Annotated in this window: 46 protein-coding genes and 1 pseudogene (1 of these 47 cut by a window edge); 20 read left to right on the top strand and 27 right to left on the bottom strand. The window is 71.7% G+C overall.

The genetic code is table 11. The features are described from left to right. The 3 genes from guaB to ABT340_RS36835 all read left to right on the top strand — a co-directional run. Window positions 1-1,436 carry the 3' portion of an IMP dehydrogenase gene (gene guaB / locus ABT340_RS36845; RefSeq protein WP_352015549.1) on the top strand. The gene continues 46 nt to the left of window position 1, outside the view, so only the last 1,436 of its 1,482 coding nucleotides appear in the window; its start codon lies beyond the left edge, outside the window; its stop codon occupies window positions 1,434-1,436. A gap of 85 nt (window positions 1,437-1,521) precedes the next feature. Further along, on the top strand, window positions 1,522-2,640 hold the full coding sequence (locus tag ABT340_RS36840; protein ID WP_352015548.1) for a GuaB3 family IMP dehydrogenase-related protein: 1,119 nt from the start codon (window positions 1,522-1,524) through the stop codon (window positions 2,638-2,640). Window positions 2,641-2,931: 291 nt separating this feature from the next. Continuing rightward, window positions 2,932-3,876 carry a hypothetical protein gene (locus ABT340_RS36835; RefSeq protein ID WP_352015547.1) on the top strand — a complete coding sequence of 315 codons (945 nt, stop codon included), beginning with the start codon at window positions 2,932-2,934 and terminating at the stop codon, window positions 3,874-3,876. Window positions 3,877-3,902: 26 nt separating this feature from the next. On the opposite strand, the gene ABT340_RS36830 is transcribed toward ABT340_RS36835, so the two are convergent. The 4 genes from ABT340_RS36830 to ABT340_RS36815 are packed head-to-tail and all read right to left on the bottom strand — an operon-like array spanning window position 3,903 to window position 7,778. Continuing rightward, entirely contained in the window at window positions 3,903-4,724 is an 822-nt protein-coding gene (locus tag ABT340_RS36830; protein ID WP_352015546.1) for a class II fructose-bisphosphate aldolase, read from the bottom strand. A gap of 12 nt (window positions 4,725-4,736) precedes the next feature. Then, window positions 4,737-5,726, bottom strand: coding sequence for a 1-phosphofructokinase family hexose kinase (locus tag ABT340_RS36825; RefSeq protein ID WP_352015545.1), 990 nt, complete (start codon window positions 5,724-5,726; stop codon window positions 4,737-4,739). Then, window positions 5,723-6,859: an N-acetylglucosamine-6-phosphate deacetylase gene (nagA, locus tag ABT340_RS36820; RefSeq protein WP_352015544.1), complete on the bottom strand. Its 1,137-nt coding sequence runs from the start codon at window positions 6,857-6,859 to the stop codon at window positions 5,723-5,725. Before nagA ends, ABT340_RS36825 begins: the two co-directional genes overlap by 4 nt. A 37-nt stretch (window positions 6,860-6,896) precedes the next feature. After that, a complete protein-coding gene (locus ABT340_RS36815; protein WP_352015543.1) occupies window positions 6,897-7,778 on the bottom strand; it encodes an SIS domain-containing protein in 882 nt (293 codons plus the stop codon). 104 nt (window positions 7,779-7,882) lie between these two features. Between ABT340_RS36815 and ABT340_RS36810 the strand changes: the two genes are divergently transcribed. From ABT340_RS36810 to ABT340_RS36795, 4 genes are all read left to right on the top strand, one after another. Then, entirely contained in the window at window positions 7,883-8,653 is a 771-nt protein-coding gene (locus ABT340_RS36810) for a DeoR/GlpR family DNA-binding transcription regulator (RefSeq protein ID WP_352015542.1), read from the top strand. Window positions 8,654-8,755: 102 nt separating this feature from the next. Continuing rightward, complete coding sequence (locus ABT340_RS36805) at window positions 8,756-9,283, top strand: MarR family winged helix-turn-helix transcriptional regulator (RefSeq protein ID WP_352015541.1); 528 nt, start codon at window positions 8,756-8,758, stop codon at window positions 9,281-9,283. Window positions 9,284-9,413: 130 nt separating this feature from the next. Then, on the top strand, window positions 9,414-10,376 hold the full coding sequence (locus ABT340_RS36800) for a hypothetical protein (protein WP_352015540.1): 963 nt from the start codon (window positions 9,414-9,416) through the stop codon (window positions 10,374-10,376). A gap of 87 nt (window positions 10,377-10,463) precedes the next feature. Then, complete coding sequence (locus ABT340_RS36795; RefSeq protein ID WP_352015539.1) at window positions 10,464-11,471, top strand: hypothetical protein; 1,008 nt, start codon at window positions 10,464-10,466, stop codon at window positions 11,469-11,471. A gap of 6 nt (window positions 11,472-11,477) precedes the next feature. Here the strand turns inward: ABT340_RS36795 and ABT340_RS36790 are convergent, their stop codons facing one another. Continuing rightward, entirely contained in the window at window positions 11,478-12,140 is a 663-nt protein-coding gene (locus ABT340_RS36790) for a response regulator (RefSeq protein ID WP_352015538.1), read from the bottom strand. Between the two features lie 174 nt (window positions 12,141-12,314). Further along, window positions 12,315-13,517, bottom strand: a complete 1,203-nt coding sequence (locus tag ABT340_RS36785) for a sensor histidine kinase (protein ID WP_352015537.1) — start codon at window positions 13,515-13,517, stop codon at window positions 12,315-12,317. 244 nt (window positions 13,518-13,761) lie between these two features. Here ABT340_RS36785 and ABT340_RS36780 point away from each other — a divergent pair, with 244 nt between their 5' ends. The 5 genes from ABT340_RS36780 (at window position 13,762) to ABT340_RS36760 (ending at window position 18,422) form a co-directional block, all read left to right on the top strand. Beyond that, the gene (locus tag ABT340_RS36780) at window positions 13,762-15,348 is read left to right on the top strand and encodes a DUF8832 domain-containing protein (protein WP_352015536.1); all 1,587 of its coding nucleotides are present in this window, start codon (window positions 13,762-13,764) and stop codon (window positions 15,346-15,348) included. After that, window positions 15,345-15,749, top strand: a complete 405-nt coding sequence (locus ABT340_RS36775) for a FixH family protein (protein ID WP_352015535.1) — start codon at window positions 15,345-15,347, stop codon at window positions 15,747-15,749. Before ABT340_RS36780 ends, ABT340_RS36775 begins: the two co-directional genes overlap by 4 nt. Before the next feature lie 182 nt (window positions 15,750-15,931). Next, window positions 15,932-17,080: a hypothetical protein gene (locus ABT340_RS36770; RefSeq protein ID WP_352015534.1), complete on the top strand. Its 1,149-nt coding sequence runs from the start codon at window positions 15,932-15,934 to the stop codon at window positions 17,078-17,080. Window positions 17,081-17,083: 3 nt separating this feature from the next. Continuing rightward, window positions 17,084-17,638, top strand: coding sequence for a hypothetical protein (locus tag ABT340_RS36765; RefSeq protein ID WP_352015533.1), 555 nt, complete (start codon window positions 17,084-17,086; stop codon window positions 17,636-17,638). A 79-nt stretch (window positions 17,639-17,717) separates the two neighbouring features. Further along, on the top strand, window positions 17,718-18,422 hold the full coding sequence (locus tag ABT340_RS36760) for a DUF5710 domain-containing protein (protein ID WP_352015532.1): 705 nt from the start codon (window positions 17,718-17,720) through the stop codon (window positions 18,420-18,422). Here ABT340_RS36760 and ABT340_RS36755 read toward each other — a convergent pair. Further along, window positions 18,416-19,045 (bottom strand): NAD(P)-dependent oxidoreductase, encoded by a 630-nt coding sequence (locus ABT340_RS36755; RefSeq protein ID WP_352015531.1) that lies wholly within the window; start codon window positions 19,043-19,045, stop codon window positions 18,416-18,418. The genes ABT340_RS36760 and ABT340_RS36755 overlap by 7 nt on opposite strands. Beyond that, on the bottom strand, window positions 19,042-19,938 hold the full coding sequence (locus tag ABT340_RS36750) for an EamA family transporter (RefSeq protein ID WP_352015530.1): 897 nt from the start codon (window positions 19,936-19,938) through the stop codon (window positions 19,042-19,044). The genes ABT340_RS36755 and ABT340_RS36750 overlap by 4 nt, the downstream gene beginning before the upstream one ends. Before the next feature lie 79 nt (window positions 19,939-20,017). On the opposite strand from ABT340_RS36750, the gene ABT340_RS36745 reads away from it, so the two are divergent. Both ABT340_RS36745 and ABT340_RS36740 read left to right on the top strand, forming a co-directional pair. Further along, on the top strand, window positions 20,018-20,896 hold the full coding sequence (locus ABT340_RS36745) for a LysR family transcriptional regulator (protein ID WP_352015529.1): 879 nt from the start codon (window positions 20,018-20,020) through the stop codon (window positions 20,894-20,896). 81 nt (window positions 20,897-20,977) lie between these two features. Beyond that, window positions 20,978-22,711 carry a glycerol-3-phosphate dehydrogenase/oxidase gene (locus tag ABT340_RS36740; protein WP_352015528.1) on the top strand — a complete coding sequence of 578 codons (1,734 nt, stop codon included), beginning with the start codon at window positions 20,978-20,980 and terminating at the stop codon, window positions 22,709-22,711. Window positions 22,712-22,907: 196 nt separating this feature from the next. On the opposite strand, the gene ABT340_RS36735 is transcribed toward ABT340_RS36740, so the two are convergent. After that, the gene (locus ABT340_RS36735) at window positions 22,908-23,231 is read right to left on the bottom strand and encodes a hypothetical protein (protein WP_352015527.1); all 324 of its coding nucleotides are present in this window, start codon (window positions 23,229-23,231) and stop codon (window positions 22,908-22,910) included. Window positions 23,232-23,258: 27 nt separating this feature from the next. Beyond that, complete coding sequence (locus ABT340_RS36730; RefSeq protein ID WP_352015614.1) at window positions 23,259-23,912, bottom strand: RHS repeat-associated core domain-containing protein; 654 nt, start codon at window positions 23,910-23,912, stop codon at window positions 23,259-23,261. Between ABT340_RS36730 and ABT340_RS36725 the strand changes: the two genes are divergently transcribed. Beyond that, window positions 23,805-24,359, top strand: coding sequence for a hypothetical protein (locus ABT340_RS36725; protein WP_352015619.1), 555 nt, complete (start codon window positions 23,805-23,807; stop codon window positions 24,357-24,359). The two genes, ABT340_RS36730 and ABT340_RS36725, sit on opposite strands and share 108 nt — an antisense overlap. A gap of 27 nt (window positions 24,360-24,386) precedes the next feature. Here ABT340_RS36725 and ABT340_RS36720 read toward each other — a convergent pair whose 3' ends face one another. From ABT340_RS36720 to ABT340_RS36685, 8 genes are all read right to left on the bottom strand, one after another. Beyond that, the gene (locus ABT340_RS36720) at window positions 24,387-25,388 is read right to left on the bottom strand and encodes a hypothetical protein (protein ID WP_352015526.1); all 1,002 of its coding nucleotides are present in this window, start codon (window positions 25,386-25,388) and stop codon (window positions 24,387-24,389) included. Between the two features lie 157 nt (window positions 25,389-25,545). Beyond that, window positions 25,546-27,783 carry a hypothetical protein gene (locus ABT340_RS36715; RefSeq protein ID WP_352015525.1) on the bottom strand — a complete coding sequence of 746 codons (2,238 nt, stop codon included), beginning with the start codon at window positions 27,781-27,783 and terminating at the stop codon, window positions 25,546-25,548. Between the two features lie 44 nt (window positions 27,784-27,827). Then, window positions 27,828-30,032 carry a TIGR03986 family type III CRISPR-associated RAMP protein gene (locus ABT340_RS36710; RefSeq protein ID WP_352015524.1) on the bottom strand — a complete coding sequence of 735 codons (2,205 nt, stop codon included), beginning with the start codon at window positions 30,030-30,032 and terminating at the stop codon, window positions 27,828-27,830. Continuing rightward, window positions 30,029-30,598 carry a type III-D CRISPR-associated protein Csx19 gene (gene csx19, locus ABT340_RS36705; protein ID WP_352015523.1) on the bottom strand — a complete coding sequence of 190 codons (570 nt, stop codon included), beginning with the start codon at window positions 30,596-30,598 and terminating at the stop codon, window positions 30,029-30,031. The genes ABT340_RS36710 and csx19 overlap by 4 nt, the downstream gene beginning before the upstream one ends. After that, complete coding sequence (locus tag ABT340_RS36700; RefSeq protein ID WP_352015522.1) at window positions 30,595-32,184, bottom strand: RAMP superfamily CRISPR-associated protein; 1,590 nt, start codon at window positions 32,182-32,184, stop codon at window positions 30,595-30,597. Before ABT340_RS36700 ends, csx19 begins: the two co-directional genes overlap by 4 nt. Continuing rightward, window positions 32,181-34,538 carry an RAMP superfamily CRISPR-associated protein gene (locus ABT340_RS36695; protein ID WP_352015521.1) on the bottom strand — a complete coding sequence of 786 codons (2,358 nt, stop codon included), beginning with the start codon at window positions 34,536-34,538 and terminating at the stop codon, window positions 32,181-32,183. Before ABT340_RS36695 ends, ABT340_RS36700 begins: the two co-directional genes overlap by 4 nt. Continuing rightward, the gene (locus tag ABT340_RS36690; protein ID WP_352015520.1) at window positions 34,535-36,136 is read right to left on the bottom strand and encodes a Cas10/Cmr2 second palm domain-containing protein; all 1,602 of its coding nucleotides are present in this window, start codon (window positions 36,134-36,136) and stop codon (window positions 34,535-34,537) included. The genes ABT340_RS36695 and ABT340_RS36690 overlap by 4 nt, the downstream gene beginning before the upstream one ends. Beyond that, entirely contained in the window at window positions 36,121-37,296 is a 1,176-nt protein-coding gene (locus ABT340_RS36685; RefSeq protein WP_352015519.1) for a hypothetical protein, read from the bottom strand. The genes ABT340_RS36690 and ABT340_RS36685 overlap by 16 nt, the downstream gene beginning before the upstream one ends. A 110-nt stretch (window positions 37,297-37,406) precedes the next feature. Between ABT340_RS36685 and ABT340_RS36680 the strand changes: the two genes are divergently transcribed. Beyond that, window positions 37,407-38,153: a CRISPR-associated endoribonuclease Cas6 gene (locus tag ABT340_RS36680; protein WP_352015518.1), complete on the top strand. Its 747-nt coding sequence runs from the start codon at window positions 37,407-37,409 to the stop codon at window positions 38,151-38,153. 437 nt (window positions 38,154-38,590) lie between these two features. Then, window positions 38,591-42,898: an nSTAND1 domain-containing NTPase gene (locus tag ABT340_RS36675; RefSeq protein ID WP_352015517.1), complete on the top strand. Its 4,308-nt coding sequence runs from the start codon at window positions 38,591-38,593 to the stop codon at window positions 42,896-42,898. A 151-nt stretch (window positions 42,899-43,049) separates the two neighbouring features. Here the strand turns inward: ABT340_RS36675 and ABT340_RS36670 are convergent, their stop codons facing one another. Together ABT340_RS36670 and ABT340_RS36665 are read right to left on the bottom strand one after the other, a co-directional pair. Then, entirely contained in the window at window positions 43,050-44,591 is a 1,542-nt protein-coding gene (locus ABT340_RS36670; RefSeq protein ID WP_352015516.1) for an alpha/beta hydrolase, read from the bottom strand. Between the two features lie 94 nt (window positions 44,592-44,685). Continuing rightward, window positions 44,686-45,162, bottom strand: a complete 477-nt coding sequence (locus tag ABT340_RS36665; protein ID WP_352015515.1) for a hypothetical protein — start codon at window positions 45,160-45,162, stop codon at window positions 44,686-44,688. A 66-nt stretch (window positions 45,163-45,228) separates the two neighbouring features. Here ABT340_RS36665 and ABT340_RS36660 point away from each other — a divergent pair, with 66 nt between their 5' ends. Further along, the gene (locus tag ABT340_RS36660; RefSeq protein WP_352015514.1) at window positions 45,229-45,927 is read left to right on the top strand and encodes a helix-turn-helix domain-containing protein; all 699 of its coding nucleotides are present in this window, start codon (window positions 45,229-45,231) and stop codon (window positions 45,925-45,927) included. Here ABT340_RS36660 and ABT340_RS36655 read toward each other — a convergent pair. The 7 genes from ABT340_RS36655 to ABT340_RS36625 form a co-directional block, all read right to left on the bottom strand. Next, window positions 45,906-46,559, bottom strand: a complete 654-nt coding sequence (locus tag ABT340_RS36655; RefSeq protein ID WP_352015513.1) for a class I SAM-dependent methyltransferase — start codon at window positions 46,557-46,559, stop codon at window positions 45,906-45,908. The genes ABT340_RS36660 and ABT340_RS36655 overlap by 22 nt on opposite strands. A 154-nt stretch (window positions 46,560-46,713) precedes the next feature. Beyond that, window positions 46,714-47,061, bottom strand: coding sequence for a CU044_2847 family protein (locus ABT340_RS36650; RefSeq protein WP_352015512.1), 348 nt, complete (start codon window positions 47,059-47,061; stop codon window positions 46,714-46,716). Then, a complete protein-coding gene (locus tag ABT340_RS36645; protein ID WP_352015511.1) occupies window positions 47,058-48,443 on the bottom strand; it encodes an ABC transporter substrate-binding protein in 1,386 nt (461 codons plus the stop codon). The genes ABT340_RS36650 and ABT340_RS36645 overlap by 4 nt, the downstream gene beginning before the upstream one ends. Further along, a complete protein-coding gene (locus ABT340_RS36640; protein WP_352015510.1) occupies window positions 48,440-49,594 on the bottom strand; it encodes a GlnX family signal transduction membrane protein in 1,155 nt (384 codons plus the stop codon). The genes ABT340_RS36645 and ABT340_RS36640 overlap by 4 nt, the downstream gene beginning before the upstream one ends. Next, window positions 49,591-51,075 (bottom strand): vWA domain-containing protein, encoded by a 1,485-nt coding sequence (locus tag ABT340_RS36635; RefSeq protein WP_352015509.1) that lies wholly within the window; start codon window positions 51,073-51,075, stop codon window positions 49,591-49,593. The genes ABT340_RS36640 and ABT340_RS36635 overlap by 4 nt, the downstream gene beginning before the upstream one ends. A gap of 60 nt (window positions 51,076-51,135) precedes the next feature. Next, window positions 51,136-53,427: a serine/threonine-protein kinase gene (locus ABT340_RS36630; RefSeq protein ID WP_352015508.1), complete on the bottom strand. Its 2,292-nt coding sequence runs from the start codon at window positions 53,425-53,427 to the stop codon at window positions 51,136-51,138. Continuing rightward, on the bottom strand, window positions 53,424-55,100 hold the full coding sequence (locus ABT340_RS36625) for a trypsin-like peptidase domain-containing protein (RefSeq protein ID WP_352015507.1): 1,677 nt from the start codon (window positions 55,098-55,100) through the stop codon (window positions 53,424-53,426). The genes ABT340_RS36630 and ABT340_RS36625 overlap by 4 nt, the downstream gene beginning before the upstream one ends. Window positions 55,101-55,637: 537 nt before the next feature. Between ABT340_RS36625 and ABT340_RS36620 the strand changes: the two genes are divergently transcribed. Beyond that, window positions 55,638-56,627 carry a class I SAM-dependent methyltransferase gene (locus ABT340_RS36620; protein ID WP_352015506.1) on the top strand — a complete coding sequence of 330 codons (990 nt, stop codon included), beginning with the start codon at window positions 55,638-55,640 and terminating at the stop codon, window positions 56,625-56,627. After that, window positions 56,624-57,523 (top strand): annotated as a pseudogene (locus tag ABT340_RS36615) (hypothetical protein); the annotation flags it as partial. The gene ABT340_RS36620 and the pseudogene ABT340_RS36615, both read left to right, overlap by 4 nt.

Raw genomic sequence — 57,523 nt, 5'->3', positions numbered from 1 at the left:
TGGTTCCCGCCTATTCGGATCTACAGCCGGGTGAGGCGGAGACCACCACCCGCCTGTCGCGGGGCATCACCCTGCGCATCCCGCTCGTCTCCGCCGCGATGGACACGGTCACCGAGGCGCGGATGGCGGTGGCGATGGCGCGTCAGGGCGGCATCGGCATCCTGCACCGCAACCTCTCCATCGAGGAGCAGGCCCAGCAGGTCGATCTCGTCAAGCGCTCCGAGGCCGGGATGGTCACCAACCCGGTCACCTGCTCGCCCGAGGACACGCTCGCCGACGTCGAGCGCCTGTGCGCGACCTACCGCATCTCCGGTGTCCCGGTGACGGACGAGAACGGCGTGCTGGTCGGCATCGTCACCAACCGCGACATGCGCTTCGAGACCGACCACGGCCGCCCCGTGCGCGACGTCATGACCTCGATGCCGCTGGTCACCGCGCCGGTCGGGGTCTCCAGGGACGACGCCTTCGCGCTGCTGCGCAAGAACAAGATCGAGAAGCTGCCGCTGGTCGACGCGGGCGGACGGCTGCGCGGGCTCATCACCGTCAAGGACTTCACCAAGAGCGAGCAGTACCCCCTGTCCACGAAGGACGCCGACGGCAGGCTCGTCGTCGGAGCCGCGATCGGCGTGGGCGAGGACGCCGAGAAGCGGGCGGCGGCCCTGATCGAGGCCGGGGTCGACGTGGTCGTGGTCGACGTCGCGCACGGCCACTCCAAGGGCCTGGCCGACATGATCTCCAAGCTCAAGGCCAACAGCGGCGTCCAGGTCGTCGGCGGCAACATCGCCACCCGCGCGGGTGCCCAGATGCTGGTCGACGCGGGGGCCGACGCGGTCAAGGTCGGCGTCGGGCCCGGCTCCATCTGCACCACCCGGGTGGTCGCGGGCGTCGGCGCGCCGCAGGTCACGGCCATCCACCAGGCCTCGCTCGCGGCCGGTCCCGCCGGAATCCCGGTGATCGGCGACGGTGGCCTGCAGTATTCCGGTGACATCGCCAAGGCCATCGCGGCCGGGGCGGACACGGTCATGCTCGGCTCGCTCCTGGCGGGCTGCGAGGAGTCGCCGGGTGAACTGATCTTCATCAACGGCAAGCAGTTCAAGTCCTACCGGGGGATGGGCTCGCTGGGCGCGGTCCGCAACCGCGAGCGCGGCGGGACCTCCTTCAGCAAGGACCGCTACGCCCAGGCCGACGTCGGCAGCGAGGACAGGTTCATCCCCGAGGGCATCGAGGGCCAGGTTCCCTACCGCGGGCCGGTCGCCGCGGTCGCCCACCAGCTCGTCGGCGGTCTGCGCCAGGGCATGTGGTACTCCGGGTGCCGCACGATCGAGGACATGCACAGCAGGTGCGAGCTCATGCCGATCACCGCGGCCGGGCTCAAGGAGAGCCACCCGCACGACATCCAGATGACCGTCGAGGCTCCGAACTACCACCGCCGATAGAGTCCCGACCCGGTTCTCGCGACGGGCCGGGCCGTGACGGCACGGTACGGCCCGCCGTACAGGCATGACATGGAAAGACAGGCATATGACTCAGGTGGAGATCGGCCGCGGCAAGAACGGCCGCCGTGCCTACGCGCTCGACGAGATCGGCATCGTTCCCTCCCGCCGCACCCGTGACCCCGAGGAGGTCTCGATCGCCTGGCAGATCGACGCCTACCGGTTCGAGCTGCCCGTCGTGGTGAGCCCGATGGACAGCGTGGTCTCCCCGGCGACGGCGATCGAGGTGGGCAGGCTCGGCGGGCTGGCCGTACTCGACCTTGAGGGGTTGTGGACCCGCTACGACGACCCGACGTCGCTGCTGGCCGAGGTGGCCGAGCTTGAGGGGGAGGCCGCGACCAGGCGGCTCCAGGAGATCTACAACGCGCCGATCAGGGAAGAGCTGATCGGCCGTCGCATCGAGGAGATCCGCGCGGCCGGGGTGACCACGGCGGTGCGGTTGTCCCCGCAGCGCACGGTCCAGTACCACAAGGCCGTCATCGACGCGGGTGTGGACATCTTCGTGATCCGCGGCACCACGGTCTCCGCCGAGCACGTCTCCGGGCGGGCCGAGCCGCTCAACCTCAAGCAGTTCATCTACGAGCTGGACGTGCCGGTGATCGTCGGCGGCTGCGCCACCTACACCGCGGCGCTGCACCTCATGCGGACCGGCGCGGCCGGCGTCCTGGTCGGCTTCGGCGGCGGCGCCTCGCACACCACGCGCACGGTGCTCGGCGTCGCGGTGCCGATGGCCACCGCGATCTCCGACGTGGCCGCGGCCCGGCGCGACTACATGGACGAGTCGGGCGGCCGGTACGTCCACGTCATCGCCGACGGCGGCATGGGCACCTCGGGTGACATCGCCAAGGCGATCGCCTGCGGTTCTGACGCGGTCATGGTCGGCTCTCCTCTCGCCAGGGCCACGGAGGCCCCGGGCCGCGGGTTCCACTGGGGCTCCGAGGCCCAGCACCCCGAGCTGCCCCGGGGCAAGCGGGTGCAGTTCGGCACGGTCGGCACGCTGGAGCAGATCCTGCACGGTCCCTCCTCGGTCGCCGACGGTTCGATGAACCTCATGGGCGCGCTCAAGCGGACGATGGCCACCGCCGGATACTCCGACCTGAAGGAGTTCCAGCGGGTCGAGGTCGTCGTCGCCCCCCAGGGTTCCTGACACCGCCGTTTCTGCCGTGCCCGGAGCGATTCGCTCCGGGCACGCGTGTTTTCCCGCCCGTGCGCCGTGGCCCGGTGCCGCTCCGGAACAGGTCCATCACTGACAGGGAAGGCCCCAGGTCGGGTGTCGTCGGACGGCACGGGAGGCGCGCCGGATGTGCGCTGGGTGCCAGGGATTGGCGCTGGGGGACACTGTCATGGGTGTCGACGCAGACCGACGGCTGGTCACGAAATTGACACTGTCTGCGTCGGCAAAAGTGACGTAAGCCGAAAAATCTGTGAACATTCCCATGTGTCGGATGATCGTGAGCTGCGGGTCGCTCTTCGGGAAGGCCCGTTCCACGTCGCGCTCCGCGCCGCGGTCGAAGCGAGGGGGCTGACCCTTGACCGGCTCCGCCACCGCCTTGAGGAGCGCGGGCTGCGGGTCGGGATGACGAGCCTGAGCTACTGGCAGCAGGGACTGCGCCGCCCCGAGCGGCCCGAGTCGCTGCGGGCCGTACGGGCGCTTGAGGAGATCCTCATCCTCCCGCCGCGCTCGCTGATGGGCCTGCTCGGGCCGCCCCGGCCCCGGGGCAGGGGGCAGAACGGCGGGGGCACGTCCGTCCCGATCTCCGCCGCCGTTCCCTACGCCACGATCCTTGAGCCCTCACGCGCGCTCTCGGCCCTGCTGCAGGACCTCGACGGCTCCGCCGACGACAGGCGGCTGCACATCAGCGGGATGTACGAGACGCTGCAGATCGGCCCGGACCGCAGCGTCGTGCGCCGTGAGACGCTCCAGGTGATGCGGGCGCAGGAGGCGACCGACCGCCACATCATCGTCTACCGGGGCGACCTGGGGTGCGACGTCGAACGCGTGCGGATCAGGGCGCTTGAGGACTGCCGGGTCGGCAGGGTCAGGCGGGACGGCCCGACCGCGCTCGTGGCGGCCGAGCTGCTGTTCGACCGCAGGTTGCGGGTCGGGGAGACCCAGGTGATCCGCTACGAGCTGGCCGACCCGAGCGGGGTGGAGACGACCGAGTACGAACGGGGGTTCCGCTTCCCCGCCGGGCAGTACACGCTCAGGGTGAGCTTCGCCGCCTCGGCGCTGCCCGCGGGCATCCGCCGCTTCTCCCGGCACGACCACGCCGCGGAGGAGCACGACCACGGTGAACTGACCCTCAACGCCCACCACGCGGTCCACCTGGTGGCCGACTCGCTGCGCCCCGGCCTGATCGGCATCCGCTGGAACTGGCCGTAGGGGACGTCGTAGGGGTGTCGTAGGGGTTAGGTCAGGACCTTCAGGAGGCGGGTGACCTCGGTGGCGACGGCCGTACGGGCGGCGGCGAGGTAGACGCGGGAGTCGACGACCCGCTCGTCGGCGGCCAGGTGGTCGCGGATCGCCCCGGTGAAGGTCTTGTTGAGGTGGGTGGCGATGTTGATCTTCTTCATGCCGTGCCGTACGGCGGCGCGGAGGGTCTCGTCCGGCACGCCCGAGGAGCCGTGCAGCACCAGCGGGACGGGTACGGCGGCGCGCAGCGCGGAGATCAGCTCAAGGTCGAGCACGGCGTCCCTGGTCGTCATGGCGTGCGAGCTGCCGACGGCCACGGCCAGCGCGTCCACCCCGGTCCTGGCCACGTAGTCCACGGCCTCGTGCGGCCTGGTCCGCGCCCCGGGCGCGTGCACCCCGTCCTTGCCCCCCACCTCGCCGAGCTCGGCCTCCACCCACAGGCCACGGGCGTGGCAGTGGGCGGCGACCTCGGCGGTGAGCGCCACGTTCTCCTCGTCGGGCAGCGCGGAGGCGTCGAACATCACCGAGCCGATCCCCAGCTCCGAGGCCTCCTCGACCAGCGCGCGGTCGGTGGCGTGGTCGAGGTGGACGGCGACGGGCACGGCCGCCGCCCTGGCGACCGCCAGGGACGCCGCCGCGATCGGGGCGAGCGCGCCGTGGTAGCGGACGCAGTTCTCGCTGATCTGCAGCACGACGGGTGTGCCTGCGGCCTCGGCCCCGGCGACGATCGCCTCCGCGTGTTCGAGCTGGATGACGTTGAACGCGCCGACGCCCTTTGGAGCGTTCCCGACGATGTCGCCGATTCCGACGAGGGACATGATTGGCCTCCGTTACACAGGTTCCGCTTCCACCCGGACACCCGGGTGGACCTCCCGCAGGACGTCGGCGTCGAAGTCACCCGCGACCGGGGCCGCGACCGCCGCCGCGCCGAGCGCCGCCGCCCGGCGCAGCCGTTCCGGCCAGGGGGTGCCCTCGACCAGGCCGAGCGTCAGCCCCGCGACCAGCGCGTCACCCGCGCCGGTCGGGTTCCCCTCGACCCGGTACGGCATCGCCGCCCGCCACGCCCCCTCGGGGGTCACCGCGAGCAGGCCGTCGGCCCCGAGGGAGACCACGACCGCCCTGGCCCCGGAACGCCTGAGGACCTGGGCCCCCCGCACGGCGGCGCCGGGGCCGGTGCCGGGGCCGTGAGCCTCCTGGGGGCCGGACAGGGCCAGGGCCCGGGCGAGTTCCTCGGCGTTGGGCTTGACGATCTCGGGCCGCCCGCCGGGGGCGTGCCTGAGCGGCTCGCCGTCGGCGTCCACGACCGCCGGGACGCCGTGGGCCCGGGCGCGGGCGGCGAGTTCGGCGTACAGGCGCGGGGAGACCCCGGAGGGCAGGCTGCCGGAGATCACGACCGCGGCGGCACCCCCGAGCCGGGCCTCGTAGTCGCTCAGGAAACGCCCGATCTCGTCCTCGGTGACGAGCGGACCCGGTTCGTTGAACAGCGCGGTGCGCCCCGGGGCGCGGCCGTGGTCGTGGACGGCCAGGGTGGCGCGGGAGGGGCCGGAGATCGGGGTGAGGGCGGTGGGCAGGCCCGCGGCGGCGAGGTCGGCCAGGGCGGCCTCGCCGTTCGGGCCGCCCGCGAGACCGGTGACGAGCACCTCGCAGCCGAGGGCGGCGAGCACCCTGGCCACGTTGACGCCCTTGCCGCCCGCCCTGCGGTGCACGGCCCCGACGCGGTTGACGCCGTCCCAGTCGACGTCCCCGGTCACGTAGGTGACGTCGAGTGCGAGGTTCAGCGTGACGGTCAGGACCGGACCACGGGCGGGCGGGGAGGTCATCGGGGAGCCGTCGTCCAGTTTCCGTGCCGCATGACGCCGGAGACCTCCAGGTCGTCGGTGAGCACCACCAGGTCGGCCCGCTTGCCGACGGAGATGGAGCCGAGGTCGTCGGCCAGGCCGAGCACCTTGGCGGGGGTGAGTGAGGTGATCTCGACCGCCTCGGGCAGCGACAGGCCGACCTGCTGTACGGCGCGGCGGAAGGCCACGTCCATGGTGAGCGTGCTGCCCGCGATGGAGCCACCGCCGGCCAGCCTGGCGACGCCGTCGACGACCTCGACCCGCATCGGGCCGAGACCGTACACGCCGTCGCCCATGCCCGCGGCGGCCATGGCGTCGGTGATGAGCACGGTCCTGCCGGGACCGGCGACGTCGTAGGCCAGGCGCATCATCGCCGGGTGCACGTGCACACCGTCGTTGACCAGCTCGATGGTGACCCGCTCGTCCTCAAGCAGCGCGGCGATCGGGCCGGGGTCGCGGTGGTGCAGGGGCGGCATCGCGTTGTAGAGGTGGGTGGCCACGCTGCCGCCCGCCTCGATGCCCAGCAGGGTCTGCTCGTAGTCGGCGTCGCTGTGCCCGAGGGCGGCGATCACGTCGTTGGCGACGGCCTCCCTGATGGTGTCCAGCGCCCCGGGCAGCTCGGCGGCGAGGGTGAGCATCCGTATGTGGCCGCGGCCCGCCTTGAGCAGCTCGGTGAACTCCCGGACGGAGGGCTCCCGCAGGAGGGCGGGGTTGTGCGCGCCGCAGCGGGCCTTGGAGATGTAGGGGCCCTCAAGGTGGACGCCGGCCAGCAGGCCGTCCTCGCACAGGTCGGCCAGGGCGGAAGCGGCCCTGGTCAGCTCGTTCGTGGTCGCGGTGACCAGGCTGGCGACGATCGTGGTCGTCCCGTGCGCGGCGTGCAGGGCGGCGACCCGGCGGGCCTCCTCCTGGTCGCCGCTGGGGAAGGATCCTCCGGCGCCGCCGTGGGAGTGGATGTCGACGAAGCCCGGAACCACGTGGCGGCCCCCGAGGCTGAGCCCGGGGCCGGGGGCGGCGCCCCGGCCCACATGGGTGATGCGGCCGTCCTCGATGGTGAGCCAGCCCTCGTGGACACCTTCGGGGGTCACGACACGGGCGTCGGAGAGTGTGATGCTCATGGCGTCAGTTCTTCCCGTTTCTCCCACCGGTCAATGTTCAGGAGGGGAGGATGACAGAACGGGTCAAGTTGAGTGGTTCGTCCGGGTTGAGTCCCTGGGCCAGTGCCCTGGCCACGGCCACCCGCTGAACCAGGACCAACTCGGCCATCGGGTCGAGGAGGCTGTTCAGGAACGCTCCACCCGTGGCCTCGACCTCGGCGCGCAGCCCCTTCGCGCCCTCCCCGAGGACCCAGGTGACGCGGTTCGGGCCCGCGATGCTGATCGGGCCGTGGCGGTACTCCATCGCGGGATAGGACTCGGTCCACGCCCGGCACGCCTCGCGCATCTTCAGGGCGGCCTCAAGAGCCAGGCCGTACGACCAGTCCCGGCCGAGGAAGGTGAACTGCTCGGCGGTCAGGGTGATCTCGGGGAGCGGGACGGCGAGCGCCCGTTCGGCGTCGGCGATCGCGCCGCTCAGGTCCTCGCCGAGGTGGGCGCGGAGCAGGGCGAGCTGCGTCGTGGCGAAGCGGGTCTGCACGACCGACCGCTCGTCGGCGAAGTCGAGCATCACGATCTCGTCGGCGGCGGTCACGACGGGGGTGCCGGGGGAGGCGGTGACGGCGCTCGTCCTGACGCCCCGCTCGCGCAGGACCGCCAGCGCGTCGAGGACCTCGGTCGTCGTGCCCGACCTGGTCAGTGCGAGCACCCGGTCGTACGGACGTCCCACGGGGAACTCGGAGGCGGCGAAGGCGTCGGTCTCGCCCTGTCCGGCCCGCTCGCGGAGCACCGCGTAGGACTGGGCGACGAACCACGAGGTGCCGCAGCCGATGACGGCCACCCGCTCCCCGGGGCGGGGCAGCGCGTCCCTCGGAGTCTCGGCGACGGCTCTGCGCCAGCAGTCGGGCTGGGACACGATCTCGGATTCGGTGTGCGTGGTCACGGCGCGCCTCCCCAAGAAGCTTCGTTTGTGATTGATTTATACCAGAAATGAGCAACTTTGTGCAGAGGTGGGTTTTGATCGCCCCGTGTGCAAGGCTGACTGCTGTGAGCCGATATGAGCGCTGGAACGCGATCCTCGAACTGCTCTCGCAGGAGGGGCGGTTGTCCGTCGAGGAGGCCGCGGAGGCGCTGACCGTCTCGACGGCGACGATCCGCCGCGACTTCGACCAGCTCGCCCAGCAGCAGATGCTCATGCGCACCCGTGGCGGCGCCGTCTCCCAGAGCGTGAGCTACGACCTGCCGCTGCGCTACAAGACCGCCCGTCACGCCGACGAGAAACAGCGGATCGCGGACGCCGCGGCCGAACTGGTCACACCGGGCGCGATCGTCGGCATGAACGGCGGCACGACCACCTCGGAGGTGGCCCGCGCCCTGGCGATCAGGGCCGACCCCGACCTCGGCTTCACCGTGGTCACCAACGCGCTGAACATCGCCGCCGAGCTGACGGTCAGGCAGCACGTGAAGATCGTGGTGACCGGCGGGGTGGCGAGGCCGCAGTCCTACGAGCTGATCGGCCCGCTTGCCTCGGGGGTGCTCGAACAGGTCGCGCTCGACATCGCCTTCCTCGGCGTGGACGCGCTCGACCCGGTCGCGGGCGCCTTCGCCCACCACGAGGGCGAGGCGAGCGTCAACAACCTGCTGATCGGCAGGGCCTCCCAGGTCGTCGCGGTCGCCGACGCCTCCAAGATCGGCGGGCGGGCCTTCGCGCGGATCTGCTCGATCGACGCGATCGGCACCCTGATCACCGACGAGGGCCTGCCGGACGAGGAGGCCGCCCGGTTCACCGACGCGGGCGTGAATGTGGTCCGCGTCTAGCGTCCCAGAACAGGGATTTGTCGGAAATCATCTAGGATCAGGAGGGTCCGGACGATTCCGCCGCCCGGGGTCGATATGGCCGAACCCCCGAGGAGCTTGTCTGTGAGTGGCGCGCACACCCTGCGGCAGACCGAGGAGGCCGTCTCGGGAAAGCTCCAGGGGCTGGAGCTGGACTTTCGCGCCATGACCGCGATCTCGAACCTCTACCGGGTCGCCTCGTCCATCAGGAACCACTTCGAGCAGACCGTGCTGAAGGAGGCCGAGCTCACCTGGACCGCCTTCGTGGTGCTGTGGGTCGTGTGGATCTGGGAGTCGATCGAGAACCGGCACGTCGCCGAGGAGGCGGGCATCACCAAGGGCACGCTGACCGGGGTGGCGCAGACGCTTGAGGCACGCGGGCTGATCCTGCGGGAGATCCCGGCGACCGACCGCAGGCGTACCGTCTTCTCCCTCACCCCCGAGGGCAGGAAGCTGATGACCACCCTGTTCCCCGAGTTCAACCGGGAGGAGCAGTTCGTGCTCTCCGGCCTCGGCGAGAGGCGCCTGACCGAGCTGGGGGAGTCGCTCAGGCACGTCCTCCAGCACCTGGAGAAGGAGGGCCCGGAGCGCAGGGCCTCCCGGGGCGCCTGAGACCGACCGGCTCTCCGGGCCCGGTGACTTTCCGGGGTTCGGTGGCCTTTCAGGGCTTCGGCGACTCTTCAGGGCTTCGGCGGCGGATAACCCGGTGCGGCGGGAGTGGGCCGTACGCCACGATGTTCCGATGAACGACCCCTGGCTTGGGCGGATTCTCCGTGAGGGGGCGGCGCCGGAGATGCTTGAGGCGCTGGCCGAGCGGCTGTCCCCCGCGGATCTTCAGACGCTGCTGATGGCCGTCCATCGGCGTCGTGCGGCCGACGTCACGCCCGCCCATCTGCTCCGGCGGTACGAACGTGACCGGTTCACCGCCCTCTCACCGGTCGACGCGGGCGACCTGGCGCGCCTGACCCTGCTGGCCCACGAACGTCTCACCGGGCACGGGTTCACCGGCCTCGCGACGGCGCCGGTCTGCCCGCTGGGCACCGCCTCGGCGGTGGCGACCGTGAGCCAGGACAAGGTGCTGACGACGATCCGCAACACCGAGGTCGTCTCGGACGTGACCAACGTCCTGGCCCTGGAATGCGCCGTCCGCCGTCGGGGCCTGCTCCGGGACGAGCCCCGCTCCCGGTCGAGGGTACGGCTCGGCGCGGCACAGCGCGTCCTGCGCGCGCAGCCGTTCGGGCCGGGCATGACGCAGCACTTCGCGCTGCTCGGGCTGTGCACGGCGGGCCGGGACGAGGGTTCCTTCGGCTTCGAGACGGAGACCCTCGTCGAGCACGTCGGCGTTCACCTGGACATCCTGGACGGAGCCCGCGAACTCGGCCACGCCATCCCGGCGGTGCGCGTCGGCCTCACCGACCTGACCGGAGGACGGCACCGTACGGCGCTGCGCGAACGGGTCCTCGACCGGTTGGCGCCGGAACACCCGGACGTCACCTTCGTCTTCGACGACGAGCGCGTGACGGGGCGCGGTTACTACACCGGCGTCTCGTTCGGGATCGACGTCGTCACACCACGGGGTGAGACCCTCAACCTCGGGGACGGAGGGTCGACCACCTGGACCGCGGCGCTGCTCGGCAACGCCAAGGAACGGCTGCTGATCAGCGGGCTGGGGATCGAGCGGGTGTGCGGGCTTCTCGCTGAGTGACATTTGTCCAGTTTCGGGGAGAATGGGGTGATCGTTTCACCCTTTTGGGTGACGTGCGGTGCGGTGTGGATGGCTAAGGTCCTGGGCATGCGTGCTCTCGGATGGACTCTGGCGGTTGCGGGACTGGTGCTTGCCGGATGCGGCACCGGCGGCTCGGAGGAGGGACAGGGCCTGCGCCAGGCGATGGCGCGTCTCGACGCCTCCGGCCCCGCCGCGACCTACCTCGAATACGGCGACATGGCGCACTGGCGCAAGCTCGGCGTGGTCACCGACAAGGGGCCGGGCCAGGACAAGCGCTGGAGGGCCGCCGTCGGCTCGGGCTTCGGCGACCTCGCGGTGAGCGGGGACAGGCTCGCCGAGGCGACCGGTCTCAACGTGTTCGCCGCGAACCAGGCCGTCAACATCGGAGTCCCGCCGAAGACCGCGATCCGTGTCGAGGGCGCTCTCGACGCCTCGGGCATCAGCGCCAAACTGACCTCCATGGGGGCCAAGCCCCGGGAGATCGGCGGCCAGGAGGGGCTGTCCCTCGCCGAGGACAACATGATCGACATGAAGGGCCCGCAGTCCGGGCTCGGGCTGATCAACCAGCTCAACCAGGTGGTGGTCACGGACTCCGCGCTGGTCGCGGGCGCCGCGGCCGAGCCCGTCGCGGCGGCGCTCGGCACCGGCTCCTCCCTGGCCGAGAACCCCGACCACGCCGCAGTCGCCGACTGCCTGGGCGACGTCGTCTCCGCGATCGTCATGGCCCCCACACAGCCGGGCGGGGTCGTCCTGTACGGCGTCGGCCTGCGCAGGCCCGCGTCCACGGCCGACAAGGCGGTCGACGTGGTGTGCGTGCTGCCGAGGGCCGCCGAGGTGGGCAAGGTGTTCAAGGAGCGCCTCACCACGGCCGCCGTCGTCGCGGGCAAGCCCCTGTCCGACTCGGTCGAGACGGTCGCGCACGACGACGTCAGCTCGGGCGACCGTACGGTCCACCGCGCCCTGCTGACCGTCAAGCCCGACGGCCCGGTCCTGATGGCCAACCAGCTGCTGATCCGCCGCGACCTGGAGCGCCTGGCCGACCCGGCCGCCCCTGTCGATCCGCTCGGCTCCTGAGGGCCTTCACCGGGGCGGCGTCCCGGCCAGGCCGTTCAGGTGGGCGTAGACGACGGCGTGGACCCGGTCGCGCAGGCTGAGTTTGGACAGGATGCGGGAGACGTGCGTCTTGACGGTCTCCTCGCCGACGTGGAGGGCCGCGGCGATCTCGGCGTTGCTGCGGGCGTCGGCCAGCAGGAGCAGCACCTCACGCTCCCGGGAGGTCAGCCGTTCGAAGTCGGCGGGCACGGCCGTCGGCTCGATGCTGGTGGTGAACCGGGCGATCAGGCGCCGGGTCACCGAGGGGTCGATCAGTGCGTCCCCCCGGGCGGCCACCCGGATCGCGGACGCCATCTCCTCCGGAGGCAGGCTCTTCAGCAGGAAGCCGCTGGCCCCGGCCCGTAACGCGCGGTAGACGTAGTCGTCGTTGTCGTAGGTGGTCAGCACCAGGACCCTGGTGACGTTCCCCGGCGCCGCCAGGATCGCCTCCGTCGCGGCCAGGCCGTCCAGCCTGGGCATCCGCACGTCCAGGATCGCCACGTCCGGGCGGAGCCGCAGGGTCTCGGCGACCGCCTCGTGGCCGTCTCCGACCTCGGCGACGCAGAGCAGGTCCGGCTGGGTTTCGAGTACGGCGCGCATACCGGAACGGAACATCGCGTGGTCGTCGGCGAGCAGCACGCGCAGCGTCACGGCGTCTCCAGGTCTCGGGGGCTGGGAGGTTCCGGACGGAAGCCGGTTCCGTGCGGAGAACGTGTCACGGACGGCGATTGTCTCCTGGAGACGCGGACTTTCGCGGACGGTTTGTTATATGGAGAAATTTCCGTATAAAAGGCATGAGGAGGTCGCCGGATCGGCTTTTTCGAATCAGAGTTGTGGCCGTTCCAGGGGGAAACTGGCCCTGACCTGCCAGTGTCTGCCGTCGGGCTGCACGCCGTAGGTGATCCGGCCGCCGAACAGCGCGACCCGCTGCCTGATCCCGGCCAGGCCCCGGTGCGGCGAACTCCGTTCCTCGAAGGGGCCGTGCCACTCGCCCAGCTGGTTGGTCACGGTCACGACCGCCTCTGTCTCCCGGTATTCGAGCTCGACGCCGACGCTCTCGCCACGGCCGTGCCGCAGGGCGTTGGTGAGGGCCTCCTGCGCGACGCGGTACACCGCGACGTCGAGTGAGCCGGGCAGCTCACGGGGCGGGCCGTGGGTGGTCAGCGTGACCTTCAGGCCCGCGGCCCGCACGCCGTCGAGCAACTCGTCGAGGTTGTTCAGACCCGGCTGACGCCGCCCGGTCTCGGTCTCGTCGCCGTGCAGGATCGCCAGAAGCATGCGCAGGTCGGCCATGGCCGCGCGGCTGCTCGACTCGACGGCGGACAGCGACCTGTAGGCCCGGTCCGCCGAGCCGTCGCCGGGCGGCGCGCCGAGCCCGAGCCGCGCCGCGCCCGCGTGCATGCCGATCGCGCTGACGTGGTGGGAGATCACGTCGTGCAGGTCCCTGGCGATGGCGCTGCGCTCCTCGGCGACGGCTCGCTGTACCGCCGCCCGCTCGTCGTGGAGCCGCAGCTCGGCCTGGCGTTCCAACTCGGCGATGTAGGCGCGCCGCTCGGTCGTGTAACGCCCGACCATCCAGGGCAGCAGCACCCTGGCGGTGAGGTCGATCCCCAGGACGATCGGGCTCATCGGGCGGACGGCGATGTGGCCGACGGTCAGCAGATAGCTTCCCGTGACCCCCGCCGCCAGCGCCGCGAGCGCGGTCAACGCCTGCGTCGAGCGCAGCCACGCCCCCGCGCGGTAGCCCGCGACCAGGAGGCCGGCCTCGACCGGGTGCCAGGGGGCGCCGGGGAACAGCAGCGCGGGCATCATGACGGCGAGGCCGTGGACCACCGCGACGACGCCGGAGAAACGGGGAGGGGTGGCCAGCAACGCGTCGATCACCAGGACGGCGAGGAGGGCCAGCCAGTACTGCCACACGCCGCTCGGCCGGTTGCCGAGCAGGAACACGCCCGAGTCCGCCACCATGCACACACCCGCGACCAGCAACGACTGGCCGGCCAGCGACCGGCTGGCGTCACGTCCCATGGCCCTCGCTCCTCGTCGGTCCCCACCCGGCATGCTGCCCGCTCTCCCTCCGGGAGGGAAGATCCCTCCCCATGGGGGAGAACACGGTATCCCCCGTGGGCACGGCCTTCGCGGGCCGTACCGTCCGGTGATCGGCTGAGGCGCGTTCTCGCAGGTGGGGGCCGCCGTGTCCCTCAAACGGGGGACCCGGATCCCGCTCCCAGGTGACGAAATCCCCGTGGTGTCCCGGTTAGCGTCGGCCGCGATGAGAACCTACGGACACCGGGTGCTGTTCATACCGGCCTTCGTGGTCCTGCTGGCGACCGTGCTGGTGGTCGGTCAACGGCCCGCGCTGGCCGACGGCGCGCCCACGGGACAGGACGTACACGTCGCCCAGACCCTGGGCACCCGTGAGCTCTCGGTCATCCTGCGCCGGGTGGACGAGGTGCCAGGCCCGCTGCGCGTCGAGGTCCTCACCCACGCGGGGGCCACCTCGGGAACCCTTGCGGAAACCTCAGGGAGCCCCGCGGGGACCGCCTCGGCGACCGGTTCGGGGGCCGTTTCGGGGTTCGGTTCGGGCGGCGGCGGGGGGCGGCTCACCCTGCGGCTGGTCCCGACCGGGGCCAGCGGCGCCGACGACGGCCTGCCCGCCGCGGGCACCGTCGTCAGCCAGGCAGAGCTGGTCCTGGGCGCCACACCCGGCGTGTACGGCACGACCCTGCGGGTCGACCGTCCCGGGCCGTGGGAGCTGACCGTCGACGACGGCCGTGACAGCGGGCGGATCCCGTTCGTCGTGCCCGCCCCGGTCAGCTCGCCTCCCGACACGGTCGCCTACGCGGGCTTCTCGGTGGCGGGCGGACTGCTGCTCCTCGCGCTCGGTACGGCGGTGTGGTCGCGGCGCTGGTGGCTTCCGCTGGTCCCGGCCTGCGGGATGGTCGCGGCCCTGGCCACCGGGGTGACCGGCGCCGCGCTGTCCCCGCTCACCCCGCAACCGCCGCTGCCCGGCCAGCAGGTGGACGCGACCGTGGACAACGTCGTCTCGCCCTACACGGCGGCCAGGCCGGTGAACGCCGACTACTCACGGCCACCGGTGAACATGCTGGTACGCGCCTCGGAGACGACCTCGGGACGCCTGGCGGACCTCGACCTGCTGCTGACGGACGGCTCGACGGGACGGCCGGTCGAGGACCTGCTCGTCCACGACGACGCGCTGGTCCACCTGCTGGTCGTCTCACCGTCCGGCCGGTTGTGGCACCTGCACCCGGTCATGGCCGGTCCGGGCCGCTACCGGGTCGGCCTCGCCCTGGCGGAGCCAGGGCACTACGCGATCTCGGCGGAACTGGCCAGACGGGGCGGCGGCGTGCAACTGGTCCGCTCGGCCTCCGGGCTGGACGTCGCCCCGGGCGCCACTCCCGTCGCGGCGGCGCCGCAGCCCGAAGGCCCGGGCCCGAGGGAGATCGACGGCGTCAGGGTCGACCTGGCCGTGACGGCGCCGTCGGCCGGGGCCGCCACCACGGTCACCGTCAAGCTCGGTGAGCGCGCCGACCTGCAGCCGTGGCTCGGCATGGTGGGGCACCTCATCGTCGTCGGGCCGCTGCCGGACTCCACACCGGTCGGCGCCGCCGCGCAGACCGCGCCGGTCTGGGGGCACGTGCACGCGATGGCCCCCAGGCCCAGGGGAGCGGCGAGCCGTCCGGACGAGACCGTCGCGATGTTCGGGCCCGAGGTGCGCTTCACCCACACCTTCCCCGAACCGGGCCGCTACCGGCTCTGGGCGCAGGTGGAGCGCGGCTACGCGCTGGTGACCGTACCGGCCGTGCTGGACGTCACGGCGAAGGAAGGGGACTCATGAGGCGCCGGGGGGCGTGGGCGGCCGTCTGCGTCGCCGTACTGGCCGGTGCCGCGCTGTGGTTGCTGTGGCCGCGGGGCGGCTCGGGGCCGACGGTGCTGCGCAACGGGACGGAGCACTACCGGGTACGGCTCACGGTCGAACGCTCGGGGACGGGTCCCGTGACGGTCGACGTGGCCGACCTGCGGGGACGGCCGGTGACACTGCGCAGCGTCACCGTCGAGCCGGTCATGACGAACATGGGCCACGCCCTCGAACCCGTCCCCGCCGTGGCCCAGGGGCCGGGCAGGTACCGGGCCGAACGCCTGGCCCTGCCCATGGGCGGAGCCTGGGCGTTCACCGTGCTCATGAACGGGCCGGGAGGGACCGACCGGGTCACCTTCCCGGTGCTGGTGACCGGGTGACCCCGTCCTGACCGGCGACCGGGAGGCCCGAGGGCCCGGTGACCGACGGACCGACGGACCCTCGCGGCGGACACCGGAGACCGGCCTCGCGGCGGACACCGGTGGTCGGCGAGCCCGTGGGCCCGGCGACCCGGCGAGTCCGTGAGGACGACGACATGAACGAAACAACCGAGGAGGAAACGATGACCGTCGCTGACGGGGCGCTGCCGATCGGCGGACGCGCCCCGGCGTCCACCCGAGCGGTGACCACGCCCAAGGGATGGGTCCCCGCCTATGTCGTCCTGCTGGGCGCGGCGTTCTCGCTGACGGCCGCGAGCTGGGACATCCAGTGGCACATCGACGTGGGACCGGACACCTTCTTCACCCTGCCGCACCTGTTCCTGTACGCGGGCAGCGCCCTGTCCGGGCTGGCCAGCCTGGCCGTGGTGCTCATGACGACCGCCGCCAGGCGCAACGACCGCGCGATCGACGCCACCGTCGGCGGCCGGGCCGTACGGGTGTTCGGCGGGACCTTCGCCGCGCCGCTCGGCTACCTCGTCTCCGGCACCGGCTCTGCGGGCTTCCTGCTCTACGGCCTGTTCGACCTGTGGTGGCACAGTCTGTACGGCTTCGACGCCGTGATCGCCTCACCCCCGCACATCGGCCTGCTGCTGTCGATCACGCTGAGCATGGTCGGCGCCGTGATGGTCTTCGCCGCGGGAATGGAGCACCCCTGGGCCAGGGTCGGCGCCGTGCTCGCCCTCATCGTGACGCTGGCCTTCAGCCTGGTGGCCGCGCAGGGGCTTGAGGCGTTCGAGGGCGGCCCGGTGGACGCCATCGCGGTCGGTGTCACGTTCCTGACGACGCTGACGGTGTTCACCGCCGTGGGATTCCTGCGCGACACCCGGCTGATCCTGGGCTTCGGGGTCGCGTTCGCACTCGCCCAGGGCCTGCTGTGGTGGTTCTCGCCCTGGGCGACCAGGGCGTACGCGGCCGGGGTCGGCCTGCCGCTGCGCGACTACGTGCCCGCGGCGCCGCTGGTGCCCTCGCAGATGCCGATGTCCCTGCTCGTGGCCGCCGTGCTGACCTGGGGGATCATGCGGGCCGTGGGTCGCCGGTGGACCGGGCTCCTGGCCGCGCCGCTGACGGGCCTCCTGGTCGGGGCGCTCGTCACGACCTGTGGGCTGGTACAGACGATCCTGGCCTACGGGCACTCGCTGCCGTCGTTCCTCCCCCTGGCGCCGACGGTCGCCGTGGGCGCCCTCGCCGGGGCCCTGGCCGGGTTCCTCGGCCGCCGCTTCGCCGTCATGCTGCGCGTGATGGCGCCCGTCACGTCTCAGGAAGGTCGGTGACCCGTGTCTCCTCTCGGTTCTCTCTCCGGTTCACGGCGTGCCGTCGCGGCGGTGCTGGCCGCGACCGGCCTGGTCCTGGCGAGCGCGACCCCGGCCCTGGCCTATCCACCGGTCGAGACCGTGCACACCGAACGGATCCAGGCGGGGCCGTACGGCGTCACCGTGGGGTTCAGCACCTGGCCGCTGCGGGCCATGCAGTCGCTGGACTTCACCTTCACCCCCGACGACGGGATCGGCGGCAAACACGGCACCATCACCATGGCCGGGCCCGGAGGCCAGAAGCACCGGAGCAGGCTGGCCAAGCACCCGCGCAAGCGAGAGGTGTGGGGCATGGACACCCTGGCCCTGCCCAGGGAGGGCACCTGGAGGTTCTCCCTCGCCGTCGAGGGGCCCTCGGGACGGGGGGAGGGTGTCATGAAGGACCTCCAGGTGCTTCCGCAGCCGGGGCCGCCGATGGCCCTGAGCTGGTCGGTGGGCACCGTCCCGCTCTGGGTGCTGATCGGGCTGCTCGCGGTGGCCTGGCGCCGTACCAGGATGGTTGTCGCCGAGCAGGTATAGAACCAGAAATATGCCTGACAGGTGGGATGTGTCGTGATCCGATGGCAGGTGGCCCCTCACCCCCGAACGGAGATCACGCATGGCTGCCGAACGGTTCTGGTTGGACGTCCCCTACGACGAGAAGGACGAGGCCAAGGCGCTGGGTGCCCGGTGGGACCCGGCCGCCAGGAGGTGGTACGCGCCTCAGGCCGGTATGACCAGGTTGGAGCGCTGGGCGGCGCTGCCGGACGTGCCCGACCTGCTGCCCGGTGAGGACCGCGCCTTCGGCTCCGGCCTGTTCGTCGACCTGGTCCCCACCTCGTGCTGGTTCACCAACGTCCGGTCCTGCGTCGACCGGCGCGACTGGGAACGGCTGCGCCGGATGATCACCCGGCGCGCCGCACACCGCTGCGAGATCTGCGGCCGGGGTGAGGACCGGGTCGTCCAGCGTTGGCTTGAGGCCCACGAGCGCTGGTCCTACGACAAGGCCGCCCGCACCCAGGCGCTGCGGCGGCTGGTGTGCCTGTGCACCGACTGCCACACCGTCACCCACATGGGGCTGGCCCAGATACAGGGCAAGGAGGTCCAGGCCGTCGCGCACCTGCGGGCCGTCACCGGGATGAGCGCGGGCCAGGCCGACTCCCACATCGACGCCGCGTTCGCCGAGTGGCACACCCGCTCGGCCATCACCTGGACCCTGGACCTGAGCATCCTCACCGACGCCGGTGTCACCCTGGCCGCTCCCCCCGAGGCGGCGGCCCGCGTCCGCCAGGCCGAGCGACGGCTACGGGGTGTCCGTCAGTAGCCGACCGTGAGGTGCCGGTCCCCGCAGGGGTTCTCCAGCTCGTCGAGTACGGCCACGGCGAGGTCCTCGGCGGAGATCCGGGAGGTGCCGTCGGCGTCGGCGATGAGGGTCGTGGTGCCGCGCCGGTACTCCCCGGTGCGGGTCCCGGGTTCGAGGAGGGCGGGCGGGCTGAGGTAGACCCAGCGCGCCGGGTGCGTCAGGCAGGCGTCCAGCTGCGCGGCGCTGGCGGCGGCGATGGTACGGATCTCCGAGGGCACGTACCGGGGACTGTCGAGAACGAGCAGGCCGGGATCGTTCGGCACCCGCAGGGGAGAGGCGCCCCCGACGACGAGGACGCGCGTGCCGGCCTTCGCGGCGGCGTCGAGCAGCGCCGTCGTGGTCGCCGCGACGGTGTGCTCCCGCCCGGGGACGGGCCGGGTGGCGGCCACGACCGCGTCGGCGCCGTCGAACAGTCCCGCCATGTGGCCGGAGTCGTCGGCGTCGCCCTCGACGAGGACCACGCCGGGCGGTGAGACGGGCCGGGTTCTCCTGAACACCGCGACGAGGTCGTGGCCCCGGTTCACGGCCTCGCTGACGACGCGCGAGCCGACCATGCCCGCGGCTCCGACGACGACGATTCTCATGAGGTCTTCCTTTCCATGGACGGGGTGAGGCGGGCGGGTTGGGGGAGCTGGCCCGCGACGATCGCGGCGAGCGAGAGCCCGAACCCGGCGAGCTGAACCGGGCCGAGCGTCTGGCCGAGCAGGACGACACCGAGGGCGGCGGCGACCAGCGGCGACAGCAGGGTCAGGACCGCGACGGAGGTGACGGGCAGGACGGTGATGCCGTGGAACCACAGGGCGTAGGCGAGCAGGCCGCCGACCAGCCCCAGCCAGAGGTAGCCGAGGGCGGCGTTCAGGTCGATCGCCGGAGGCGCCCCCTCGGCGAGGAAGGTGACCGGGACCAGGAACAGGCCGCCCGCGGTGAGCTGCCAGCCGGCGAAGGCGGTCGGGCCGACCCCGGCGGGCCGTCCCCAGCGCTTGGTGAGCGTCACACCGAGCGCCATGGCGACCGCGCCCGCGAGACCCGCGACCACCCCGGTGGCGTCGAGTGCCGCGTTCGGCCCGATCACCACCAGGCCGACCCCGGCGACGCCCACCACCCCCCACAGGATCCGCCGGACGGAGGGGCTCTCCCGCAGGACCGTCACGGCCAGGACGGCGACGACGAGCGGCTGGGCCGCGCCCAGGGTCGCGGCGACGCCGCCCGGCAGCCGTTCCGCCGTCACGAACAGCAACGGCAGGAACAGGCCGATGTTCAGCACGCCGAGCACCGCGGCCCTGCCCCACCAGACTCCCCTCGGGAGCGTCCTGGTGATCGCCAGCGCGAGCAGACCGGCGGGCAGCGCGCGCAGCAGCCCCGCGAACAGCGGATGCCCCTGGGGCAGGAGCTCGGTCGTGACGACGTAGGTCGTGCCCCACACCAGAGGCGCGAGCGCGGTCAGGACCGTACGCGGCAGATTGGTTGGATTCGTCACCCTCGCAGTCTCACGGGACGACGATTGATGAGTCCAACACATGTTTGTCAGCTCATCGATCGTGAATCAAGATGGATCCATGGAACTCCAGCAGATGCGCTACGTGGTCGCCGTCGCCGAGACCGGCGGCTTCACCCGGGCGGCGGAGCGGTGCCTGGTCGTCCAGTCCGCCCTCAGCCACCAGATCGCGCGCCTGGAACGGGAACTCGGCGCGAGGCTCTTCGAACGCACCAGCCGCCGGGTACGGCTGACGCCCGCCGGGGAGGCGTTCCTTCCCGCCGCCCGCCAGTGCCTGGAGGCCGCAGAACGCGCCGCGGCCGAGGTCGCCGCGGCCGTCGGGGAGGTGCGCGGACGGCTCGCCGTCGGCCTGATCCCCACCGTCGCCGCGGTGGACATCCCGGACGCGCTGCGTGTCTTCCGCGAGCGGTACCCGAACGTGCGCATCAGCCTGCGGGTCGGCGCGAGCGACGACCTCGCCGAGCAGGTCAGGCAGGGAAGCGACGACGTGGCCTTCCTCGGGCTGCCGACCACGGCGCGTCCCGAGGGCGTCGCCGTACGGGAACTCGCCCGCGACCGGCTCGTCGCGGTGGTCGCGCGCGACCATCCCCTCGCCGCCGAACCCACGGTCACCCTCCGCAGGTTCTCCCGCGAGGTGTTCGTGGACTTCCCCGTGGGGACGGCCGGGCGCATCCAGTCGGACCAGGCCTTCGCCGCCGCCGGGCTCAGCCGGGACGTGGCCTTCGAGGTGACCACCGCTGACTACATCACCCGGCTCGTCGGGCCGGGCCTCGCGGTGGCCATGCTCCCCAGCGCCTACGTGCCCCGGCTCACCGGGGTCGTCACGATCGAGGTCACCGACGCGCCGAGCCGGGTCGAGTACGTCATCTGGCGCCGTACCGGCCACACCCCGGCCGCCGCCGCCTTCCTCGCCATCCTCGGCGTCGAGTCGGGCGAATAGCTACCGACCGGTAGTAACGGACGGAACGAGGGGGTAGGTACCTGGGAGCAAGCCGGTGACCCGTACCCCGGGGGGATGCACATGACGGCGCGAATGGGCACGGCTCGGCTCGGCCCCGCCGAGCGGGCCACGGCACTGCGGCGGATGGCCGCCCAGGAACTCGACGTGGTGGTGATCGGCGGCGGAGTCGTCGGCGCCGGGGTCGCCCTCGACGCGGCGACCCGGGGACTGACCGTGGGACTCCTCGAAACCCGTGACTTCGCCTCGGGGACCTCCTCCAGGTCGTCCAAACTGATCCACGGCGGGCTGCGCTACCTGGAACAGCTCAACTTCGACCTCGTCAGGGAGGCGCTCCAGGAACGGGCCCTGCTGCTGCAGCGCATCGCGCCCCACCTGGTCAGGCCGGTGCCGTTCCTGTTCCCGCTGACCCACCTGGGCTGGGAACGGCCCTACGTCGGGGCGGGCCTGACGCTGTACGACACGCTCGGCTTCTCCCTCGGGTTCACCCGGGGCGTCCCCGGCCACCGGCACCTGTCCCGCAGACGGGCGCTGCGGCTGGCGCCCGCGCTGCGCCGTACGGCCTTCTCCGGGGCGGTGCAGTACTGGGACGCGCAGGTGGACGACGCCCGTTACGTGATGACCATGCTGCGGACCGCCGCGACCTACGGCGCCGAGGTCGCCTCCCGGGCCCAGGTGGTCGGCTTCCTGCGCGAGGGGGAGCGGGTCACCGGCGTCAGGGCGCTCGACCTGGAGGACGGCGTCGAACTGGACGTACGGGCCCGCCAGGTCGTCAACGCCACCGGCGTGTGGACCGACGACATCCAGGAACTGGTCGGCGGACGCGGGCAGATCCACGTCCGCGCCTCAAAGGGCGTCCACCTGGTCGTCCCACGGGACAGGATCCACTCGCTCACCGGGATCATCCTGCGCACGGAGAAGTCGGTGCTCTTCGTGATCCCCTGGGGCCGCCACTGGATCATCGGGACCACCGACACCCGCTGGGACCTGGACAGGGCGCACCCGGCCGCCTCCCGCTCCGACATCGACTACGTGCTCGAACACGTCAACCGGGTGCTGTCGGTACCGCTGTCGCGCGACGACGTCGAGGGCGTCTACGCCGGGCTGCGGCCCCTGCTGTCGGGCGAGTCGGAGGAGACCTCCAAGCTCTCCAGGGAACACGTGGTCGCCCACCCGGTCCCGGGCCTGGTCATGGTGGCCGGGGGGAAGTACACCACCTACCGCGTGATGGCCAGGGACGCCGTCGACGCCGTGGTCCACGGCCTCGACCAGCGCGTCCCGCCGTCGTGCACCGACCGCATCCCGCTCGCCGGGGCCGAGGGCTACCAGGCCCTGTGGAACTCCCGGCAGCGCCTGGCCGGCTCCTCCGGCCTGCACGTGGCCAGGATCGAACACCTGCTCCAGCGGTACGGCTCGCTGATCGACGAGGTCATCACGCTGATCGAACGGGACCCGTCCCTGGCGCTCCCGCTGACCGGGGCCGACGACTACCTCAGGGCGGAGATCGTCCACGCGGCCACCCACGAGGGGGCGCGGCACCTGAACGACGCGCTGTCACGACGCACGCACATCTCGATCGAGACCTTCCACCGGGGACTGGCCGTGGCGGAGGAGGCCGCGGAACTGATGGCCGGGCCACTCGGCTGGGACGACGAACAGATCAAACGGGAGATCGAGCACTACACCAAGCGGATCGAGGCCGAACGCCTCTCCCAGGAACAGGACACCGACCAGGAGGCCGACGCCATCCGCCTGGGCGCCCCGGAGATAGTCCCGGTGGTGGGGCCCGCGTCGTGAGCCTTTCGATCTCCGGGTGATCGTGCTCCTGGCGGGATGGGGTCATGGAACATGTGCTTGAGATCGGCGGGTACTTCGTGCGGACCGTCGATCCTGTGGCTCTCAACGCCTGGTACCGCGACTGCCCGGGTTTGGTGCCCCCGGCGCCGGAGGGCGACCGGGGGCGTAATTCCTGATTCGCGGAGGGCGATATTGATTAAGCCATGTCAGTCCATCCTATCTCGCGCCTGAAGAAAGTCTCTTCGTCGCCTTCCAGCCGGGTCAGTTCAAGTTGTTCGTCGTACCATCTGTAAGTCCCCTGCTCTAGCTCTGCGGCGACCTCGTCGACATTCTCGTCGTTAAGAACGTCCCATATCTGCCAGTTCCCGGCGTGATCGGGAATCGCGCGGAAGATTTGAATACATGGACTTTGGGATCTGTCGTCATATGTTAGGGACCCTGTCCTGATGAGGATGTAGCTGGTTGAGTTGGTGGCTTTGTTGACGGCTCTCGCCAGCATGCCGTTCAGATTCGTGAACATATTCGATTCGATTGTGGCCGCTCCCTGTTAGCGTCGCCGCTTCCTTGGCGGTTTATGATTCACATGGTAGTTGTCTGCGCCCGGCCTGTCCCATCTCTGTCTCTTGTTGGTCCGACTTTGGAAGTTTGACTGATGTGCGCCGCTGCTCTTCCTTTCGGGCGATCTGTATTGGCGGAGTCTATCCTTTGATATATAGCCTCGGCCGCCCGAATCGGTTCTGAATGATTTCGCACGAGGCCCCGTGTGGATTCGGCCCGCAAGTTTTGACGCGGCGCGGGTCGTCCGTACCCCACCTGCCAGGCCTACGCCTCTGGCGGCTTTTACGGCGCGAAGGATCTTCACTGCACCTACCACCGCCCTGACGCCGCGCACAGCCATAGCCGCTACACCAAGCCCAGGAACGAAACTGGCCGCCAGGAGAGCCGCGTCAAGGGGATTCTTCTTGACGTAGTCAACAACGCCGCCGGCGGCTTTCTTTACCCAGTCCCAGATGCGGCCGTCGAGGTCGGATTGGGAGATGGGGTCGGTAGGGTAGCCGTAGTCGTTGTCTCCGCCGCCTTCGACAGGGTCAGATTGAAGGAAGCGGCCCGTGGCCGGGTTGTAGAGGCGGGCGCCCATGAGAATGATTCCGCAGAGGGCGTCGACAGAACGTTGTTTGCCACCCAACCAGCCGTACCGCACAGGGTTGACGGTGTTCTCGGCGCGTGGAATGCCGTATTCGGTTTGTTCGAAGTAAGCGTCGATGCCGGTGGTGAGCATGCCGGCGTCGGCGGTGGCGATGATGTCGCCGTGCAGGTTGGTCAGCTGGAGGGTGACCTGGCCGGTGGAGAGCTGGATGGCGCCCAGGTCTCCGGCGATGCTTTCGACGTTGCGGGTCCAGGTACCGTCAGCCTCGGTGATCCAGACGGGTTCGTCACTTTCAAGAAGTCCCGCGTGGTGATGAAATCCTATTCGTCGGACTTCAAGGCGAAAACCGTGTCGGAGCTGCTCCGGCCAGGGAGATCGAGCGGACCGGTGATGAGTTCGACGGTACCTACGGCAACCAGCGGATCGCCGACGAACTGCGTGCCTGGGGTGACAGGCCAACGGACAAGGCGGGGAAAGCATGCCATGGAGCCCGATACCTGACGCTGCCGGGCTCCACGGCGTACGGAGTCAGAGAAGGTTCGCGCGGGAGATCAGTCTGATGAGGGTTCTGACGAACCTCTCCGCGGCCTTCGGGGTGAGGCCGAGGGCGTGGGCGGTCTGTTCGACCAGGGCGGGGCCGCTTTCCGGGACGGCGGCGCGGATCGCCTCGATCAGGGGCCGGTACCGTGCGCGCCTGTCGCCGAGCAGCGTGGCCAGCCTTCCGCGGGCCAGCCGTTCCTCCTCGCCGTGGATGATCACCTCCTCCGGGGTCGGCGGGTGGACGTGGGGGAGGGAGGGCTCCCCGAGGTGGACGGCCACGTTGGCCGTGTAGAAGGCGGGACGTAGTTCGCGCAGCCGTTCCAGCGTGTCGCGCAGCAGCCTCCGCGCCGTTCGCACGTCCAGCCCGTGCTCGCCGAGCACCGCCGGGGAGACGGCGAACAGGTCGCGCGTGACGCCGCGCAGCCGTACGACCGCGTCGGTCAGCAGGGCGAAGGCGACCGGGTCCCGGCGCAGCGGCGCGGCCCAGTCCGCCTGCCTGAGGTCGCGCAGCGGCTGGGCGGAGGCTCCCCTGGCCGTCGCGACCTTGCGGCGTACCTGCGCCTCCAGGCTGCGCAGCGGGTAGTGGACGAGCTGGGCGCGGGCCGCGCGGATCGCGGCGGGCTCCCCGTCGCTGGGCCGCCTGCGGATCAGCAGGGCCGCGTGGCCGACGTCCTGACGGGCGGCCTCGGGGGAGGCCACCCAGCGGGCGACCGTCTCAAGCTCGCGCACCGGTTCGCCCGCCCGGGTGCGGGGCGGGTCTCCGGCCAGTGCCCTGCGGAGGGGGGCGTATCCGTCGAGCAGGCGGTCGTTCGTCTCCTGCTCGCACTCGTCGCACCAGTGCGTCCCGCTGACCCCGCTGCAGGGACGGCCACCGTGTCTGGCCCTGCGCAGCGGACCCCGGATCAGGTCCCGCAGCGTGGGGGAGATCAGCGCGTGGTAGACGAGGAAGGCGGCCGAGCGATCGGGGGCGGCGAGATCGCCGAGGTGCATGGTGCTCCTCCGAGAATGACGAAAGGACGCGCTTTTTGGCGCGCTCTATGACGTCGACCTCGACATCCGAGGTCCTCAGAGGGAGCGGAGACAACCGCTCAGGCTCGCGGGCACCGGCCGTTGAACGGCATCAGAATTCCAGCCGGTCCGATCACCGTCAACCGTTTTCCTGATATACGAGAGAGAGTTCGGCGATGAGCGATTTATGGCGAACAATAAGCTCGTCGTCTCCTTTGAGTGGTCCACCCAGTTCGCCGATCGCCCGCGCCAAGACCGCCTGCGCGTCGCCACGGCCGTCCGCGCCGTTGCCGGAACGGCCTCGCCGGTCGAGCCTGTCCAGCGCGTGGCCGTGCAGGGCCTCGTTCGCCCGCCGTCCGAGCTCCCGCAGGGCGGGATGTGACCCGCGCATGTCCTTCCAAGCCCCCCAGGGGAACAGCGCCGGTTGGAGGGCGGAGACGGCGAGGTAGACCGCCAGCCCCGGATGGTCGCCGCATGCCGCCGCGATCAGTCCAAGGCGCCTGCGCGCGGCGGCCCGCTGTTCCCCCTCCGTCCAGGTGGAAGGGGCGGGGCCGAACAGGTCCTTCTCCAGTTCTTCGATCGCGGGCAGCGACTCGCGCAGCCGGGACGAGCCTCGACCGGCGAGCCGTACGGCGGTGCGCAGGTCCAGCCGGTGGACGGCGCTCGCGGTCAGCCGGGCCAGGACGTGGTCCGCGCCGAGACGCGCCAGGACCGGCCGGCCACCGCGCAGTTCGGGGGCGGCGTTCCCGCGACCGACCAGTTCCGTGACATGGAGCGGGCAGGCCGCGGTCAGCGACCACTCCACGCTCGCCGCGATCATGCCGTAGTTCGTCGCCGGAGGCCCGGGGTTGAGCACCAGCAGCAGTTCGTCGATGTCGCGGGGGCTGCCCGAGCCGGTGCGGCCGGTGGGCGCGGCCTCGGACCGCAGCGCGGTGACGATCACCTCGCGGACCCGCTCGATGCCGCCGGAGACGTCCTCGATCACCCGGACGTCGGTGTCGAGGGCGACGGAGGAGGCCCAGCCTGCGAGCGCGTGCGCCCGCCGCGCGGCCTCGGGGCTGGCCGGCAGCCGTAGCCGCGGGACGCCCCTGCGCGGCAGCCGGTCCAGCCGCCTGCGCAGCTCGGTGAGGACCACCCGGATGGCCTGCCGGTCCTCGGCGTCCCTTCGGCCGTCGGCGAGGCCGTCGCCTCTGTCCAGTCCGACGGCCAGGAGTCCGAGGACGTCCCCGCTGCCCAGGACGGGCCAGCCGGTCCTGCCCGTCCTCGCGACGAGCCTGACCCCCTGGTCGCCCCGCTCCCACTGGTCGGCCGCCGTCAGCAGCCCGGGTGGCAACGGCCCCGGCCCCATGGGTTCGGACAGCAGATGCGCCCGGTGGGTTGACGCCCTGGCGTAGAGGTCGGTCAGCGCCTGGTCCCTGAGCAGCCGGACGCAGGCGGCGTCGACACGCTCGTCGATGAGGCGGGCGGTCTGCCTGATCCGCCCGGACAGGTGGCCCTGGTCGTCGTCCCGGGTGCCGAGCGCGGTGATGAGCCGTTCGATCTGCTCCCTGACCCGGACGGGCAGTCCATCCCGGTCGTCGCGGAACAGTTTGCGCAGCCGGTCACCGAACCAGGCCCGCAGCAGGCCGTGGTCGGCGGCCTCGCCACGCCCCAGCCGCTCGAACAGCGCCGCCTGCATGGTGGGGCGCAACTCGGCGAACTTCGCCAGCTCCCCCCGAGTGATCGTGTCGCTCGCGTGCGTCCGCGCGGCGAGCCGGGTGTCCCCGGCCTGCCGGGCGGCCAGCAGCCGCCACAGCTCCCCGTCGCCGGGGTCGGTCTCCGCGAGCGCGTCCCAGAACCGGTGCCTGAGCAGCCAGGACTCCATGTGCCCGGCCATGTCCGGGGGACGTTCCAGCGTGTACGGCCTGCGCGGCTCGTCGATGTGCACGAGGCCGGTGGGAACGCACGTCTCCAGCGCGGCGCACAGGGCGCCCGCGCTCAGCGCGAACGCCCCGGAGCCGTAGCTGATGAGGACCCTCTCCGGCCGGTGCCGTGCCAGCCAGGCCGTCAGGGACAGCGAGGCGGCCTCCATCCGGGGCTCCTCGACCTCGACGACGTGAACGGCGCCGGGATCGAGGCGCACCCCGCACAGTCCCTCCTCGGAGGCGAGACGGGCCCCGATCTCCGTGGCCCAGTGGGCGAACGGCAGGCCGAGGGGGCCGCCCGGGTTGGTCGTCCCCAGCAGGGCGAGCGCGGAGACCGGCGGCAGCGCCTCGAAGAGCTTCCGCAGCGGCCTGCGGTCGGTGCCCGTCGCCTCGGGGGTGTCGTTGAGAACGGGAACCGTCCGTGCGGAGGCGAGCCCCAGGTCTCCGCCACCGACGGCGTGGACGAGCAGCACGCCGTCGCTCTTGTCCGGAATGGCCGCCCCCCGTTCTTATGGAGTCATCTCTTGTTACCACCTTTCCGCCGGGGGCCGTTGGCGCCTTTTCTTATGGTTTCTTCGGGCAGCGCTTTCTTCGGATAGATCCTGAGCGGGGGAGTGGTGGCCTCCAGGCCGGGGAGCGAGCGTTTCGTCCGGATTCTTGGTGACTTCTCGTCCTGCTCGTTCACGGTGAACCACTCGAAGTTCCTGCCCCTCGGATCCGGCGGCGCGGGAACCCCGGGGGGAAACCCGTCCGGGCGGGTGCGGGGGTAGTGCACCGGCAGCGTGGGGTCGCCGCGCGACACCGTGAGCATCGCGTCGCGGATCGTGGACAGCGCCGGAGAGGCGGCCGCCTCCTTCTCGAAGACCCGTCTCGCCTCGTCCAGGACCTTGACGCCGTCGGTCGCGGGAAGGCCGCCGGTGAGGGTTCGGTAGTACGCCGCGTACTCCGCCCCCGTGTGCAGTTCGGTGCCGGTGGGATCGACGGCGAGCCGGACGCTGCCGAAACCGAGCGGGCGGCCGAACCCCAGCCGGTGGAAGTGTCCCTCCGGCAGGCCGAGCAGCCAGGCGAGTGCCCCGAGCTCGTGCTCGTCGAGGTCGCGGACCTCGACGGTGAACCGGAAGACCGTGCCGGGCCGTACCCAGCCGTTGATGGAGCGGTTCTGGGAGTCGCGCTGCTCGGCGCCGGGGACGGTCTCGTGGCGCCGCCGGTCCCTGGTCAGCCGGCCGCTGTCGTCGGGGGCCTTCCAGGAACGCGCGTACTCCCGGTGGCGGCCACCGGCCGGAGCCTGTGCCGGGTCCTCGGCGCCGGGGATCCTCCAGTGTTTCCCGGCGTCCAGGCCCGCGTGGTGCCAGTAGACCTTCCTGCCGCGCAGCCCACGCCCCTGCGCGTAGAGCTCCTCCTTCGGGGTGCCGTCCTTGATCGGCCGCTGGGGACGCTGCCTGGACTCCGCGAGGTAGAACCGCCCCTGCTGCGGCTTGGGGCGGCTGAGGATCGCCAGCGGCAGGCCGTCCCCCTCGAACCTGTCCACGGTTTCCGCGGCGGTGCCCTCGCAGGTGACCGGGCCGACACGCAGCCGTCCCCGATATGCCGAGGGCCGTACACCGGCCCCCTTCGGCGCCACCCACCCGAACACCCGGTCGGCCGGGGACAGCCGTTCGTAGGAGGGCGCCGGGGCCAGGCCCTCTCCCAGAAGCTCCGCCGGGGCGACGGGGTACAGATCCCGCGGGATGAGAACCGGATACAGCCGATCGACCCCGCCGTCCACGAGCCTGGCGTAGCAGATGGCGGAACGCCTCAGCCGCAGGTGGTTCTCGTCGTGGAGGTGCGGGCTCCAGGCGAGTCGGCCAGGCCCGTCGCCGACGCGCTGGTCCGGCCCGGCGGGCAGGCCGTCCGGGGTCCGCCTCCGGCGAAGCTCGTCGTCGTCGTGGGCGGCACGGTAGTTCCGGATCAGCGACTCCCAGTTCTCGGCCAGCGCCTTCCACTCCCGGGCGAGGGGCAGGGGAGACGGCTTGTCTCCCGGCGGCAGATAGAGGAACCGCTCGTACCTCTTGCGTTCGACGTTGGGGCCGGTGATGTAGGCGATGCCGCTGACCACCTTCTCCCCTCTTTCCGCGGTGAGCGTTACGGACGAGTCCGCCGGAGCGAAATCAACCACTTTTTCGCCGTTTTTGGTTTTTTTGATCACCGCCCGAAGGCGCTCCATGTGCACAGGAGCATGGAGGTCGCCGTCCGGATAGAGGTTCTCGCCACTCTCCTTGTCGTACATCTCGAACAACGCGCTCCGGAGACGGAAGAGCGTCCCCTCCCCGGCGACGTACACCGGCACCATGCCCAGGGCGTATCCCGCCTCGCGCCGGAAACCGAAGGGGGTGTCGTGGTCCTCGAAGACGCCGAAGCGGGAGTTGGTCACGGCCTCGTAGGCGGCGCGGAGCATGCCCTTGACCGTGGTCGCGGGCAGGTGCGGGCGGCCGTCGCGGAGCCGTACGGGGTAGACCCGGTGGTCCTTCTCCCCCGTCGAGGCAGGGACGGCGCGGGTGGTGTCCAGGAGCAGGAGCGGGGTCTCCACGGTCAGCGTCACCGCGATCCGGCCGGTCAGGCACCCCGCCCGCAGCCGGTCCCTCGACGGGGGCGGGGCGTCCCCGAACGCGTCGGGCAGGGCGTCCCTGGGGAAGGCGGGAATGAAGGTGTAGGGGTTGAGGAACCCCTCTTCGCCGGTCGTCACGCGATTCCCTTCGCACGATAGGTCTCGAAGCCGATCAGCCGCTCCTCGGCGACGTGGACGTTGCCGTGGTCGTCGCCGACGACGACGTACTCGCGGGTCAGCAACCGCACCCGCCTGTGGTGCCCCTCGGACCGGGGAACGGCCGTCGCCATGGGGACGGTCAGGCGGCCGACCCGGCTGGAGGAGAGCGCGACCCAGCCGGGGCCGGGCGAGACGGAGTCGTCGACCACGCCCCACAGGAGGTAGTGGTTGTCCAGGGTCGTCAAGGCCTCCAGGTCCTCCACCTCCTCGTCGAACGCGGGCGGGAACGAGGCGCGATCCTCGGCCAGCAGCACCGCGCGTTCCCCCGTCCAGCGCAGCTCGGCCTCCCCGGTGAAGACCCGCGCCTCGTAGACGGCCGACAGGTCGACGACCCCCTCGGGCGTACGGCACGTCCCGCCCGTCACCGAGGCGACCCGGTAGGCCGACGGCGTCGTCAGCAGGGCGCACCCGCCGTCGAGGCCGGACGCCTCCAGCGCCCGCGGCAACGTGAGACCCGTGACGGCGGCGGCGCGCAGAACGGTCATGACACCTCCCGTGCCAGGTAGTCGGTCCAGGCCCGTGCCACGGAGGACGCCTCCGGCGAGTTCAGGGCCTGCGGCAGCGTGACCGGCCGTGCCCAGGGCGGGCCGGTCAGGACGATCTCGGCGACCTCGATGTCGCCGAACCCCCGGTTGGCGGAGGCGCCGAGCGGAATCCGCCCCCCGGCCAGGTCGCGAAGGGTGACGAGCAGCAGGGCCAGCGCGACCTCGGAGCCGGAACCCAGACGGGTGAGGTCGACGGAGAGCCTGATCGGCTCCCACTTCACCGCGTGGGGTTCGAGCACGGTGAACAGCCGCCCGTCGGCGGCTCCGCCGGTCCACCGGTCGAGGGCGACGTGGTCGGCCCGCGCCATCCCCAGGTCCTCCAGCCGGTCGCGGACGGAGTCGGCCAGCGCCCCCTCCCGCGTCTCCTCGTCCCCACCGGACTCCCCGGGGTCGCCTCCGGTGTCCGCCCCGGTCACGGCGTCCCACAGCTCGTCGGGGACGGTCACCAGGGCCGCGCACTCCTCGGCGCGCAGCGCCCCCGCCCCCCGCTCCCGCCCGTCACGGGCCGCGCCGAACAGGGCCCGTACGGCGGGCAGTTGGTCGAGCCGGGCACGGAAGGCGGCACTGTGCTCGGCCGCGGAGGCGTCGAACGGCGCCGGGAGGCCGGGAACACGCCGCGCGGTGCGTTCGACCAGCTCGGCGTGGTTGCGCAGCACCCCCTTGATCGACCCGCCGGGCAGGACAAGCGTGACGTGACGGCGGTCGACCCGGGTGGTGAGCGGCAGGGTGTCGGCGAACAGGCCGCTCGCCCCGGCCCTGACCATCACCGGCGCCAGGGGCCGCCACTCCACCCGGACGTCGAGGACCTCTCTGGCGGGCGGCAGCTCGGGATCGGTCCGGAGCGAGGGTTCGACCCCGCGACGGCGCGCGGGATCGTTCCGCAGTACGGCCAGCAGCCCCTCGGGGGAGTCGAACCGGTCGACGACCAGCTCGAACGGGTCGTCGAGCAGCCGTACCGCGCCCAGACCCCTGCCGGTCGCCGCGCCGAAACGCACCTTCCCCGCACGCAGCGCCGTGAGCAGCGCGTCCATCCTGGCCTCGTCGCGGGCGGCGTCACCGTCCGACTCGATGTCGATCTCCAGCCTGACGTGGTGCCCCGCCGGGACGACGGCCCTGCCGTACAGGAACCCGGGGGCCGCCGCCCCCGTCACCCTGTCGATGCCCACCGAGGGCCGGAACTCCAGGGCGGCGACGTCGAGCGGGGCGGCGGGCAGGCCGTGTTCGTCGAGACGGTGCTCTGTCGTCACGAGGCCGTCGGCGACGACCACGCGGCTGGCGCGGCCCTCCTCGTCCGTCGACCCCCACAGGTCGTCCAGCGCGCCGGGTGAGGCGCCGTCCATCCAGTGCCGCAGGACTCCGGCCAGGGTGGTGCCGGGGACGTACGGCCTGCCCTGGCCGTCGAGCGCGATCGGCAACGGCTCGGACGGGTCGTGCCCCAGGCCGCCGACGTGCAACGGCGTGGTGGTGAGCAGCCAGCCGCGTGCCCTGATCCTGCTGGTGAAACGGTGTCTCGCCCTCGGGTTCATCTCTCGCTCCCGGTGCCCGTCGAAGTCGCCTCGTCGCGGACGTGCGCGGCGAGGCAGGAGTCCATCAGCACGCGCACCGCCTCGTGCCGGAGCTCGGCCCGCAGGCTCTCGATCCCGTCGCGGGTGACGACGAGCCGGTCCTGCGGCAGTTCGAGCAGCTCCCAGACCGTGTCGGGGTCGGTCAGCAGCCTTCTGAGGGCCGTCACCGCCTCCTTCGGCCAGGAGGGCCGTCCCGCCTTGTCCCTGGTGAGCCAGAGCAGTTCGCTCTCCGCGCGGCCGGACGGCAGGCCGCGGACGATCCGCCGCAGCGCGTTGAGCTGGGTTCCGGAGACCCGGGCGGGGACGACCCGGGCACGCGACGCCGGGTCGGCCCTGATCCGCTCGCAGGCCCGGTGGATCTCCGCACGCCAGGCGGCGCGCTCGAAGACGCGTGCCTCCCGGTGTCCCTTCTCGTCCGGCGCGAGCGGCTCGACGGGCCCGGCGGGCCCGGCCGGTACGGGAGACACGGACGGGGAGGCGTCGACGGGGCAGAGCAGGACGTGGTGGTCGAACTCCACCTGGCCGAACCCCTCGGCCCTGCGCTCACCCACCCCCGCGGCCCGTACCTCGGCGAGGACCTCCGGGGTGAGTGTGCCGTCCTTCACCGTGAAGGTCAGGCAGCTTCCCTGCGCGAGGCCGTACAGGGTGGGGCGGGGAAGGTTCCACCCCCGGTGCCAGCTGTCGGTGCGCTGCTCGCCGAGGGCGGAGGTGACTCCCCTCCCGGTGGTCGCGGACGTTGGCCTTTCTTCGGTCCCGGTGACCGGCTCCAGCCGTACGCCGGGGGCTCCCGCCTTCGCGAACGCCCGCTCAAGCGCCCGTGCGACGTCACGCGGGTCCATGCTCGGCCGGAGTCTGCGGTCACGGACCAGCAGGCCGGACAGCAACCACATCCTGAGCTCGCCGTCACCGCGTCCACCCGCCGGGGGAACGCCGGCCGGAGCGCTGACCGGGGTTGCCGTGACCTGGATCTTTCCGTAGTCGTCCTTGGCCGAGCGGCCGATCCGCCAGTGTCCCGCCAGCCGCCTCGCCCAGCCGTCGTCCAGCGTGCCCGTACGGACCCGCACCTCGGCGCGGAGCACCGTCCCGGTGGCCAGCGCCCGGTAGACGTAGACGCCGCCGACCTCCCGGGTGGGCCGCTGCAGGTCGTCCTGGATGGTGTTGTGCATGCGTACCGTGCCGGCCGGGGTGACGACCGTGTACCTCTCCGGTCCTTCGGGCACGAGGTACCCCTCCCGGTACGGCTTGCCCCTGGACGGCCCGCCTTCCGCCATCTGGTTGCCGATCACCGTGCCGTCCGCGTTCTTCTCGTGCACCAGGACCCTGGGCACCGGCAGCGTCCCGGCTCCCGAGGGAGACACGGGGAAGGCCGCCGTGACCACCAGGTCTCCGGTGCGGACGAGGGCGTGCGCCCCGCCGCCCAGCCTCCTGGCCACCTCCGGCATCAGGCACCAGCCGGGGAGGTGGTCGGCGCCCCTGACGACGTTGCCGAGCACGGTGGCCGCGACGAGCACCGGCTGTTCCACGGTGACGAGCAGTTCCACGCGCTCCCATCCCGGGCCCGCCGTCCCCGCCGGTTCCGGGCGGTCGGCGACCTCGTGCCGTGGACCGCCCGGCGGCGGAGGGACACCGTCCGGGGGCGGCGGCGTCCACTCGGGGGAGACGCCGGGGCCGTCGAGGGTCATCCGGCAGCGGCCAGGTCCACGCCGCCGCTTGCCGCCGATCCGTTCCAGCAACCGTGCCCCGGCGTCCAACAGGGCGACGGCGGCCTCCCGCTGGGCCTCATCGAGCTTGTCGAATCCGTCGATCCTGGCCCGGCCCTCCAAGGTGACGCCGTTCCTGGCCATCTCCTCGAAGCGGAGCATGCCCTCCTCCGCGCCGCCGGTGCGCGGATCGACCGCCACACCCGGCTTGCGGAAGGTCGTCGCCAGCGCGACGTGCGGCCGCTCCCGCAGCACCTCGGAGAGTCTGCCGGGCAGTCGCAGCGGGCCGTCCAGTGTCAGCGCCGCCGGGCTCGACGTCCTGTTCGCCGCCTCCGGGGTCCTGCTCGCGGGGGCGTACTGGCCGCCGAACAGGTATCTCACCCAGGCGTGCCACACCCCCACGAAGCCGCTGTCCAGGGCGTACGCCGCCAGCTCGCAGGAGTCGCGCCAGACGCCGACCAGGGTCTTGGCGGGCACGACCGGGGGAGCGGGTGCAAGGGCGGACGACTGTTCCTCGCGCTGGACGAGCCGGTCGACGTATCCGGAGGCCCCCCTTCCCGTGCCCACCCCCCAGTCGCTCACCATGAACAACGAGATCGTGAACTCGCCCGTCACGCGTTTCCTCCCTCTGACCTTTCCGGTCCCTCCGGGACGAACGGCCGGGCCGCCAGCACGTCCAGCAGTCTTGTCACGGTTCTCCCCTCGGGGTCGGTCCATGTGAGGCCGCCGTCCCGGGCCAGGGCGAGCAGGGCCCCGGTGCGCACGGCGTCCTTCTCGAAGCGGCGGCGCGCCAGCTCGAAGCGGGACGTCGCGACCTCCTCCCCCAGGCACATCCCCTCGCGCAGTTCGTGCACGAGACCGCCGGGCAGGAGCACCTCCCCCGAGACCGGGTCACGCCGCCGCAGCGCGGCGACCCCTTCGAGCAGGTCCTCCCAGCGCCGCCCGGACGCCAGGCCGTTCGCACAGCCCGCTCCCACGAGGTACGGCGAGGCCGACCGGCCCCCGCCGCCGGACAGGGCGGCCGAGCTTCGGATACGGCCCAGGTCGGGAGCCGAACTCTCGAACAGCGCGACGAACGACAGGGCCGAGCTCCAGCTCTTGACCCCCTTGGCCTCCCTGGTCAGCTCCTCGGCCAGCTCGTAGGCGAAGTGGAAGGGGTAGTTGCGCTTGACGATCGCCACCCCGGCCGCGGCGCTCAGACCGTCGCGCCCGAGCCGCTCAAGGACGGGACGCAGCAGGAGGTCCTCCTTCGTCAGCTGCTCGAAGCGCTCCAGGTAGTGCCGGGCGAAGGACAGCGCGACCGTTCCCTCGCACACCACGGTCAGGTCGTCCCCTCCGATGATCAACGGCAGGACGGGGACGGGCTCGCGGGAGGCGAGTTCGCCGGCGGTGAGCCGCAGCGCGGCGGCGAACGCCCGTTTGGCGCAGCCGTCCACACCGCGGGAGAGGGCGCGCAACCTCTCCGCGTGGCGGCGGTCCCGTTCTCCGGGCGGCAGGGAAGCGCCCTCCGCGCTGAGGTCGTCCAGGCCGCCGAAGACCTCGCCGAGGCCGTTGCCGTCGGCGTGGACCACCGCCACCCACTCGGCCTCGAACCCGAGCCGGTCGATGATCCCGCTCATCGTGGCCCGGTCCGTTCCGGCGATGGCGGACATCCGGGAGAGCGCGTTCGGACGTGATACGCGTTTCGCCTCGGACACGGCGGACTCGGGACGGGCGGCCTCGCCCTCTCCCTCGGCGTGCAGGCCCTTCGCGGGAAGCCCGTCCGACGCGCAGTCCGCCACGATGGGCAGGCGGGGGAAGCGCGCCAGCGGTCCCGGCTGCCGTTCGCGCACCGTCGGCAGCCTCCTGCGCGCCTCCTGTACGGCGGAGGCCAGCGAACCCTCCTCGTAGTCGACGATCACGCCGCACATGTCCAGCCCCGGGGCGGTTTCCAGCGCGACCAGCCTCATCCGCGTCACCAGCCGTCTCCCGGCCGCTCTGTCCCTGACGAGCACGGTGACGCCGCCCGCGCCCGCGACCAGCAGCTCCGCGTCATGGGTGTCGATGCGCCAGCCGTTCCTGTCGAAGCCGGGGAAGACCTGCTCCAGCGCGTGGTCGGCCCACTCGCCCTCGACCCGGGCGATCAGGTCGGACGCCCCGACGATCTGCTGGCGTTTGCCCGAGGCGAAGATGTAGCGCTGGAGACCGGCTGTGCCGATCATGACGAGGTGCATGGCTCTCCTGTCTCGTGAGGGGGTTCCGTCCCGGGGGAGCGCGGGGGCGTTCCGTGGGAGGGCTCGACGACCCGCACCGTGTGGCCGAACAGCCAGCCCAGCGTGAAGGCGACGCTGGCGGGGGCGGCGATGAACAGCCGGTGGGTCAGACCCGCGTACTGCGGTCTGGCCCGGGTCCAGGCGCGCCACGCCGCGTAGACGTGCCGTACGACCAGTTCGAAGTCGGCGGTCGTCTCGGGAAGGTTGGCCGGGCCACCGTCGACGACCAGCGCGGCCCGGCACCGCGCCCACTCTCCCCGGGTGTCCGCGCACCCCGTGCCCGCCGCGCGCAGCGCCTGGGCGACCATCAGCGGGTTGTCCGACAGGTGCACGACGACGGCGACGGCCCGCCCCTCGGGGTCGCTCTCGAAGTCCGGCTCCTCGACCACCTCGGCCAGTTTCGCCGCCCTTACGGCCTCCGCCGGGCTCAGCGGGTCCTTCAACCGGCCACTGATCCGGACGGCGGGGAAGAAGTCCGTGTGCGGGCGTTCGGAACGCTGCGGCAGCGTGACCCGCTCCGGGATCTCGTGCATCCCCCGCAGCTCACGCTGGATGTGGAACTTGAACTTCGCGCCCAGCTCGAAGGCGTCGGGCAGGGCGGCGTTGACGTACAGGGACACCGGCGTCGAGGGGTCGGCCGCGGACAGCTCGGTCAGCCGGGCGCTCACCAGCTCGTAGGCCACCTCCAGCGCGTCCTCACGGGCCGCCTCGCCCCCGGCGTTCTCCCCGGCTTTCCCCTCGGCGCCGGATCCGGACGCAGGGACGGTCCGCCGTACGGTGAAGCAGGAGTCGTGACCACGCCGGGCGTGGTCGGACGCCGCGACCACCCACTGGCCGTCCCAGGGGTCCCGCCGCCCCTCCCTCGGCAGGGCGACCACGATGCCGACCCCTTTGCCGCGTTGCTGCCACAGGTTGATCCCGGCGAACACCCCCGCCGCGACCACGCACAGCACCGTCAGGAACGGCCGCTGCTCTCCCAGCCAGCTCTTGATCACATCGGGCAGCGTGCCCGCGGCCACCGCGGCGGCCACACCGGCCAGGGCCGCGACCGCCCATGTGGACGTCCCCGCCAGCACCTCCCTCGCCCTGCCCGTCCCGCTCCTGGCCCGGGGAAGCCCCATCTCCGCACCGCCCCATCCGTCGTTCCCGTCTCTCGTCGACTACTGATGGACGACGGCTTCGAAGGCGTCGTCCATCAGTAGTCGACGAGAGGCGGAACAGGCGGGAGGAAATGATGCGGTTGCGGATCGAGGTCACCACGGGGGCCACCGAACTCGCGTGGACGAAGGTGCTGTCCCCTGGTCGTTCCCTGCTCTACGACCTGCTGACACGTGAGGTCCCCGATCTCGGGCGGCTCCTGCACGCGCGGGGGGCCGGGCCGTACGGCATGGTTCCGCTGGGGCACGGCGCGCCGGTCTTTCCCAGGGCCGCGCGGGTCAGGGGCAGGTACGCCGTCGGCGGCCGGGGACACGTGGAGCTGGGCAGCCCCCTCTTCGAGGCGGTGACCGCGATGGCCCAGGGGATCAAACGGCGGGAGCTGCTGGACTGGGGCGGGGCGGCCTTCCGCATCCTGAACGCCACCCTGGTCGAGCCCCCGGCGTTCACCTCGGGTCGTGCCCTCTTCAGGACGCTCACCCCGGTGGTGGTGAAGGGCGCGGGGAAGGACGAACAGGGTGAGCGCGTCACCCGTCAGGCGTGGCTGCTGCCGGCCGACCGGGAGTTCCCGACGTGCTTCCAGCGCAACCTGCGGCGCAAGGCCGAGACGCTGGGCCTGGACCCGGAGGTTTCGCTGACCCGGATCACCTGGGTCGGCGCCAGGCGTTCCTTCTCCGTCGGCTCGACGGGCCAGGTGCGGGGCGGCAAGTCCGGCGCGCCGGTCGAGGTGGAACTGACCGGCCCGCCGGAGACCCTCCAGGCGATCTGGAGCTGGGGCCTCGGCGAGGCCAACACCGCGGGTTTCGGCTGGATCGCGGGGTGAGAGATCTCCGCCCCTCTGTGGTTCCCACGCTTTTTTCGCGGGTCTGGCCGTATGAGATTCCCGCTTTTATCGTGGATTCGGTTGCGGTTTGACGAACCGCGAGATCCGCTGCCCAGACCGTGTTTATGATTTCGGAGTCCGAAGGCTGGAGCAAGGTGTGAAGACAGCCTGAGGTGACGTGGATCGTGCGCACCACCTGTCAACAGCACAATCGACTGAGAACCGGCTGAGCGGAATCGGACGCCTCCGGACGTCTCGATCCTGCTGATCACCGCTGATCAGTTTGGCGAATCACACTCCCTCTTGATTTCGGTGTCTCGCCGTCCCCGAAGCGAACGTCGTCATCGCGAGTGCGGCGATCGCAGCCGATTTCTCGGGAGCCTACGTGAAGGCGCGGCGAGCGGCCGACGTCCGGCCTGAGGCGCGGAGGAGGTCCGATGGCGGAAGCCGTACGGGCGTGGTCGAGCAGTCCGGACGAAGCCATGGCCATGGCGGTCGTCCAGATCAGAGGACGGGACGGTGTCGGGGGCGGGGCGGGCTTTCTCATCGCTCCGGATCTGGTGCTGACCTGCGCTCACGTGGTTTCGGACGCGTTGGAAAGGCCTCGTGATGAGGCTGTGGCTGAGGGAACTCCAGTCACGGTCGAGTTCTCGCTACGCGCGCTCCCACCCGGCGACGACGCTCGTCCTGTGTGGTCGGCCCGGGTCGAAAACTGGGTACCGATCAGGGCCGAGAGAACCGGGGACATCGCCGTTCTCCGGCTGCCGGAGCCCGTACCCGGCGCCCGTCCGCTTCCCATGGCCGATCCCGACAACGTGCGGGGTGGTCAGGTGCGCGTGGTGGGGTTTCCCAGGGACGCGCCGGGTGGGATCTGGTTCGAGGGCAGGCTCAGCGGTGCCACGGGCGAGGGATGGGTGCAGCTGTCGAGGTCCAGCGGGCAGGTCGCCCACGTCAGGCCCGGTTTCAGCGGCAGTCCCGTCTGGGACGACGCGCTGGGTGCGGTGGTCGGTCTGCTGGTCGCCGCGCAGCCGGTGGGCGACGCCCAGCAGGCCTACGCACTGCGTACCAGGACCATCGTGCGGGAGGTCCCCGAACTCGGTCCCGTCATCGACCCGCCTTCTCCCTTCAGAGGGCTGGAGCCGTACGGAGAAGGTGACGCGGACTTCTTCTTCGGGAGACAGGAGGACATCGGCAACATCGTCAAGGCTCTGCGCGGAGCGCGCACCGTGACGGTTTACGGACCTTCGGGGTGCGGCAAGTCTTCGTTGGCCCTGGCCGGTGTGGCGCCCCGGATACGGGAGGACGGACACGAGGTCCTGGCGTTCAACGCCGGGGAAATCTCCTCCGTGCGGTCGGCGCTGGCCACCGAGCTGTACGAGGCCGCCAGGTCCGGGCGGTACGGCCCCGTGCGCGCGCGGAGCGCCGACCAGGTCGAGACATGGCTCGCGGACAAGGGGCTTGCGGACACGCTCCACCGCGCCCGTGGTACGGCTTCCGGTGGTCTTCTCGTCGTTCTTGACCAGGCAGAGGCGCTCCTGAACCGTCCCCAGGCCGAGGTCGACGAGCTCGTCGACCTGTTGTTCCCGCAGCGGCCGACCGCTGGAGTGCGTGTCCTGACCACGTTGCGCTCTGACCTGATGGATGCGGTTCTGAAACACCCACGGCTGGGGCCCGCCCTGCTCGGCGGGGCGACGGTACCGCTGGCCCCCATGTCCTCCGGGCAGTTGGAGGAGGTGATCGCCAAGCCCGTCGAGCGGCTCGCGGCCGTGGAATACGAACCTGGGCTGGCCCGGCGCATTCTGGACGACACAGGTGGCGAGCCGGGCGTTCTTCCACTGCTGGGGTTCGTCCTGCAGAAGCTGTGGGAGCAGCGGAACGGCGGTTACCTGCGGGACGCGGCCTACGAGGAGATGCAGGGTGTGTCCGGCGCGCTGGGACACCACGCCGAACGGGCCTGGGCGGACCAGGTCGACGGCAAGCCGGAGCAGGAAAAGGCGGCGCGACGGCTGCTCACCAAACTGGTGCGGATGCTGCCCGACAGCCAGATCCTGCTGCGTCGCAGGCTCACCCGGGACGAGGTGGACGAGACGCAGTGGGAGCTAGCCAAGGCTTTCGCCGAGCGGCGGCTGCTGGTGCTGTACGGCGGTGAGGGGGAACCGGAGAGCGCGGAGCTGGCCCATGAGGCGCTGATCACAGCCTGGCCTGAGCTGCGGCAGCAGGTGGAGGCGGACGGAAAGCTCCTGACCGGGCAGGCGGAGCTGGCCCATGACCTACGGCGCTGGCAGCACGGCGGACGGTCGGCGAACCTGCTGCCGGACAGAGAACAGTTGGAGGTCATCGATCAGTGGCTGGGCGGGCGTGAGGGTGAGCTGACCAAGGAACAACGCGAGTTCCTGGCACTGGCCCGGCGGCGGAGCCGGATGTCGCAGCGGCGAACCCATGCCGTGCGGACCGCGCTGACCATGGTGTTCGCGCTGATCGTGGGCCTGGCCACCTTTCTCGTCGATCAGATGCTGGTCAGCGCGGAGCGGGCGGACGAGAACAGGTCACGGGCGCTGGCGAGCTTCACGGCGGAGATGGCCAAGGAGGACCCGGGACTGGCGACCCTGGCAGCTGCCGCCGCCTACGAGATCGCGCCGACGCAGGAGGCGCGTAACGCGTTGTTGCAGCGATATGACCAACTCAAGGACGCCGTCTGGATGCTGACCGGAGTCCAGGGGCCGATCCGTGCCGCCGGGATGAGCGCCGACGGCATGGTGACGCTGGCTTCCTCCGAGCTCGGCCGTGCGACGTTGTTCCTCCGCCAAGCCGGCGGAAGGATTCTGCGCAAGCATTTCGATCTGGCAGGGTACGCGACCTTTCCGCTGGTCAGCAGGGACGGTCGGCGCATTGCCTATGTGCTGGAGGGGACCGGCACGACGATCTGGCACGAGGTGCGCCACACGGCGCACGACATTGTCCTGGGACCGGCGCACCGGCTGTACGGCACCGCTCCGCAGAGGTACGTCATGGGAGGAATCTCCGGTTCCTACAAGGTCATCGACTTCTCGCCAAACGCCGACCGGATCGCCACGGTGATCTCCGATGGGCGGCTGCAGGTGTGGGACCTGGCGACACAGCGGCTCAGGCAACTGCCGGGGCGACTGCCCGAACTGCGGCAGGTGTGGTTCGGCCCGGACGAGAACACGCTCGTGGCCGTACGACTGGGCGACGGGAACTCCCCGGTGTCCATCGATCTCCGCAGCGGCTCCGTACGGGAACTGGAGAACGGCCGGGGCATGTCGGAGACGGATCTGACAGAGGCCGAGGTGTCGGCTGACGGGAGGGTCCTGGCCCTGTGCAGGAAGCCCTCCAGCGCGAAGAAGGCCGTCTACCAGATCCTTCGCGTGTCTGACGGGCACAGGATGACGCGTTATGTTCCGTCCGCTGACTACAGCTCATGCCAGGGGCTCGCCGTCGACCGGACGGGCGAACGCGTCGCGGTCAATGAGGGAGAAGGGAGGTGGACGCTTCTCAGCGCACGGCCGGGTACCTCGCCACAACGGCTCGAAGGTCCTGTCCTCGCCCTCGGAGACAGGGCGGGTCCCCTGCTCGGTACGCCGGACGCCCCCGTAGTGGTTCGTCGAGACAAGATCAGCATGATCGGCTGGCGGATGTTCGCCGACGATGGGCTGCAGGTGTTCAGCCCGCCGCTGCTGCTCGACCAGGGGCGCACCATGCTGGTCCGTGTCGGGGAGAACGGCGCCGGGACCGCTGATCGACTGGTGATCAAGGAGACCGGAGGGCAGGAAAGAACACTCTCCGAGGTTCACATTCCCGCCACGCCCCCTGACCCGGGACTGCTGTTGACCATAAACCGCGCTGGGACATTGGTGGCCGATGTGACCGACCAGAACAGGGTCACGGTCTATGAGCTTCCGCACCTGCGCAGAGTGGCCGAGCTCACCGCCCGTATGCCCCCCGCCGGCAAGAACGGGAAACGACTCCGGGTGACCTCCTTCTTCTTCACAGACGAGGAACTGGTGACGGTCTCCGGAAGCGTGATCGAACACTGGAACGCCCGTAATGGTCGGCCTCTGTCCGACCCGTTCGACATTTACGGTTTTCTCGGCGGAGCCGACCTCAGGGAGCTCTCGGTGGGTCCGTACTACGAGCCGGGATACATAAAGATCACGAACGCCCATGATCACACTCTGCGGGCCGTCCGTCTGGCGACCCACGTGGAGAACCCGGATCTGCGGATCAGCCTGGGGCCCGATCTGATCACCGCGGCGATCGAGCCCAGTGGTCGCTATGCCATCGTGCTGACCCGAGGCCTCATGGTCGAGTTGTGGTCGGTACAGGACCGTCGGCGAGCACGGAAGATACTGGGCCCGTTCGGACCCATGGAAGCAGAGAAATGGCAGGTGGGGATCATGGAGAACGACGGATCGGAGAGTCCGGGATTCTTTCTGGCCAACGGAAGTTCCGTACGCCTCATGAGGATGACCGGCTCCGGTGACGTCGAGGTGACCTCCTACAACTTCGCCGGCAAGCAGGACTTCATGGAGGCTTCCGACAACGGCAGGGTCCTGCTGAGGAACCGTAAGCCCACGGAGTACACGGCCCGAGGATCTGTGGAGCTGTTCCGGCTCGATCCTGAACTGTGGAAGTCCCACCTGTGCGGCGTCCTTGGACGTGACCTCAGCGAGGACGAGCGCCGCAACCTGCCACGAGGCGTACCGGACGTCGTCTGCCCCGCCTGACGGCGGAGCGACTCCGGACGTCAGGAACCGAGGCCGGCAGGAGGGCGGGAGTGAGGACCGGTGCGGGAACCCGGTCCTCATTCCCGCCAGGAGCCACCATCAGAGCGCGTCGTCAGGAGCGTCTTTCCGGCCGACGCGCGCGAACCGGGGACTACAGGGGAGAGGTCCAGCCGGGCATGTGGGGAAGCGGGGAGACGAGCTTGCGGAGGTTGTCGGTCCCGGTGTTCGGCGGGACGGCCGGGCAGCGGGCTCCTCGGGCGGGGAGGGTCCGCGAGATCAGGTAGGAGTCGATGGCGCCCGTGGCGCACGGTCCACGGCCGTAGACGATGTGACCCCAGCCCTCGTAGGTGAGCAGGCGCCCGGAGCGGCCGAGCTGGCGGGTCGTGCTCACGGCCCACGGGTAGACGGTGGCCGGGTCGTGCAGCGAGTTGGCGACCAGAAGCGGCGTGTCCGTACGGACCCTCAGCTCGTGCTGCGGGTTGGGGATCGAACTCGGCTCTCCCAGGCACGTGAAGACCGGGAAGACCGCGAGGAAGCTGTAGCGCATGTCGGGCGCGATCCCGCCCAGCCTGCGCAGGTGCCTGTCGTACTCGCGGAAGTCGCGGACGGGCAGCCGGTAGTCCTCACAGAAGATCTGGAAGGGGTTGGGGCTGACGTCCTGGGCGCTCTTGGCTGCCAGGGGCGTGGGCAGCTGCCCGGCGGTGGCCTGGCCGGTGTCGAGGGCGGCCAGCAGTTCGGAGAACGGACGCCAGGTGTCGGCGCTGTAGAAGTAGTCCAGCGCGGTCCAGCTGAGGACGAAGGGCGTCAGCAGGGCGCCGGGCTGACCGGGGACACTGAGTTCGCCGCGGTCGGCCCGGGCCATCAGCCCCTTCCAGAGGGTTCTGACGTTCCCGTCGTGCTGGAGGCAGGCCTCGTCACGCTCGCACCAGGCCACGAACTCGTTGAAGGCGTCCTGCGCGCCCCAGGTCCCGGTGTCCATGAAGGTCCGGGTGTCGACGCTGTGGTCGATGACGCTGTCGAGCACGAAGGCCCGGACCCGCCGGGGGTAGCGCTCGGCGTACTGCTGGCCGAGGAGGGTGCCGTAGGAGATGCCCCAGAAGGACAGCTTCTCCTCGCCCAGCGCCGCGCGGAACGCGTCGAGGTCGGCCGCGGCGCTGAGCGAGTCGACGTGGTCGAACACCGGGCCGGTGCGGGCCCGGCAGTCGGCGCGCAGCCGCCTGCTGTAGGCCACGGCCCTGTCGAACTCGGCCTGGCTCTTCACGATCGGGTCGGGGGCCTGCTGCAGCAGTTCCGTCGAGCAGACCACCGGGTTGCTGCGGTTCGTGCCGCGCGGGTCGAGGCTGACGACGTCGAAGCGGCGCAGGGTCTCCGGGGTGAGGATCTGCGGGCTCGCGAGGACGAGGTCCACCCCTGACCCTCCGGGGCCGCCCGCGGCCACCACGAGCGTGCCGATCCTGGCGGCAGGGTCGGTGGCCTTGCGGCGGGCGACGCCCACGTTGAACGTCCCGGCCGCCGGACGCCTCCAGTCGACCGGTACGGCGAGCGTCCCGCACTCCGCGCCCGAATCCTCGGGGCAGGGGGCCCAGGAGATCGCGGCGCTGGGGGCGGGGGTCCGTGTGGTGTCCGCGGAAACCGGGGTGAAGGTGGATAAGGGGATCGTGAGCCCTAATAAGAGGGCAAATGCCTTACGCATGTCTTGATGATCGCCTATTTCCGGCGAGCGATCACCAGACGGAGGTACGGACCGTTTCCTCCCTTCGGAGGATCAGTGGACCGGGTCCCCGGTGTCACATGTTCACGCGTGTCCTGAACCGCTCGTGCGCGCTCTGCTTGGAGATCCCCATCGCCTCTCCGACCTGCGCCCAGGACGCGCCGGACTCCCGGGCCCCGGCGACGGCCTGGTCGAGCAGGACGCGCTGCCAGCCCTCCACCTGGGACAGCAGCGTCAGGGCGGCCAGCGGGCGTTCCGCGGCGAGTCGTGCGATCCGCTCGTACAGGAGGTTCGACTTGACCACCAGTTCGCTGGGCGGGGCGGCGGCGATCAGCGGGGCGGCGTGCCTGCTCCACCACCGGTACTCCGTCTCCTTCGCCCCCTCCCGCGTGGGCGGGAACCGGCGCTGGTCGGCCCATCCACACGAGCAGGCGGCCTGGTAACCGACGAACTCCTTGACGAAGGCGCTTGAGGAGGAGGCCGGTTCGCCGTTGGGCAGCACCGGGGCGGCGAAGCCCTCGTGACCGGGGATGTCGGGGCTCATGAACGTCATGTTCGTCAGGATATCCTGACGAATCCCGGTCGGCGCAAGGAAGTCGTACCGGGCAGAATCGAAGGGATGAACCCACAGGAGGGGCCGACGCCCCGGTTCTCCGTCGGCGAGGGGTACGCGGTGTACCAGGGCCCGACACCGGACGGCTCCTTCCACCGGCACGCCGCCTTCCAGATCGCCGTCGCGGTCCGGGGCGAGGTCTCCATCGTGGACGCCTCGGACATCCACCACCGGGCCGTGACGCTGGTCGTGCCGCCGATGGAACGGCACCGCATGCTCGCCGCGACGGATCTCGTCGTCTTCTACGTCGAGCCGCACTGCGTGTTCGCCGACCGGCTGCGTGAACACCACGGGGACGGCGTGACCCCCGCTCCCGAACTGCGCGGCCTGCGCGCGGAGGACATCGGCAGGGCGGGCGCCCGCCCGTCGGGTGAACTCGACCCCCGGCTGGTCGAGGCGCTGGACACGCTGTGGGACGGAAACGTTCCCATGCCCGTGCTGGCCGCGACGGTTGGGCTCTCCCCCCAGCGGTTGCGCGCCCTGGCACGGCACCAGGTGGGCATGCCGCTGACCCGCTGGCGGGTGTGGGCTCGGTTGCGTCTGGCGGCTGAGGCGTTGCAGGCGGGACGCTCCCCGGCCGAGGCGGCGTTCGCGGCGGGCTTCGCCGACCAGGCGCACCTCACCCGCCGGATGCGCGAGATGACGGGCCTCACGCCCGTGGCCGTACTGTCGCTGCTGCGCGGTCAGCCCTTGCGCGCGACGTAGATCGAGATCGAGCCGGTGGCCGTGGAGACCACCTCGGCCTCGTGCACGTCGCGGAACCCGGCGGCCGACATGAGACCGGGAAGCGCGCCGTCGGCGTTGGGCTGGGTGTCCTGCCTGCCGTCGGCGAACTGGACGGTCAGGAACGCCAGCCGCATCAGCTTCGTTCGCTGCAGCCCGTAGTCGGCGATCACCAGCCTCCCGCCCGGCCGCAGCGCCGTGGCCATCGACGCGAGCACCGCCCGCTTCACCGGCACCGGGCACTGGTGGAGCACGAGGCTGGACACGACGGTGTCCACCGAGGCGGCCCCCAGCAGGCCGGCCAGTTCGTCGCCCATGCCGGTCTGCCAGCGCACCGTCACACCGGAGGCGGCGGCCTTGCGCCTGGCCGTGGCCAGCACGTCGGAGTCGGGGTCGAGGCCGATGATCCGCGCCCTCGGCTCGACGCGGGCCAGCGTCACCGCCAGCGAGCCGGTGCCGCATCCCACGTCGACGATCACGTCGTCGGGGCGCGGCGCCACGTACATGGCGGCCAGCGCCCGCCACAGGCGTTCACGCGTCAGCGCGACCACATGGTCGTAGAACCGGGTGGGGGCGAAACGGCCGAGGGCGGGGGTGAAGGTGTTCTCGCTCATGCCCGGCAGTCTCGTCCGCGCGCCGCGGCCCGGTCTTGAACGAACCGCTCGCGGATGTCCGCAGGGCCCGGGTGGCGGCGGTCGGCGCGCCACCGCCGGGGGGACGGGCGCCCCGGGCGGCCGTGTGGCCGTCGCCCGGGACACCGGTGGGAGGTCAGGAGGGGTCGGAGAGGATTCTCAGGCGGGGTTCGCGCTGCCACTTGACCCGCACCTCGAAGTGGCCCTCCGCGCCGGTCTTGGCGATCACCGCCCCGGCCTCCGCGCTCAGCCTGACGCCGAACTGCAACTCGACCTCGTCCGGTGGTACGGCCATGGCCTGGAACTGCTTCAGGGCGCTGGAGGCCGCGTCGCGCACCCCGGCCAGGGCGCCCTCGAAGGAGACCTTCGCCTGGGCGAGGCCGCCGTCCCTGCGGGAGAGACGTTCGAAGCCGGGGGCCGGGTCGAGTTCGACGAGCACCGAGCCCTCCTCACCGTCGATGTCGAAACGCACCAGTTCTGTCATGGGGTGACTCCGTTCGGTTTCACGGGCCGGATGGGCCGGCCGGGCCGGTTGAGGGGGCCGGGGCAGGAGAACGACAGCAGGTCCTTCCGCTCCTGCTCGTTCGGCCGCCACCTGTTCTTGACACGGTCCTGGACCCGGTCGAGTTCGGTGAGCAGGTCGGGCAGCCGTTCCGGGGCGCTCAGATACTCGATGACGGCGTCGCCGAAGGCGTCGCGCAGGGCGGGCGGCATCAGGTCGGAGGCGTCCAGGCACACCATGGCCGCCCCGTCGAGGGTGTCCGCGACCTTCCTGCCCACCGGATCCTTGACGGAATGGACGTCGGGGGGCACTCCCAGGTTCGCCGAGAAGGCGGCACCGGCCGGGATGGCGGGCCAGATCCGCTGGGCCTCGTCACCGGCGAGGAACCTCATCAGCTCCTTTGCCTGCGGGGTCGCGTTGAACATCCCGGCGAAGTCGGCGGAGACCACCACCGACCGGCGAACGGCGCCGCCTTTCCCGGAGGGAAGGGACGGGAAGGGGAAGAAGTCGACGTCGCGGCCCGACGGGTAGGTGACGATGACGAAGGACGCCTGGTGTTCGAGGAGACAGCCGGGCGGGTCGCCGAACAGCCCGAGCCCGGCCTCACTGAAGTCGGTCAGCAGCGCGACCCTGCGGCCCTGCCGGTCGAGGCCGGAGGCGTCCAGGATCCTCCCCCACGTCTCCCATGCCTGCCGTACCTCGTCGGAGGTCCACGCCAGCGTCCCCGAGGCCCACTTTCGGTACTTCTCGGGACCGACCTGGTGCAGCAGGATGTCCTCGATCCAGTCGGTCCCCGGCCAGCCCGCCGAACGCAGGGCCTGCATCCCCAGACACCAGACGCTCCGTGCCCGGCCCCCGGTCCGCAGGGAGAGCGGGTCCCGCATCTCCTGGGGGGAGGGCCACCAGCGCGACCGGTCGTACCAGACGAGGCTCTTGAGGTTGACCTTGAACGGCACGGCGTACACCTTCCGGTTCAGCCGCAGCAGCCACGGCCGCCCGTACTGGTCCTGCCGGGAGACCACCCCGTCCAGGGGGAGGAGGTCGCCGCTGTGGGCGTACTGCGCCAGGTCACCGGTGCTGGGCAGGATCGCGATGTCCGGGGGTGTCCCGCCCCGCAGGTCGGAGCGGAGCGTCTCGTCGATCGCGCGGGTCCCGGTGTACTCGACGTGGATGCCGGTTCTGTCCTCGAAGGCGGCAAGGACCTTCCCGAAGTGCTCGGCCTCGGTGCCGGTCCAGGTCGCGAGCACCGAGACGGTACGGCCTCCGGGCAGCGGCGCGCACGCCGTGGCGTACACCGTGGCGCCCAGCAGCGCCAGCCCGGCGACGATCCTCGTGGTGACCCTGTGGAGCGTTCTTCGTCTCATCGTGGCCGGTACCTGTACTCGTTGAGGCGTGGGTGGATGCCACCCCAGATCAGCGCCCCGGCGGCGGCGGAGAGCAGCGGGATGAGGAAGACCAGGCCCGCGTACTCCGTGGCGTCCCGCATCCGGACGTTGACCTCTCTGATCTCGGCCGCCTCCCTCGGGACCGGTGGTGGGGGGACGTCGCTCCGTACACGCAGTTCCTTGGCGACCGTGGGGCCGCACGTGCCCGGCGTGCCGCAGACGGGGTCCAGCAGTCGCGCCAGCCGTTCGTCGCCGTAGTCGTGCTCCGCCTCGACCCCGGCCTTCCTGGCCTCGGCCACCCTCCGCGTCATCGTGCCCGCCTCGTCGAGATCGGCCCCGGAGAAGTAGGCCGGTGAGGTCGCCGCCGCCAGGACGAGCACGAGCGCGGTGGCCGTGAGCAGCCGGGGGTTCAGGTCCCGGCGGAAGCGCCGCCGCAGGAAGACCTGCGTCCCGCAGAGCAGGGCCAGCGTCGTCAGGAGGCAGAGGCCCCAGCAGACCGTGGCCGTCCACATCGCCCAGGTGGACGGGAACTGCGCGCGCAGCCATGTCCACTGCCGTTCCTGGGCGTCGTCGAGCGTCTTGAGGATGCCCTGCCTGTCATGGTGCATGAGGCGGGAGGCGCCCCAGAGGTAGGTCGCGCCGACGGTGCCGTCCCCGCGCCGGTAGTGCTCCCCGGCCTGCTCGACGAGGGTGGTGTAGACGGCCAGCATCCCCTGGGCGAGTTGCAGGTCGTCGCTCCTGCCCGGTACGTCGTCGGCGACGTCGTCCCTGGCCGCCTGGGCGAGGTTGAGACCGGCGGTCTGGATCTGCTCGCGGTACTCCTGCTCGGCGGGCAGGGTGAGCGTGGCCCCTCCCGGTGATGGAACGCCCGACCCCGAAACACCCGCCTCTGAGGTACTCGGCCCCGGGGTGCCGGGTTCCGAGGTGCCGAGGAAGGTCTCGACGGCGGCCCGGTCGGCGGTGGCCAGCGCCTGCCGGACGCTCGATATCTCCAGGATCGCGGAGATCGCCCTTGAGTCCGCGGTCTGGTGCACGCCCTGGAACAGCCAGAAGGAGGTGACGAACAGCGCGGCGACGGCGACCGTCAGTACGGCCCGGAGGCGCCACAGGGTCCTGCGCGTGGTGCTCACCGGTCCTCCGGGGGCAGCTCGTCGGGAGCCTCCGATTTATCCGATAAATCGGATAAATCCTGCAGGGGGAGGCCGCACTGTTCGCAGAACAGGGAGTCCGCCCGTGGCACACGTGAGCAGTTCGGGCACCGCCGCCGCGCGGCCACCAGCCGTTCCTCGGGCTCCTCACCGAGCCGCCGGGAACGGGCACCGGGGCTCAGCGTCGAGTGCCACGAGCTGAGCTGTGACCCCTTCATGTCCCTGGGGTCGATCCGCTCCCTCAGCCGCACCAGCCCCCGGGAGGCGTCCACGACGTGGACCAGGTGGGACAGCCACCGCAGGTTCCTGTCGTTGCCGAGTTCCGTCGCGAGCCGTACGGCCAGGCCCCACGCCCGCTCGGCCTCGGCCCCGTCGCCGGACTCGTAGGCCAGGCGGCCCGCGTCGATCGCCTCCCTGAGCGCCAGGTGCCGGGTGTGGTGGCCGACCTTCGGGTCGACCCGGGAGGACAGCGCGGGCTCGTCGGTCCAGTGCACGAGGATCGGCGTCCCCACGGCGGGCAGTTCGACCTCTCCGGAGGCCCCCTCGGCCGCCGCCAGGTCCACCCGGGCCAGCCGCAGGTCCTCGCCCCTGTCACGGCCGGTCGGATCGACGTCTATGCGGACGAAGTACTCCCTGCTCTCCTCACCCCACGGCCCCGTCCCGAACTCCACCGTCCCGTCGGTCCGTACGAGCCGCCCGGTGAGGTCGGCCTCGACGGGGAAGACCTGTTTGACGTAGCGGACCTCGGCACCGGGCAGCAGCCTCAGCCTGACGCGCAGGTCGGGGACACCCCTGCGCATCGCGGAACGCGTCATCTCCCGGAAGTCGGCCACCAGGTCGGCGTCCTCGCGTACGGCGTCGGCCGTGCCGTTGAGCCCGGTGACGACGCGCAGCAGCTCCTGTGACGCCCAGCCGTCCCCGATGCCGCGGGCGTCGCAGGAGAAGAGTCCCGCGCAGGCGTCGAGTTCCGCGTCGAGCCGTTCCCCCGGCTCGCTCTCGTTGCGGCCGTCGGTCAGCAGGATCGCGTGCCTGATCACGGCGGGCCGGGTGGCGAGGACGCGCCGGGCGAGCCGCAGCCAGGTGCTCATCGCCGTGCCGCCGCGTTCGGTGAGCCGCCGCACCGCGGCCTTCGCCTCGGCTCTGACCTCCGGCGTCGCCACGGCCAGCCCGGGGGCGGGCGGGTAGACCATCGCGGCCTCGTGGTTGCCGGAGACGACGGCGAAGAACGCGCCGTCGCGCAGCGTGTCGATCGCCGCCGCGCTCGCCCGCCTGGCCGCGCCGATCTTCGTGCCCGGCCTGCCCATGGAGCCCGAGGTGTCCACGAGGATGACCTCGGCCACCGTGGGGGCGAGCCCGTCCAGGCCGTGCGCGCCGATCGTGAGCATGGCGTGCATCTCGCCGGCCGTGGCCCGCAGGTACTTGTTCTGGCCCACTTCGAGGGTGAAGGCGGGGCGTGCGCTCATCCGTTCCTGTTCCTCCTCATCGCCGGATCGTCGCCGGATCGTCGCCGGATCATCGCCGGGTCACCGCCGTGTTCTCGGGCGGACCGTGTTGGCGAGGTCGATCAGCGCGTTGTGCCGCCGGGCGTCGTCCGCCTGCTGGGCGAGCCTGCGCAGGGACTCCTCAAGGAGCGCGCGCTGGGCCGCCTCACCGACCGGGTCGGCCAGGACCGGGGGGCCGTACCCGCGGGACACCCCGGTCCCGCCGCCGGTCGTGCTCCCGGGCCTGGTTCCGGTCGCGCCGGGTACGGCCCGCCGTCCCCCGCCCTCCAGCACCCACTCAAGCGCCGCCTCCTGCAGCGCGGCCCGCAACCGGGCGCGGGCGTCGCCGTCCCGGTCGCCGCCGTCCAGGTACAGGTCGGGCAGCCGGTCGATCACCTCGCCCAGGTCCGCGGCCGTCGGCAGGCACGCGCCCGCGCCCGGTCCGCCGGGCAGCCGTCCCGCGTGGATGCGCACCGCGGCGATCCTGGCCGCGTCGAAGTGCCGCGAGACGCGGGGCACCTGGTCGAGGATCCGTACGGCCTCGCCCCTGGCGCCCTCGGCCAGGTGGATGCGGGCCAGCCCGAAGGCCGCGCTCACCTGGGAGCGGTCACGGTGCCACACCGCCCGGTAGTGCCGCGCGGCCCGGTCCGGCTCCCCGAGGTGCTCGGCGCAGAAGCCCAGGGCCAGCTTGGGCGCGTCCTCCCCGGGCAACGCCGTGTAGACGGCGTCGAACCGCTCCAGCGCCAGGTCGGCCCGCCCCTCGGCGAGGGCGAGGAGCCCGTGGTGCCAGGCCGTCCGCCAGTCGTACGGCGCGCCCTCGCCGAGGACCGTCCCGGCCCTCTCCAGGCACCGCCCGGCCTCGTCGATCTCGGCCAGTTCGAGGTGGGCACGGCACATGAGCAGGTACGCCTCGGCCGACTCCCGCCGCAGGGCGCCGAGCGTGTCGACGAGCCGCCGGGGGTCGTCGACGCTCACGTTCGCCAGGTGACCCGCCTCGGGGTCGTCGGGGTTCACCCGGGGCGTGGGCAGCCGGACGGCGCCAACGGAGGGCGCGGGCCTGCCGGGGTCCAGCAACGCCGTACGGCCCGCGGGCCCGATCCAGTGGTCGAGCGGCGGCACCGCCCCGAGCCCGGCGTCGAGCAGCGCGGCGGTCGGGGTGAAGACCGTGGACGGCTCGGGACGGGGAAGGCCGTCACGCAGGGAGAGGATCTCCCGCAGCACACCGCGCAGTTGCTCGGCCATCTCCGCCGCCGAGGAGAACCGCTCGGGGAACGGGGCGGTCGCGCGGCGCAGCAGCCGAAGGAACGACTCGGCGCCGGGGGCGTCCTCGGCCTGCCAGCCTCCGGGGAGCAGGGACTCCAGGGTGCGGCCGACCGTGTGGAGGTCGGACCGTACGGTCAGCCAGTGCTCGTCGATCTCCTCCTGGGAGACCTGGAAGTCACGGGTGTGGACGAGGGGGGAGGTCCGGTCGCCGATCCAGCGGGCCGCGCCGAGGTCGATCAGCTTGACCCGGTCTCCGGTGTGCAGGACGTTGTCGGGTTTCATGTCGCAGTACAGCAGGCCACGGCGCCCCGAGCCCGCGTCGGCGAAGCCGTGCAGGTACTCGAAGGCCGACAGGATGCCCAGACCGTAGGAGATCACCTGCTCGACGGGCAGGTCACCGGTGGCGGCGACCTCGTGCAGGGACCGCCCGTCCACGTACTCCATGACGATGTAGTCGGTCTCGGTTTTCGAGCGCGGGTCGGGGTGGGTGACGAAGTTGAGGATGCGGACGATGTTGGGGTGGTGCAGGACGGTGAGGATCTGCCGTTCCCGTACGGCCACCCGCCTGGCGTGTTCGTCGCCGTCGCCGATCAGCCCCTTGAGCGCGACGTGCAGCTCCAGCCCGGTGTCCCAGGCGAGGTAGACCCAGCCGAGACCGCCGTGGGCCAGGCAGCCGAGCACCCGGTAGCGGTCGACCATCTCACCGGGCAGCAGCTTCGGTCTGAAGGAGTACGGGGTACGGCAGAGCGAGCAGACCCCCTCGAAGAGCGGCGGCTGTCCGAGGTAGCCGCCTCCGACGACCCCCGCGCAGCCGGGACGCGCGCAGGGCCGTCCGTGCTCGGGCGGGCGGGGGGCGGGATCGACACGGCTGAGCGGGTCGGTCGCGGGAAGCACGGGTAGCGGGACCGTACCGGAGGTGCCGTGGGACCTGGCCGGTTCCTCAGCGGCCCCAATGACGCCGGCGGCCCCGGTGGCCCCGGCGGACGGCGGGTCGTTCCTGTGCCCCCGGGCGTCGCAGTAGCCGGTCTCGTCGACGACCCCCGTGCAGCCGGGGCGCGCGCAGGGGGTCATCCGCCCCCGCCTGCCCTGCCGGTCGCGCGCAGGCGCCTGACGGCCGTCTCGTAGTGCCTGACCAGGGTGCCCGCCCGGTCGACGTCGCAGGGCCGCCGGTCCCACAGCAGTTCGTGGGCCTCGTCGTAGAGGCGGCCGAGCTCGATGTCCTCGGCCAGGCCCGCGCCCGCCGCCAGGGCCTTGCCGGTCTCCAACCGGCCGCGCAGCTCGTCCCTGCGGCCCAGGGCCTCCCGCAGGCTCCGGCCGTACTCCTCGATCCGCGCCGCCGCGCGGCCCTCGCGGCGCAGGAGTTCCTGGAGCTCGCGGGCGGTCCAGTGCTCCTCGGGCGCCGAGTCCGGATGCCGCAGCAGGCGGAGCCGGAACGCGGCGACGAGGTCGGGCGGGTCGGGCACGCCCGCGACACGCGGGGCGACCTCCCGCCAGTGCTCGACGGCGCGTCGCTCGGCGGCCCCGAGCTTGGCGACCAGGTCGGCCAGCTCGCCGAGAAGCCGCAGGACGTGCGCACGCTCGGCGCGGGCCGCCTCCGACTCAAGGGAGCGCGCCTGGTCGAGGGCCGGGGAGGCGTCACGCCCGAACACCAGCAGCAGCCGGGACCGCTGCTCGGCGAGCGGCCGCAGCAGGGTCTCCACGAGGGAGACCGGGTCGTCGGCCTCGTCGATGCCGTACACGACGATGGTCATGGACGGGACACCGTCACGCACCCGCCCGGCCGCGGCGCCGGGAGGGCCGGGGATGCCGAGCCGGTCGAGGATGCGCAGGGAGATCGCCTCCACGGTCTTCCCCGAGGCGTCGACGGCAAGGTCGAGGCTGGCGGCGGGGGAGACGGTCCCCGGGGGCGCGGAGACCAGCACCCCGTCGGGCGGGCGGTGCTCCCGGTCGGAGGAGACGATGACGCTGCGCAGCGTCCGCGACTGCCCCGGGCCGCCGCCGGTGATCACGCGTACGGCGCTCGGCGCGCGCAGCCAGTCGGTCATCCGCTGGGCGAGCGCGACGTCGGGGACCAGTGGGTCGTAGTCGACGGCCGTCTCCGGATCGACCGCGCCCGGCCCGTGCACCCACCGTCTGGTCCGCGGCAGGTAACGCGCGACGGTCTCCACCGGGATCATGTAGGCGAGGTTCGCCGGGCCGCCCCTGCGCCCGCCGACGACCACGCCCATCACGTGGTCGTTGAGCTCGTTGAGGACGGCCGCGCCGCTGAACCCCTGCCGGGGCTCGCCGGGACGCCAGTCGTTGAGCTGCACCCACTCGCCACGCGGGCCGCAACTGCCCGCCAGCCGCATGGAGGCCCACAGGCCGTCGGGGTGGTCGTGGGGGAAGCCGAGCGCGTGGACCTGGGTCCCCAGCGGGGTCGCCTGCCTGCGCAGGGAGGCGCCGCAGCCCTCCGGCTGGTCCTCGGCCAGCCGGAGCAGGGCGAGGTCGCCCTCGCCCGCCTTTCCCTCGGGAATCCAGTGGTCCGGTTCGACCCGGCCGGTGGTCGTCGCCCCGGGGCGGGTGGTGAACTCGACGACGACCTCGGTCTCCGGCGGGGCCTGCCCGTCACCGGCGACGTGGGCGCAGGTCAGCACGTGCCGGGTGCCGACGAGCATGCCGGCGCCCAGAATCCGGCCGGTTCCGGCGTCCCTGATGCGCGCGTGCCAGGGGAAGGGGACACCGGCGGTTTCGGTCGGGCGCACTCTGATCAACTCCAGGCGGCCGGTGGGGGTCGGCCCCCGTCTCTCGAATGGTGATCGGAAAGGCGGATCGACCGGGGGTCTCCGCCTCTGTCTCGCTTTGGGGCGACGGTAATGCACCGTGTGCAATTCGTAAAGGAATGCGGGTCAGGCTGCCGGGTGATTTCCCGCCGTTCTTATCGGCTGGCCGGATATGGCGATATGTGTGGTGCCGTACGAGGGGTCTGCCGTCCTTCTTGTGGTGGTTTGTTGGCCCGCATCCGACGGGGCGGGCGATGTTCTCCATGGTCCTGCGGATCGTGGGGTGTTTCACGCGGAAGGCGGTTCCCCGGATGCCGGGTGAAATTCTCCTGTCCCGTATTCGGGGCGCGCAAGCCCTTGGGACGGGGTCGGCAAAGGCCGGGCCAAGCACGGAACACCGTCTTGAACAGGCCACTACGTTATTTTCACAACGTTGCCCGTTGAATGGCCGGTGGCGCTGGAATGCGATCCATGCGGGCAATTTCCCGAAAGGCCCAAGTACGTATGCCGTTGATAAGAATGCCCAGCCGTACAATCAGGGTCGCCGCCGGTGTGGTGATCGCGATCACGGCGCTGTCCTACAGCGCGGGAGACTTCGACCCCCGCCTGCCGGTCGCCCTTTCCGCCGGGTTCGCAGCCGGGACGGGCTGCCTGGCGTTCGCCGTCGGGCGCTCCCTGACGCGCGCGCTGCGGCGGGGTGAGGCCAAGGTCGGCCGGATGTGCGGGGAGCTGAACCGCGTCGGGCGCAGGGTCGGCTCCCTTGAGAAGAAGGGCGAGGCACGGCACGCCGAGTGCCTGCGCTCCCTCACCAGGACCGACCAGCTGGTCGAGGACGGCTTCGAGCGGGTCGGCGGGCAGCACCGCTCCCTGGAACGGGAGATCGGCCGCTCGTACACGCAGTTCGAGGCCTTCGCCGACCTGCGGTCGCTCATCACCCCCCGCGCTCCGCTTCCCCCGCTCAGAGGCTGGGCCGCCTCCCCCGACGTGCTGCGGATGATGACCGGGTGGATCCTCAGGACCAGGCCGAAGACCATCGTCGAGTGCGGCAGCGGGTCGTCGAGCGTGTGGCTCGGCTACGTCGCCGAACGCACCGGGGCGAAGGTCGTCGCGCTCGAACACGAGCCGCGCTACGCCGAGGCCAGCCGCGACCTGGTCCGTGCCCACGGCCTCTCCGACGTCGTCGAGATCCGTGACGCGCCCCTGCTGCCCTGGCTGGAGGGGATGGAGACCTACCTGTGGTACGACCGGGAGGCGCTCGTCGGCGTCGAGGACGTCGGCCTCGTCTTCGTGGACGGGCCACCCGGCGCCACCGGGCCCGCCGCGCGCTACCCCGCGCTTCCGCTGCTGCTGCCCCGCTGCTCCGAGCAGGTCGCGTTCTTCCTCGACGACGCGGCCAGGGCGGACGACAAGGTGGTCAGCGACCGCTGGGTGCTGCGCTTCCCCGAGGTGACCCGCACCACGCACCCGGCGGAGAAGGGCCTGGACGTCTTCGTCAGGGGCGGCATGTGAACCGCGAGGTGCTCGGCTGCCACATCGGGTTCGAGGAGAGCCCCGCCGTACTGGCGAGACTGCGCGACGGGACGGACGCGACCTGGACGGACCTGGACGCCGTCCCCGCCGACCATGTGATCGCCGAGGAGAGCGAGAGGTTCCTGCTGCTCGCCAGGACCCCCGCCGACCTGCGCAGGGCCGTGCCGTACGGGGGGATGCTGCCGCGGGTGCGGACGCTGACGGTCATGGTCGCCGAGACGCCGCCGTGGCGGGTGGCTCCGGTGCCCGTCCCCGACGGGGCCGCGTTCTGGCGCGCGCTGCGCGAGGTCCACGTGAGCGGCGGACGGCCGCCCGCCTGGGCGTGGCGCGTCGAGGTGACCTTCGGCAGGGCCGTACCGGCGGGGGAGGTGCTGCGCGCCGTGACCAGGGGGCTGGGCGGCACGGCCCGCGAGAGGCTGCACGGCCCGGTGGTCGCCCTGGCGGGGACGGGGACGGCCCACTGGCGCCCCGGGGACCCCAACGTCACCCCCACGCCCCTGTCCGGCCCCGTCCCCGCCCGGCGGGACGCCTCGGGCGGAGACCTCTGCCTCCGCGCCGCCTCCTCCGGGACACCGGACTGGCTGGGGGAGGGGCCGGCCCCGATCGACCGGCGGGAACCCGCCCGCCGTGCCGCCTCCCGGCTCGTCCCCGCCCGCCCGGCGCTCCTCGCCCAGGCCAACCTCGTCCCCGGCCCCGTCGCGCCCGTCCCGGACCTGGGACCGGACCTGGGACCGGGCCTGGGTTCCGGCCCTGGTCCTGACCCGGGCCTCGAACCGGGCTTCGGGCAGGGTCTTGAGCCGGGCTTCGATCCGGGCTTCGGGTCGGGCGTGAGAGGGCCGGGTCCCGCCACGGTCCTCGGCCCTCTCACGCCCGAC

Source organism: Streptosporangium sp. NPDC000239 (assembly GCF_040300765.1).
Lineage (GTDB): Bacteria > Actinomycetota > Actinomycetes > Streptosporangiales > Streptosporangiaceae > Streptosporangium.
This window is presented reverse-complemented; position numbering and strand designations above follow the sequence as displayed.

What these genes read in the sequence shown, in the direction of transcription:
- ABT340_RS36740 (WP_352015528.1), top strand. Translation starts at nt 20,978, where the DNA reads ATGACGGCGCGAATGGGCACGGCTCGGCTCGGCCCCGCCGAGCGGGCC.
- ABT340_RS36775 (WP_352015535.1), top strand. Translation starts at nt 15,345, where the DNA reads ATGAGGCGCCGGGGGGCGTGGGCGGCCGTCTGCGTCGCCGTACTGGCC.
- ABT340_RS36690 (WP_352015520.1), bottom strand. Translation starts at nt 36,136, where the DNA reads ATGCACCTCGTCATGATCGGCACAGCCGGTCTCCAGCGCTACATCTTC.
- ABT340_RS36665 (WP_352015515.1), bottom strand. Translation starts at nt 45,162, where the DNA reads ATGACGTTCATGAGCCCCGACATCCCCGGTCACGAGGGCTTCGCCGCC.
- ABT340_RS36660 (WP_352015514.1), top strand. Translation starts at nt 45,229, where the DNA reads ATGAACCCACAGGAGGGGCCGACGCCCCGGTTCTCCGTCGGCGAGGGG.
- ABT340_RS36645 (WP_352015511.1), bottom strand. Translation starts at nt 48,443, where the DNA reads ATGAGACGAAGAACGCTCCACAGGGTCACCACGAGGATCGTCGCCGGG.
- ABT340_RS36755 (WP_352015531.1), bottom strand. Translation starts at nt 19,045, where the DNA reads ATGAGAATCGTCGTCGTCGGAGCCGCGGGCATGGTCGGCTCGCGCGTC.
- ABT340_RS36785 (WP_352015537.1), bottom strand. Translation starts at nt 13,517, where the DNA reads ATGGGACGTGACGCCAGCCGGTCGCTGGCCGGCCAGTCGTTGCTGGTC.
- ABT340_RS36680 (WP_352015518.1), top strand. Translation starts at nt 37,407, where the DNA reads ATGATGCGGTTGCGGATCGAGGTCACCACGGGGGCCACCGAACTCGCG.
- ABT340_RS36700 (WP_352015522.1), bottom strand. Translation starts at nt 32,184, where the DNA reads ATGAACCCGAGGGCGAGACACCGTTTCACCAGCAGGATCAGGGCACGC.
- ABT340_RS36795 (WP_352015539.1), top strand. Translation starts at nt 10,464, where the DNA reads ATGCGTGCTCTCGGATGGACTCTGGCGGTTGCGGGACTGGTGCTTGCC.
- ABT340_RS36825 (WP_352015545.1), bottom strand. Translation starts at nt 5,726, where the DNA reads ATGACCTCCCCGCCCGCCCGTGGTCCGGTCCTGACCGTCACGCTGAAC.
- ABT340_RS36760 (WP_352015532.1), top strand. Translation starts at nt 17,718, where the DNA reads ATGGCTGCCGAACGGTTCTGGTTGGACGTCCCCTACGACGAGAAGGAC.
- nagA (WP_352015544.1), bottom strand. Translation starts at nt 6,859, where the DNA reads ATGAGCATCACACTCTCCGACGCCCGTGTCGTGACCCCCGAAGGTGTC.
- ABT340_RS36620 (WP_352015506.1), top strand. Translation starts at nt 55,638, where the DNA reads ATGCCCAGCCGTACAATCAGGGTCGCCGCCGGTGTGGTGATCGCGATC.
- ABT340_RS36720 (WP_352015526.1), bottom strand. Translation starts at nt 25,388, where the DNA reads ATGCACCTCGGCGATCTCGCCGCCCCCGATCGCTCGGCCGCCTTCCTC.
- ABT340_RS36830 (WP_352015546.1), bottom strand. Translation starts at nt 4,724, where the DNA reads ATGTCCCTCGTCGGAATCGGCGACATCGTCGGGAACGCTCCAAAGGGC.
- ABT340_RS36735 (WP_352015527.1), bottom strand. Translation starts at nt 23,231, where the DNA reads ATGTTCACGAATCTGAACGGCATGCTGGCGAGAGCCGTCAACAAAGCC.
- ABT340_RS36670 (WP_352015516.1), bottom strand. Translation starts at nt 44,591, where the DNA reads ATGCGTAAGGCATTTGCCCTCTTATTAGGGCTCACGATCCCCTTATCC.
- ABT340_RS36745 (WP_352015529.1), top strand. Translation starts at nt 20,018, where the DNA reads ATGGAACTCCAGCAGATGCGCTACGTGGTCGCCGTCGCCGAGACCGGC.
- ABT340_RS36800 (WP_352015540.1), top strand. Translation starts at nt 9,414, where the DNA reads ATGAACGACCCCTGGCTTGGGCGGATTCTCCGTGAGGGGGCGGCGCCG.
- ABT340_RS36650 (WP_352015512.1), bottom strand. Translation starts at nt 47,061, where the DNA reads ATGACAGAACTGGTGCGTTTCGACATCGACGGTGAGGAGGGCTCGGTG.
- ABT340_RS36780 (WP_352015536.1), top strand. Translation starts at nt 13,762, where the DNA reads ATGAGAACCTACGGACACCGGGTGCTGTTCATACCGGCCTTCGTGGTC.
- ABT340_RS36635 (WP_352015509.1), bottom strand. Translation starts at nt 51,075, where the DNA reads ATGAGCGCACGCCCCGCCTTCACCCTCGAAGTGGGCCAGAACAAGTAC.
- ABT340_RS36655 (WP_352015513.1), bottom strand. Translation starts at nt 46,559, where the DNA reads ATGAGCGAGAACACCTTCACCCCCGCCCTCGGCCGTTTCGCCCCCACC.
- ABT340_RS36675 (WP_352015517.1), top strand. Translation starts at nt 38,591, where the DNA reads ATGGCGGAAGCCGTACGGGCGTGGTCGAGCAGTCCGGACGAAGCCATG.
- ABT340_RS36770 (WP_352015534.1), top strand. Translation starts at nt 15,932, where the DNA reads ATGACCGTCGCTGACGGGGCGCTGCCGATCGGCGGACGCGCCCCGGCG.
- ABT340_RS36630 (WP_352015508.1), bottom strand. Translation starts at nt 53,427, where the DNA reads ATGACCCCCTGCGCGCGCCCCGGCTGCACGGGGGTCGTCGACGAGACC.
- csx19 (WP_352015523.1), bottom strand. Translation starts at nt 30,598, where the DNA reads ATGACCGTTCTGCGCGCCGCCGCCGTCACGGGTCTCACGTTGCCGCGG.
- ABT340_RS36840 (WP_352015548.1), top strand. Translation starts at nt 1,522, where the DNA reads ATGACTCAGGTGGAGATCGGCCGCGGCAAGAACGGCCGCCGTGCCTAC.
- ABT340_RS36685 (WP_352015519.1), bottom strand. Translation starts at nt 37,296, where the DNA reads ATGGGGCTTCCCCGGGCCAGGAGCGGGACGGGCAGGGCGAGGGAGGTG.